This window comes from Desulforhopalus singaporensis, assembly GCF_900104445.1.
GTDB classification, from domain to species: domain Bacteria; phylum Desulfobacterota; class Desulfobulbia; order Desulfobulbales; family Desulfocapsaceae; genus Desulforhopalus_A; species Desulforhopalus_A singaporensis.
The window spans coordinates 1-57,671 of record NZ_FNJI01000019.1 but is presented as its reverse complement, the minus strand read 5'-3'; the positions used below and the strand labels follow the sequence as shown (position 1 = coordinate 57,671).

Annotated in this window: 41 protein-coding genes and 1 riboswitch (1 of these 42 running past the window's edge); of the genes, 22 read left to right on the top strand and 19 right to left on the bottom strand. The window is 50.0% G+C overall.

The window, feature by feature from the left end:
* The 6 genes from yqeB to BLQ17_RS13485 all read left to right on the top strand — a co-directional run.
* On the top strand, positions 1-714 hold the 3' portion of the coding sequence (yqeB, locus tag BLQ17_RS13510) for a selenium-dependent molybdenum cofactor biosynthesis protein YqeB (protein ID WP_092223718.1). The gene continues 84 nt to the left of window position 1, outside the view; the window shows 714 of its 798 coding nt (coding positions 85-798); its start codon lies beyond the left edge, outside the window; the stop codon is at positions 712-714.
* Positions 715-733: 19 nt separating this feature from the next.
* Positions 734-1,303: a helix-turn-helix domain-containing protein gene (locus tag BLQ17_RS13505; RefSeq protein ID WP_092223716.1), complete on the top strand. Its 570-nt coding sequence runs from the start codon at positions 734-736 to the stop codon at positions 1,301-1,303.
* Positions 1,304-1,346: 43 nt separating this feature from the next.
* The gene (locus tag BLQ17_RS13500; protein WP_092223714.1) at positions 1,347-3,695 is read left to right on the top strand and encodes a xanthine dehydrogenase family protein molybdopterin-binding subunit; all 2,349 of its coding nucleotides are present in this window, start codon (positions 1,347-1,349) and stop codon (positions 3,693-3,695) included.
* Between the two features lie 15 nt (positions 3,696-3,710).
* Complete coding sequence (locus BLQ17_RS13495) at positions 3,711-4,610, top strand: FAD binding domain-containing protein (RefSeq protein ID WP_092223712.1); 900 nt, start codon at positions 3,711-3,713, stop codon at positions 4,608-4,610.
* Positions 4,607-5,098: a (2Fe-2S)-binding protein gene (locus BLQ17_RS13490; protein ID WP_092223710.1), complete on the top strand. Its 492-nt coding sequence runs from the start codon at positions 4,607-4,609 to the stop codon at positions 5,096-5,098. Before BLQ17_RS13495 ends, BLQ17_RS13490 begins: the two co-directional genes overlap by 4 nt.
* 118 nt (positions 5,099-5,216) lie before the next feature.
* A complete protein-coding gene (locus BLQ17_RS13485) occupies positions 5,217-5,927 on the top strand; it encodes an aspartate/glutamate racemase family protein (RefSeq protein ID WP_092223708.1) in 711 nt (236 codons plus the stop codon).
* Between the two features lie 270 nt (positions 5,928-6,197).
* On the opposite strand, the gene aspA is transcribed toward BLQ17_RS13485, so the two are convergent.
* The 8 genes from aspA to BLQ17_RS22650 form a co-directional block, all read right to left on the bottom strand.
* On the bottom strand, positions 6,198-7,586 hold the full coding sequence (aspA, locus tag BLQ17_RS13480; protein ID WP_092223706.1) for an aspartate ammonia-lyase: 1,389 nt from the start codon (positions 7,584-7,586) through the stop codon (positions 6,198-6,200).
* A gap of 178 nt (positions 7,587-7,764) precedes the next feature.
* A complete protein-coding gene (locus BLQ17_RS13475; protein WP_092223704.1) occupies positions 7,765-9,213 on the bottom strand; it encodes an APC family permease in 1,449 nt (482 codons plus the stop codon).
* A 593-nt stretch (positions 9,214-9,806) separates the two neighbouring features.
* Positions 9,807-11,240: a class-III pyridoxal-phosphate-dependent aminotransferase gene (locus BLQ17_RS13470; protein ID WP_092223701.1), complete on the bottom strand. Its 1,434-nt coding sequence runs from the start codon at positions 11,238-11,240 to the stop codon at positions 9,807-9,809.
* Positions 11,241-11,434: 194 nt separating this feature from the next.
* Entirely contained in the window at positions 11,435-13,267 is a 1,833-nt protein-coding gene (locus BLQ17_RS13465) for an aldehyde ferredoxin oxidoreductase family protein (RefSeq protein WP_092223699.1), read from the bottom strand.
* A 58-nt stretch (positions 13,268-13,325) separates the two neighbouring features.
* The gene (locus BLQ17_RS13460; protein ID WP_092223697.1) at positions 13,326-13,958 is read right to left on the bottom strand and encodes a helix-turn-helix domain-containing protein; all 633 of its coding nucleotides are present in this window, start codon (positions 13,956-13,958) and stop codon (positions 13,326-13,328) included.
* An 831-nt stretch (positions 13,959-14,789) separates the two neighbouring features.
* A complete protein-coding gene (locus BLQ17_RS13455) occupies positions 14,790-15,992 on the bottom strand; it encodes a M24 family metallopeptidase (RefSeq protein ID WP_092223788.1) in 1,203 nt (400 codons plus the stop codon).
* A 290-nt stretch (positions 15,993-16,282) separates the two neighbouring features.
* Positions 16,283-17,785, bottom strand: a complete 1,503-nt coding sequence (locus BLQ17_RS13450) for a sodium:solute symporter family protein (protein WP_092223695.1) — start codon at positions 17,783-17,785, stop codon at positions 16,283-16,285.
* Positions 17,786-17,869: 84 nt separating this feature from the next.
* Complete coding sequence (locus tag BLQ17_RS22650) at positions 17,870-18,010, bottom strand: hypothetical protein (RefSeq protein WP_176761229.1); 141 nt, start codon at positions 18,008-18,010, stop codon at positions 17,870-17,872.
* Between the two features lie 180 nt (positions 18,011-18,190).
* On the opposite strand from BLQ17_RS22650, the gene BLQ17_RS13445 reads away from it, so the two are divergent.
* Positions 18,191-19,963 carry a PAS domain S-box protein gene (locus BLQ17_RS13445; RefSeq protein ID WP_092223693.1) on the top strand — a complete coding sequence of 591 codons (1,773 nt, stop codon included), beginning with the start codon at positions 18,191-18,193 and terminating at the stop codon, positions 19,961-19,963.
* A 103-nt stretch (positions 19,964-20,066) separates the two neighbouring features.
* Here the strand turns inward: BLQ17_RS13445 and mprF are convergent, their stop codons facing one another.
* From mprF to BLQ17_RS13420, 5 genes are all read right to left on the bottom strand, one after another.
* Complete coding sequence (mprF, locus tag BLQ17_RS13440; RefSeq protein ID WP_092223691.1) at positions 20,067-22,625, bottom strand: bifunctional lysylphosphatidylglycerol flippase/synthetase MprF; 2,559 nt, start codon at positions 22,623-22,625, stop codon at positions 20,067-20,069.
* Positions 22,626-23,106: 481 nt separating this feature from the next.
* Entirely contained in the window at positions 23,107-23,703 is a 597-nt protein-coding gene (gene yedF / locus BLQ17_RS13435) for a sulfurtransferase-like selenium metabolism protein YedF (RefSeq protein WP_092223689.1), read from the bottom strand.
* A 48-nt stretch (positions 23,704-23,751) separates the two neighbouring features.
* Positions 23,752-24,801 carry a selenide, water dikinase SelD gene (gene selD, locus BLQ17_RS13430; protein ID WP_092223687.1) on the bottom strand — a complete coding sequence of 350 codons (1,050 nt, stop codon included), beginning with the start codon at positions 24,799-24,801 and terminating at the stop codon, positions 23,752-23,754.
* A 254-nt stretch (positions 24,802-25,055) separates the two neighbouring features.
* Positions 25,056-25,256, bottom strand: a complete 201-nt coding sequence (locus BLQ17_RS13425) for a hypothetical protein (RefSeq protein ID WP_092223685.1) — start codon at positions 25,254-25,256, stop codon at positions 25,056-25,058.
* Between the two features lie 15 nt (positions 25,257-25,271).
* Positions 25,272-26,549, bottom strand: a complete 1,278-nt coding sequence (locus BLQ17_RS13420; RefSeq protein ID WP_092223683.1) for a double-cubane-cluster-containing anaerobic reductase — start codon at positions 26,547-26,549, stop codon at positions 25,272-25,274.
* 608 nt (positions 26,550-27,157) lie between these two features.
* On the opposite strand from BLQ17_RS13420, the gene BLQ17_RS13415 reads away from it, so the two are divergent.
* From BLQ17_RS13415 to BLQ17_RS13345, 15 genes are all read left to right on the top strand, one after another.
* Entirely contained in the window at positions 27,158-27,658 is a 501-nt protein-coding gene (locus tag BLQ17_RS13415) for a hypothetical protein (protein ID WP_092223681.1), read from the top strand.
* Positions 27,659-28,495: 837 nt separating this feature from the next.
* Positions 28,496-28,694, top strand: a riboswitch (cobalamin riboswitch).
* A gap of 162 nt (positions 28,695-28,856) precedes the next feature.
* Positions 28,857-29,630 (top strand): DUF3450 domain-containing protein, encoded by a 774-nt coding sequence (locus tag BLQ17_RS13410; RefSeq protein ID WP_092223679.1) that lies wholly within the window; start codon positions 28,857-28,859, stop codon positions 29,628-29,630.
* Entirely contained in the window at positions 29,627-31,066 is a 1,440-nt protein-coding gene (locus BLQ17_RS13405; RefSeq protein ID WP_092223677.1) for a MotA/TolQ/ExbB proton channel family protein, read from the top strand. The genes BLQ17_RS13410 and BLQ17_RS13405 overlap by 4 nt, the downstream gene beginning before the upstream one ends.
* On the top strand, positions 31,063-31,674 hold the full coding sequence (locus tag BLQ17_RS13400; protein WP_092223675.1) for a MotA/TolQ/ExbB proton channel family protein: 612 nt from the start codon (positions 31,063-31,065) through the stop codon (positions 31,672-31,674). Before BLQ17_RS13405 ends, BLQ17_RS13400 begins: the two co-directional genes overlap by 4 nt.
* Before the next feature lie 11 nt (positions 31,675-31,685).
* A complete protein-coding gene (locus BLQ17_RS13395) occupies positions 31,686-32,105 on the top strand; it encodes an ExbD/TolR family protein (protein ID WP_092223673.1) in 420 nt (139 codons plus the stop codon).
* A gap of 30 nt (positions 32,106-32,135) precedes the next feature.
* A complete protein-coding gene (locus tag BLQ17_RS13390; RefSeq protein ID WP_092223671.1) occupies positions 32,136-32,819 on the top strand; it encodes an energy transducer TonB in 684 nt (227 codons plus the stop codon).
* Positions 32,820-32,823: 4 nt separating this feature from the next.
* On the top strand, positions 32,824-34,194 hold the full coding sequence (locus BLQ17_RS13385; RefSeq protein ID WP_092223669.1) for a tetratricopeptide repeat protein: 1,371 nt from the start codon (positions 32,824-32,826) through the stop codon (positions 34,192-34,194).
* 165 nt (positions 34,195-34,359) lie between these two features.
* Positions 34,360-36,390 carry a TonB-dependent receptor plug domain-containing protein gene (locus BLQ17_RS13380; protein WP_092223667.1) on the top strand — a complete coding sequence of 677 codons (2,031 nt, stop codon included), beginning with the start codon at positions 34,360-34,362 and terminating at the stop codon, positions 36,388-36,390.
* Positions 36,391-36,464: 74 nt separating this feature from the next.
* Positions 36,465-40,436, top strand: coding sequence for a cobaltochelatase subunit CobN (locus BLQ17_RS13375; RefSeq protein WP_245695137.1), 3,972 nt, complete (start codon positions 36,465-36,467; stop codon positions 40,434-40,436).
* Positions 40,437-40,476: 40 nt separating this feature from the next.
* Positions 40,477-41,223, top strand: coding sequence for a DUF2162 domain-containing protein (locus BLQ17_RS13370; protein WP_092223665.1), 747 nt, complete (start codon positions 40,477-40,479; stop codon positions 41,221-41,223).
* Positions 41,220-41,858: a MotA/TolQ/ExbB proton channel family protein gene (locus BLQ17_RS13365; protein WP_245695136.1), complete on the top strand. Its 639-nt coding sequence runs from the start codon at positions 41,220-41,222 to the stop codon at positions 41,856-41,858. Before BLQ17_RS13370 ends, BLQ17_RS13365 begins: the two co-directional genes overlap by 4 nt.
* Complete coding sequence (locus tag BLQ17_RS13360) at positions 41,830-42,195, top strand: DUF2149 domain-containing protein (protein WP_092223663.1); 366 nt, start codon at positions 41,830-41,832, stop codon at positions 42,193-42,195. The genes BLQ17_RS13365 and BLQ17_RS13360 overlap by 29 nt, the downstream gene beginning before the upstream one ends.
* The gene (locus BLQ17_RS13355) at positions 42,192-44,237 is read left to right on the top strand and encodes an adenosylcobinamide amidohydrolase (RefSeq protein ID WP_092223661.1); all 2,046 of its coding nucleotides are present in this window, start codon (positions 42,192-42,194) and stop codon (positions 44,235-44,237) included. Before BLQ17_RS13360 ends, BLQ17_RS13355 begins: the two co-directional genes overlap by 4 nt.
* 116 nt (positions 44,238-44,353) lie before the next feature.
* Entirely contained in the window at positions 44,354-46,129 is a 1,776-nt protein-coding gene (locus BLQ17_RS13350) for a TonB-dependent receptor (protein ID WP_218121786.1), read from the top strand.
* 107 nt (positions 46,130-46,236) lie between these two features.
* The gene (locus tag BLQ17_RS13345; protein ID WP_245695135.1) at positions 46,237-47,058 is read left to right on the top strand and encodes a sirohydrochlorin cobaltochelatase; all 822 of its coding nucleotides are present in this window, start codon (positions 46,237-46,239) and stop codon (positions 47,056-47,058) included.
* Between the two features lie 337 nt (positions 47,059-47,395).
* On the opposite strand, the gene BLQ17_RS13340 is transcribed toward BLQ17_RS13345, so the two are convergent.
* The 6 genes from BLQ17_RS13340 to BLQ17_RS13315 all read right to left on the bottom strand — a co-directional run.
* Positions 47,396-49,378, bottom strand: a complete 1,983-nt coding sequence (locus BLQ17_RS13340; protein ID WP_092223655.1) for an HYR domain-containing protein — start codon at positions 49,376-49,378, stop codon at positions 47,396-47,398.
* A 741-nt stretch (positions 49,379-50,119) separates the two neighbouring features.
* Entirely contained in the window at positions 50,120-50,773 is a 654-nt protein-coding gene (locus BLQ17_RS13335; RefSeq protein ID WP_092223653.1) for a response regulator, read from the bottom strand.
* A gap of 181 nt (positions 50,774-50,954) precedes the next feature.
* Positions 50,955-53,162 carry a cache domain-containing protein gene (locus tag BLQ17_RS13330; protein WP_092223651.1) on the bottom strand — a complete coding sequence of 736 codons (2,208 nt, stop codon included), beginning with the start codon at positions 53,160-53,162 and terminating at the stop codon, positions 50,955-50,957.
* Between the two features lie 256 nt (positions 53,163-53,418).
* The gene (locus BLQ17_RS13325) at positions 53,419-54,417 is read right to left on the bottom strand and encodes a glycine betaine ABC transporter substrate-binding protein (RefSeq protein ID WP_092223649.1); all 999 of its coding nucleotides are present in this window, start codon (positions 54,415-54,417) and stop codon (positions 53,419-53,421) included.
* Between the two features lie 432 nt (positions 54,418-54,849).
* A complete protein-coding gene (locus BLQ17_RS13320) occupies positions 54,850-56,664 on the bottom strand; it encodes a serine hydrolase domain-containing protein (RefSeq protein WP_092223647.1) in 1,815 nt (604 codons plus the stop codon).
* Between the two features lie 632 nt (positions 56,665-57,296).
* On the bottom strand, positions 57,297-57,671 hold a 375-nt coding region (locus BLQ17_RS13315; RefSeq protein ID WP_143005508.1), incomplete at its 5' end, for a transposase.

The window sequence follows — 57,671 nt, the reverse complement described above, 5'->3', positions numbered from 1 at the left end:
AGGAATATCTCCATGCTTGAGATTGCCAATCCGCTGGCTGTAAGGCGGACCGTCTGTTTCTGTGAAGCCGTGTATGACTCTCGGACCACGGTGGATGGGATTGAAGCAATCCTGACAACAAACGACCAGGAGATGGACACGGCTCTTGCAGGCAAAAAGATTCCGGTAGTCGTCGATCCGGAGTGGACAACCATCGCCAGAAGAAAACCGCAGGTAGTGATTGACGCAATCCTCGCCAAAAAAAATCTCGGGACCCGTATCGATGAAGCCGACTTGGTTATCGGTCTGGGACCCGGTTTTGTTGCCGGTGAGGATGTGGACGTGGTGGTGGAAACCAACCGCGGTCCCAATGGCGGCAGACTTCTCTACCGGGGAAGCGCCGAGAAGAACACCGGCGTTCCCGGCAAGGTGATGGGGATTGACCGGGACCGGGTGCTCCGTGCACCGGCGGGCGGACTATTCCTTGAAGCTCTTACTATCGGCGACAGTGTTAAGGCTGGAGAAACTGTCGGACACGTCGGCAAAGTTGCCGTCAAAGCCTCCACAAGCGGTATCGTAAGAGGGTTGATACGTGACGGGATAACTGTCGGGGAGTATCTGAAGATTGGCGATATCGAGCCCAGAGACAACGTCGATATCGCCCTGGTATCGGACAAAAGCCTCGGTCTGGGCGGTGCAGTACTTGAGGCGGTTATGGCTAAATTCAACATATAGACTCTATAAGGGACTTCTTATGAACGGAAAAACTCTTGGGGCACAGATAAAAAAATACAGGCTGGCAAACAACCTGACCCTGGATGGGCTTGCCCAGGCAGCGGGTTGTTCCAAATCGTATCTTTCACAGATCGAAAACGGACTTTCCTCCCCATCGCTTGCGGTTCTCGGAACCCTGGCAAGCGAGCTGAACACCAGTGTCGCCAGTCTTTTGAAGGAGACCGAAAGCGACGCCAAGACAAGCTACCACCTCCCTCTGGAAAAAAGGCAGACCCTGCAGTACCCGACCGGGTTGATCAGCTCCCAGCCTCTTACCATGGAAGTCTCCAAGAAAAAAATGCAGCCGCTTTTGACCACGGTCGAGCCGGGCGGAAGCTCCAGTATCGACAGCCAGCTGCAGCATGCCCCGAACAGCGAGGAGTTTGTCCTGGTCCTCAAGGGGAAGATGGAGTTTGTGGTCGACGGAGAAAAGATAGTTTTGAAAGAAGGGGACACTCTCTATTTTGATGGAGACTTGCCCCATAAATGGAAAAACCTTACGGACGAGACGGCACAACTGCTGTTTGTCTTCTCCCCTCCGGTCTGGTAGACCGGCCCGGGGGAGTATCGATTTTACTTGAAATGGAGCCAGTATGTCAGAAAAAAAATTCTTCAGTGTTGGTCGAGACACCCAGAAAAAGGACGGTTACGCCAAGGCAACCGGTGCAGAGATATTTTCCTCCGACGTTATCCTGCCCGGCATGCTGTACGGCAGAGTCTTGCGCTCTCCACACCCCCATGCCAGAATAGTGTCGGTGGACACCTCCGGGGCCGAAGCCATGGGCGCGGTTTGCATCACTTACGACGAGGTGCCTAAAACCGTCTACAACGAGCGCCAAGTCAGTATCCCCGAAAAAACATACCGGGACAGAACTGTTCTGCCGGACATCGTCCGCCACGTGGGTGAAGGTGTCATGGCGGTGGCGGCCCCTACCGAATCACTCGCGGAAAAAGCTCTGGCGGCGGTCAAAGTAGAGTACGAATTGCTGCCCGGACTTTTCGACCCCGAAGAGGCGCTGAAGGAGGGAGCTCCCGCCCTCTACCCGGAGGTTATGCTCGGCGATGCGGTCCTGCCGATCAAAAATAATATTGCCTGCCAGAGGATCATAGAAGAGGGCGACCTCGCAGAGGGGTTTGCCAAAGCTGACCTGATTGTCGAAGAGTCGTTTGCAACCGGCCGCGTTTATCACGGCCAGATGGAGACCAAGGGAGTGGTCTGCAAACCGGAGGCCGACGGAGGAATAACGGTCTGGCCTACCACCCAGTCCATCCATAACACCAGACAGCTGCTCGGCCGTATCTTCAGCATACCGCTCAGTAAAGTTAACGTCCACCGGGTGACCATAGGGGGTGCTTTCGGCTCCAGCATCCAGATGAACACCCCGATAGCAATCTGCGTGGCCCTGGCCAGAAAAGCTGGCAAACCGGTAAAGCTAGTCCTTACCAGGGAAGAGGATATGTACAACCATTGCAAGTATCCATCCCGTATAAAGCTCAAATACGGCGTCACCAGGGACGGCATGATTACAGCGGGCCAGCTGGAAACCCTGGTCGACGCGGGGGCTCACAACATCCAGGTCTATCCGCTGCTCGGCTGCATGGCGGGCTGGTTCGTGTCCCTGTACAGAATGCCCGCCCTTCGTTTTGCCGGAACCGGAGTATACACCAATAAAACCCCGGCATGTGCGATGCAGGGATACGGCAACCCTCAGGTTACGTTCGCGGTCGAATCGCTGATGGACATCATCGCCGAAAAACTGGGGATGGACCCCATTGAACTGCGTATGAAGAACTACGTGGGCATGGGCCAGACTTTCTGGGGCCAGGGTCCCACCGTCCGTTCCATTATCCGCAGCTGCGGGGTCGAGGAGATGCTGGTTAAGGGACGCGAGATGATCGGTTGGAACGAACGCGGCAGGCCCGAAGATAAAACCGGCAGATACCGCAGGGGGATAGGCGTCGGCCGAGGATTCCACACCTCTGGAACGGGTGCCCCGCAACCCGGTGAGGTTATCGATTACTCCACCGCCATGGTCAAGATCAACGAAGACGGCTCCGCCGACGTTTCCACAGCTCTTATGTGTCACGGCGGCGGCACCCTCGATGCGATCGCCAAGATCGTCGGCGAGGAGCTCGGCATAGCTGTCGAGCTGGTGGGCGTGTCGCCTTCCGATACCGCGACCACCGGATACGACGTCTGTACCCATGCGACAAGAGGCATATACTGTGGCGGAGCGGCGGCCCTGCGGGCGGCAACCACTGCCAGGAAGTCAATTCTGGAGATTGCCGCCAAACTGCTCGACGTGAATCCAGAGGCTTTGATGATTGCGCCGGATCCGGAAAGCGGACACGGCCTTATCTATCTTGAAGGTACCGACAAGAGAATTACCGTCGGCGAAGCGGCCAAGACCGCGCAGCTCAAAGGCTGGGGAACCGCCATCGGTGTTGCCAGTCACAGGCAGACAAACTGCCCGCCCTGTTTCGTCACCAATTTTATCGAGGTGGAAGTTGACACCTGGACCGGAGAAATTCGCACCACCAGGGCCGTCGCCGCGGTTGATGCCGGAACAGTCATGAACCCCAAGCTTACTGCCGGCCAGCTCGAAGGCGGACTCTGCCGGGGCATCGCACTGGCCCTGCTTGAGGACACCGACTACGATCCCGAAACTGGACGGATGACCTGCAATGGCGGTTTTACCGATTACAAGATGTATACCGCCAAGGAGATGCCCATGGTCGACGACCTGCAGGTATTCTTTGCCAACACCTACGAACCCAGCGGACCGTTCGGGGCCAAGGGAGTGGGAGAGGCAGCCAACAATGCCACCGCCGGCGCGGTTGCCAACGCTGTGCAAAACGCGATCGGCATCAGGATTAACGATGCGCCGATGACTCCGGAAAAGGTTTTGAAACGTCTCGAAGAAGCGGGGTTTAATAATTAAAAAGGTTCATACACAATGCATAATTCACGAATAATCACCAATGAGTTCGACTTCTGCCAGCCCGCAACCCTCACAGAACTGTTCGGCCTGCTGAACGAGCCCGGCGGCGACGACAGGCTTATAGCCGGCGGCACCGATATCCTGGTCATGATGAAGGAAGGCCGTCACTGTCCCAAACGCCTTGTCAGCACCATGAAAATAGATGAACTCGACTTTATTGAAATCAAGGACGGGGTCATGAGAATCGGCGCCGCGACAAAACTCAAGAAAGTCGCGGCAGCCTGCAGGGAAATTAAAAGCATCCTTGCACTCCATGAAGGGGTTTCGTCCATAGGCAAACTGCAGATTCTCAACATGGCCACCATTGCGGGCAACATCTGCACGGCGTCGCCCGCTGCGGATTCGGTTCCGCCGCTGCTGACCCTTGGCACCACCCTCACCCTCAAGTCAGGAGACGGCGAACGGCAAGTAGCGCTGGAAGACTTTATCCTGGGCCCCGGCAAGACCGCAATCGGGCGGGACGAAATCGTCTATTCGGTCAATATCCCCCTGCCGGCTGAAGGCGTGGGCTCAAGCTTTAGAAAAATGGAACGGGTCGGCGCCGATATCGCTAAAATAAATATCGCAATCTCCATCAAAAGAAACGGGGACGTGTGCGAAAGCTGCAAAGTGGCAGTCGGCTCCTGCGCACCTACCGCCCTGCTGATCGATGAACCGGGCGGGATTCTTTCCGGCCAACTGATCAGTGACCCTGAAAGCGACCTGATACGGCGGGCGGGCGTTGCTGTTTCTGAAGCGATACGGCCGATCGACGACATCCGATCCACCGCAGAATATCGACGCAAAGTCGCGAAGGTACTATTTATGGATGTTTTTCAGGTAGCGTGGGACAGAGCCAAAGGAGATGCATCGTGAAAAAAGAACTCATTACCCTAACCATTAACAGAGAACAGTACGACGTGGTCGTCGAAGACAACGAACTGCTCAGCAACGTTATCCACGACACCATTGGCATGACCGGCACGAAGTACGGCTGCGGCACCGGGGAATGCGGCGCCTGCACCGTACTCGTCAACGGAGAGCCGGTTCTCGCCTGTATCACCCTCGCCAAGGCGGTCCAGGGTGCCGAGATCGTAACCATTGAAGGGGTTGCCCCGGAACCAGGCAAGCTCGATCCGATCCAGGAAGCGTTTGTGGAACAGGCTGCGATCCAGTGCGGATTCTGCACTCCGGGAATGATCCTGGTCGCCAAAGACCTTCTGATCAGAAACCCGAAGCCGACCGAAGACGAAATACGCGATGCCATAAGAGGCAATATCTGTCGCTGCACCGGCTATACCAGTATTGTCAAGGCGATACAGGACGCTGCCGACAGCGGACTCTGCTGCCGGTCAAAGCCCTGATATCGGCGGAATCCACCGGTAACCTCTGGGCTGTTTTCATGACCCATTACAACAAAACAGCGGCAAACAATCACCCCCTGCCGACCGTGCCGGGTATAACACCAGGAGTGCAAGAACAATGAAAATCTGCGTCATCAACCCCAACACCTCCTCTGGCATGACCAGTCATATCAGGGAGGAACTGGTCAAGGTGAAATCTCCGGCCACCGAACTCAAGGTAGTCTGCCCGGCCAGGGGCCCCGAAACTATCGAATGCGCTGTTGACGAGGCCTATGCCGTTCCGGAAATGCTCAAGCTTGTAGCAGGGGCTCAGCAGGACGGATTTGACGCTGTGGTAATCGCCTGTTTTTCAGACCCTGGCCTTGATGGCGCCAAAGAACTGGCAACAATCCCCGTGATCGGCATCGGTGAGGCAAGCATCCATGCCGCGGCAATGCTGGGTGCGAAATTTACCGTCATCACCCCGGTAAAAAGAAGAGTTCCGACACGAATCCGCCAGGCCCTGGACCTGGTCTGCCAACACCGGCTTGCGTCGGTGAGAAGTCTCGATCTGTCAGTAGCACAATCGGAGTCGGATTCCGACCTGACAATCAACACCCTTCTTGATGTAGTGGGATCAGCGGTCGAAGAAGATGGTGCCGAGGTGATCGTCCTGGGATGTGCCGGGATGACGGGGTACACCGAACAGATAGAAAAACAATACGGGGTCGTAGTGATCGACCCCTGCACGGTCGCCTTGAAGTTTGCCGAATCCTTTGTTGCACTGAGGCTTGGACAAAGTAAAACCGGCCACTTTGCCATGCCACCTGCGAAACTGTACAGAGTGTAACGTTTGCAACCGATAACAGCAGGCGACCCGCAAAGGTGACGTCAGCAATCACCGGGTATACAACCCCCGGTTGCCATAACAGCACACCTTCCCCCGATGACGGCGGACAACGAAAGTGTGCAATATAATGAACTACAACCACTTGAAAAGACCAGTATACACGATTTTTTCCGGAGCAACTCACCATGATCGCCAACAGTGATGGAGCTTGTGGCTGAAAAAGTGCCGGAGCCCAGCCGGCACTCTCCCTCTCTTTTACGTTTGCCGCTGTTAAACCATATTCTTGATCGACATCAGCTCGTCGAGCTGCTTCCTTGACAGCAGGTTGTGTTCAACGGCCACCTCATAGACCGACTTGCCGGTTGCCAGCGCTTCCCTGGCAATTGTTGAACCATTCTCATACCCGATAACGGGGGTTAGCGCAGTGACAATACCGATACTGTTTTCAACCAGGTGCAGGCAATGGTCCCGATTGGCGGTAATTCCGTCAATACAGGAAATCCTGAGGACATCGCAGGCGGCGATTATCATGTTCATCGACTCAAACAGGCTCGATGCAATGACAGGCTCCATGACGTTAAGCTCCAGTTGTCCGTTTTCCGAAGCCATGGTTATGGTAAGGTCGTTGCCGATAACTTTATAGGCGACCTGGTTGACAACCTCAGGAATCACCGGGTTGACCTTGCCGGGCATGATGGAGGAACCGGGCTGCATCCGCGGCAGGTTGATTTCGTTCAAACCGGCCCTGGGACCTGAAGAGAGCAGTCGCAAATCGCTCGATATCTTCGAGAGCTTCAACGCAATTCTCTTGAGCACGCTTGAAGTCTGGACATAGGCGCCGGTATCCCAGGTTGCCTCCACAAGGTTTGCGGAAGTGAGCACGGGGACCCCCGTCACCTCCGCAAACCGCTTCGCCACAAACTCCTTGTACTTGTCAGGCGAATTTATACCGGTCCCTATCGCCGTTGCCCCCAGGTTTATTTCCCGGACAAGTTTTTTGGTCTGGCCTATAAGTTTTATTTCCTCTCCAATGGTGGTTGAGTAGGCCGAGAACTCCTGGCCAAGGGTCATGGGAACTGCATCCTGCAGCTGGGTCCTGCCCATTTTCAGCACATCACTGAATTCCTCCGCCTTGGCCTGGAAAGAAGCCTGCAGCTTGTTCAGCGGACCTTGCAGCTGCTCAAGCTTCCTGTAAATAGCCACCCGCAGCGCGGTCGGATACACGTCGTTGGTTGATTGCGAGCAGTTGACATGATTGTTGGGATGGACAATCCCGTATTCCCCTTTGCGGTGTCCCATTAATTCCAGAGCCCGGTTGGCGATCACCTCGTTGGCATTCATGTTGGTTGAAGTCCCGGCCCCGCCCTGCATAATATCGACGACAAACTGGTCGAGCAGCTTGCCGTCAATGATTTCGTCGCAGGCCTTGATAATAGCCGTGGCGATGGTATCGGGAAACTGGCCAAGCTCTGCGTTGACCATAGCCGCTGCCTTTTTCACGCAGGCAAGAGCAACTATCAGTTCGGGAAAGGCGGATATACGGATTCCGGTTATACGGAAATTTTCCACGGCGCGCCTGGTCTGGATCCCATAGTAGCAGTTGTCGGGGATCTCTTTTTCTCCAAGAAAATCGTGTTCAATTCTAACTGTCTGTTTCATTGGCAACCGGTAAAATAGATATTTTCATGAAGGGGTGGAGGGGCAGAGTGGACGCCTCCACCTGTTTTGATATCACCAAAAAAATAAGCGCCCCCGCTTTTCTTCCGGGAGCGCTCATTCCTGGCGGCGTCTGCCGATCCGCTTATACGGATCAGGTTTTTCTCGTGCGTTAGATTATTTACGCCGATGCTTCGGCCTGTTCCATGCTTTCTCCGCTGTCGACAACCTCTTCGTCGGTTAGAAGAGAGTCCTCGGTTTCCTTGAGCAGTACCGAGATGGGTATCGTCTCAAACAGCGGCTTGTTCATTTTAAACTTGACCCAGTATCCACTCCAAACCGCACAGATCATCAGGAACAGGTTTGAATAGAAGTAGATATCCTGTCTCATTCCTGTGCCGTCTTCGGGCCAGATGGCATAGATCATGTACGCCAGACCGAAAAAACTGATAACCGGCAGGGTTATGCCAAAAGGTGATTTAAAGGATCGCTTGAGATCGGGGTACCTGAAGCGCAGGATAACTACGTTGAGGTTGGCGATCATGTAGCAGAGCATCCAACCGATACAGCCGGCGAGAATGAGGGTGGTAATCGCGGAAACATTAGAGATACCGGTTCCAAGAAGAATGACGGTAATGACGAAGACAGCGATAATACCGACATAGGGCACTCCAAACCGGTTCAGCTTGCCGAATATTGCCGGAAACTGTCCTTCCTTTGACATTCCGTAGAGCATTCTTGGCACGGCGGCGATAAAGGTGTTTAACGTACTCGCCGTTGCTACCAGACTGATGACGCCGATCCAGACCTGGCCGTTCCTGCCCAACACCGCCATGGCCGCATCAACGTGCGGGTAGGAAGAACTGCCCAGCGCATCCATTTTCACATATTTGAGTGCCATGAACCCGAAAAGCAGGTCGGACACAAAGATGATCAACAGGGCGGCAATCATCGCGACCGGTATGAATTTTTGCGGATTTTTCACCTCTTCAGCCATCGGGCAGACGAACTCCATGCCTACGAACAGCCAGAAGGCGATTCCGAGCATACTGAGAACGCCGCCCCCGGCAGCCATATCGAAGGTAATACTGGTCTTGAGAGGAGTTCCTGAACCCAGGTCGAAAATTCCGATCATTGACAGGGCTATCATGGAGACGATCATGGTGGACGCAAAAATAATCTGCGACCGGGCAAATGATTTTACACCGAGTAGATTAATACCCGTCAATATAACCATCAGCAACAGGGCCCACACTCCCGGAGAAATGCCGGAGCCGGGGAGAAAGATATCGGCAACCACCAATCCGGCAATTGAAGATTCGGCGGCGTTGGACAAAGTAGATACGGCAAAATAGCCGGCAAGCACTGCAAAGATCCCCATAAAACGTCCCATGGTCGGCAACGTATAATGGTTGATTCCACCGGCCAAAGGCATAATTGAAGCTAGTTCGGCAAAAGAAAACGCAACGAACAGATTGATAAAAAGTGCGACAATAATAGCAACGACGAAAGCAGGACCGCCCAGACCAAACCCCTGTCCCAGCATGACCAGTGCCGACGATGAAACAACAATTCCCACCGCAGTACAGACAGCTGCAGTCAATCCTACCTCTCTTTTAAGACCTGACATAAACTCCCTCCAGAATATTTTTAAACATCATTGTCTTAGCAGTTCATTTTACCATAATGGTTTCACACAGGTGTTCCTGACACATCCCCGGGGCGATAACGCCCGCTGAGCATACAGTAACATGAAGAGCTGCTTATTCAGGCCGTATAGAGGGTCTCGGGACGAGAGCTCTGCAGATATGGATCCCTCTTCTCCCGCTGCCATCCGTTCAGGCCGGGTATGTCTTGTAAACGTACTGGGAAAGCCTGCTCTTTTTCTCCTGCCGCACGAAGAGGGTGCACCCGTCCGGCAAAGGATTTCGAGCCTGGCCCCAATTTCTCTACAACAGAGTTTTTCGCGAATCGGCCAGCAGGTCATGCTGCCATAAAAGACAACCGCTTAGACCCGCGACGCCGATGGAGCGAAAGATCCATTTCACCCCTTAGGGTGAATGAGAAACTGGAGCTTGTATAAATACTGCGATCTGAAGAAACGATTGATCCCGCCTGCCGGCAGTTTTGCCGGTGCTGGATTCATAGGTCCTGCCGGTGCACTATACAGGTGCTGTTTCCGGTAAAGATCGAAAACAGCCCCGGCTGACCTTGCCTTCCGAATCAGTCACACATCTCGTCGACTGCGAAGAGCGCGTAGTCCAAGGCATCGATAGCCTTGTCCATATCTTGTTGTGAAATAGTGAGAGAACCGCCGATTCTCAGGGTATTCGGCACGAAGCCGCCAAGCAGAACACCTTTTTCCAGGCATTTATTGAGAACAACGGTCACAGGTTTTGTTGCCGGATTGTCGGTAAAGGCGGTATTTCTGTCCTCGGCAATAAACGGTTCCCTGGTCTCTTTGTTCTTTACCAGCTCAACCTGCCAGAACATTCCATACCCGGCAACCTGGCCGACGCACTTGTGCCTGCTCTCGAGTTCTCGCAGTTTGGCCCCAAAATATTCCCCTTTTTCCGCTGCCTTGGGGATGATATTGTTATTCATCAGATACTTGAGATTGGCTACCGCAGCTGCCATGGCAATGGGGTGTCCGGCAAAGGTGCTTACGTGATTCCAGCGGACCGAATCCATAAATGCGGCGATCTCCTTGCTTACAATCACCGCGCCCGCGCCAATGGATGAACTGGTAAGTCCTTTGGCCACAGTTACAATATCAGGCCTTACCTTCCCACCGCCCATTTTCTGGTATCCGAACCAGGTGCCGAGGCGGCCAAAGCCCATAAGGACCTCATCTACGATCCAGAGAATTCCAAGCCTTCTGGTCATCTCGTAGATTTGCGGCAGATACTCCAGGGGCGGTACGATGGTACCGGCGCCGAAAGCGGGCTCGGTGATCATTGCGGCTACCTGGTCGACGCCGTGGTTACGGATGAATTGTTCGGCCGTGTGAACACATGGAAGAGTGCCATCCGGCAGCGCCGACTTGCACTCGGGATAGCTATGGCCGACAGAACATCGGTAGCACAGGGGAGCGGGACACTTAATTGTCGCCCCGTAACCCTGTCCCGGCACCTGCTTGACAAGACCATCCCCTTCCCTTGAGATATGCGACCGACCCGCCAACACCCTGTTAAGGCCGACTGCAACACCGGAGATCCCATGATAGGAGTGCTCACGGGTAGCGATATATTCCTTTCCGGTATAAAGTCGTGCGATAATTGACGCTACCTCCACAGATTCCCCGCCGGAATTCGTGAAGCGAACCTTTCCTGCCCATCCCTCGTCACCCAGCAAGTCCTCTATCAGAATTTTTGCGACCTCAGCCTTGTAATCGGTGCAGTAAATGTCCCAGACAAAACCGAAACGATCAAGGGCGTCTTTTATGGCGTCCTGTATTTCGGGCACCTTCTGGCCGGAGTTTACACAGTACAGCTGATTGAACATGTCCAGCAGTCTGGTTCCGTCGGGCATGACCAGGTAGTCGCCGTCGGTACTCTCAACAGGGCATGCTCCGTACTCTTCAGAGGTTACAAAGGGATGCAGGAGATATTTCGCATCCCATTCTTTCACCTTATTCCAATCGGTTTCGTTAGCCATTGGGTCCTCCTCCGCGAACAGACACCGTTTCCGTTCGCGCGCTTTTTAAATTATCCTGTAATTCCAGAAAATCCACAGCCCGGTATGTTTTTTTTAGATCCGGACAGTAGAAATTACCGATTCTCACCACTTTGCTGCCTAACTGTTTCTCATTTTCCCGGTCGAAAAGCCCGGATGAGACAAAACTTTTTTATTCAGCTGAACTGGGCTATATTCAATTCGTCGAGCATCTCCGGCGACGGCCGGGTGGTTTGCAGATCAAACCCAAGCTCAGTTAAGTAATCGTCAACAAGCAGCTGAAGGTCGATGGTTGTGCCCTCTGCATCCCCGCCGCTGACAGTCGGACATTCCAGGACACGTTCGGGAAATCTTGTCTTTCTGAAGTTTATCCCCGCCTTGAGATTGAACAGATGCCTGAGCACCGCTATCCGCTGGCCGACCTTCATGAATTCATCTTCCGTCCATTGAATGCCGTCGACAGCCGTGAGAATTTTCGGATACTCTTTATAGTCGACGATGGAAAAACAGAAGGTGCAGATACCGGCGCAACTGAGCGCGTGAACCAGGTTCACATTTTCTCTATGATATTTTCCCCGTCCGGACAGGTTGTCGTTGGTCATTTCAGGCTGTGCGTACCCGGCAACGGGAAAGGTAGTCGATCCCTGGGTATGTCTTGCCGGAGTCGCATCGGAATAGTAAGCAAGAGCAAGTCCCGCCGACCATCTCGGATCATGGGCAGGAAGCGCCTCGTTCCTTACAGCCATCACGTACCGTTCGGTGTCTCTGCCGAAAACCTCTACTGCATGGTTGAACCCTTTTTGCAGTATCCCCCCCAAGCCTTCCCCGCTGCCTATCTGTTCCACCAGGGCGACAATGCATTCAGGATCCCCCCATTTAAGCTCAAGACCGCCGGTATGTTCCATGGTGATGTAGCCGTTTTCAAAAGCCTCGATGGCATATCCGCAAAGACCGCCGCAGCCTATGGTGTCCATGCCGTAACGATTGCAGATGTCATTGATCCTGACCAGGGAATCTGGGGATTCGTTGAGCAGGTTGCAGCCGGTCATCGCCATTGATTCGTATTCGGTCTTGTGAACAGTGGTCTGCGTACGGTACCTGCCCTCTTTCACCTGTTCATGGCCGCCGCAGCCAATGACGCAGCTTGAGCAACGGTATTTTCCCTCCCGGAAATTCTCCATAACTTCCTCGGAGACACTTTCGGCATTTTTGAGCAGCTCCCCCGTTTGCGACCAGTTCTTTACCGGGGCGTCACCAACCGACACACAGGTCTGGTAAAACATCGACGTCCCCCGTTGCGACAACCCCTGGCCAAAGGGACTGTCGGCAATTGATTGCGCCGTCTTCTTCCGCCTCCGTTTGAAAACCTCCGGGTCGGCAACGTTCATCTTCTTTTTCCCGGCCACAACCACGGCCTTGACGAGCTTTGACCCCATAACGGCGCCAAGAGCCGACCTGGCTGCGATCCTGCCCTTATCAGTCGAGATACCGGCGATCATCGACATTCTTTCACCGGCGACTCCTATACAAGCTACCTCGCAATCATCCCCGTGAATTTTCTTCAGCTCATTTTCTGTTTCGTAACAGTCTTTTCCCCAGATGAAATCGGCCACTCTCAACTCGGCCTTTTGTTCATCGATAAAGAGATAAACCGGACTGTCGGCTTGTCCGCAAAACAGAACCGCATCACACCCCGCTTCCTTTAATTTTCTACCGAACTTTCCGCCGCTGTTCGCATCGCCCCAACCGCCCGTGGACGGTGATTTTCCAAACGCCATGTAGCGGTCTGCAGCAACGGCTCCCGTGGCAGAAAGATATCCGGATGCAAGCCCGAGAATATTTTCCGGCCCCAGCGGGTCAGCGGCCGGATCCATTTTCTCCATCAACAGCCTGACACCGAGTCCATAGCCGCCCAGATATTCACGGAACAAAGATGGAGATATACCTTCGACCCGGATTTCGCCCCTGGTCAAATCCACTTCTATCAGTTTGCCGTTTGCACCATTCATGGCTTCCTCCACTCATTTAGCAACAACCCCGCAAAGCTTCGTATTTCACCCCGGAGAGCTACCAGACCGCCGGAGTCCAGACAAACAGGACTTCAGCGGTCTCATCACCGCTGTTTCTCCACCTGTGGGGCGTATTCCCGTTGAAATAGAACGAATCACCTTCTTCCATGATGTAGGTCTCACCCGCCACCTCAAACTCGATTTCCCCCTTGACGACCATGAGAAACTCCTCACTACCGACAGGATGAACGATCTTTTCCTCATTGTTGGAGTCACCACCGGGCTCGATCACTGTCAATATGGGCTGCATCTTCTTCTGGTACACGGCCCGGGTCAAAAAATGGCTTTTTGTTTTCCCGTCAGGATAGTTGATAGTCCGGCGGCTGCCCTTCTTAACCAGGCTTTCGCTTTTGATAATTGCAGGACTGGTCTCCATTTCCCCTTCCGTTTCTTGGGATCCGGCCCTGTTGTCCTGGAAAAAGTCGGTGATAGGGACCCCGAGGGCTTCCACCAGCTTTCCGAGCATGGTAACCGAGGGCTTGGTGGCGTCGTTTTCCAGTTGCGAAATGTATGATTTCGAACACCCGACCATGTTCGCCAGCTGTTCGATCGTTAAGTTGTTATTTTTCCGGGCCTGTCTCAGTTTTTCACTGAAGGAGAGCTGCATGGTTATCCCCCTGAGGCTGTTCATTAGATAGTTTTCATGTTTACAACTGACTGCCAGCACCGGTTTCTCTCCAAATTCAGCGGATCCCTAAACCGGCAACAGGCGTCGCTTCAGTCCAGTATCCATGTTTACCATTTTCCCCGAAAAATTACTTAACAAAAACAACTTCGACGTTGCTTCCGTCCACGTCATTATTTAACTAATACTAAACTTGTATAGTAAACAAACCATCATCGTCATATTCTGTCAAGTTATTTTTCAACGCATCTCACCACGGCAACGTCATTTATTGATTTATCCATTTAACTACAGCTTGTTACGCCGGACAAACAAGTCCAGTGAATATTCACCATTACTACACTCCAATCTTTCCCGGATAACACTGTCTTCCCTGTACGGAAGAATTGAAAAACAAGTCGTTTTTTCTAAAATTCCGAAACGTTATCAGTTCTTCACCACAAGGTTAAGTAAACAACTTAACTTTTTTATCAAACTTCATTCGTTTTTTTCCTGCACCAGCGGCGATCTTTTACTGGGGCCGCATGGCTGTTGCTGGCAGCATCGATTTTCTTTACTGGCGCGGGCCATTTTGCCGCGCCTTGGTGTGCGCTTAGGAGGTCCTTTTCACTGTCCTGGTGACGAAAAGACAAGAGGAGATATGCGGGGGATATGAAAGGAGAAATCAGCGGGTGAGCACACCGCCGCCCCAAGGCTTAATATAGAACCTGAGGCGGCAGTGCGCCGGGTCAAGGTACCGTTGCCGGCTTATGCTTATGCCGACCTGGCTCGATAATTCTTTTACCTCGAGGATCCGGCCTGCTCTGTTTGCAGCGAGGCAGAGCAGGCCGGACTCTTTTATTTCTTGATGATGTTATGTTCAGGGCCGAAAGGAAATTTGGTTATGTTTTCCGCCCCATCCTCTGTTACCACAAGGATGTCGTGTTCACGATAACCTCCTGCCCCCGGCATCCCTTCCGGCAGCATGATCATCGGCTCAATTGAAACCACCATGTTTGGTTCGAGCACCGTTTCTATATCTTCCCGCAGTTCAAGCCCGGCCTCCCGCCCGTAGTAGTGGCTCAGCGTCCCGAAAGAGTGGCCATAACCGAAGGTCCGGTACTGCAGCAGGTCATGCTTCTGAAAGACCTTGTTCAACTCCATGGCAATGTCGCAGCACCTGACCCCGGGCCTGACCAGCTCAAGCCCCCGGCGGTGAACTTCCACATTGGCTTCCCAGACCTCAAGCTCTCTTTTACTGCAATGTTCTACAAACAAGGTCCGCTCAAGCGCCGTGTAGTATCCTGAAATCATGGAGAAACAGTTAAGACTGAGGATATCGCCCGGCTCCATAACCCTTGTGGTGACAGGATTATGGGCGCCGTCGGTATTGAGGCCGGATTGAAACCAAGTCCATGTATCCATCAGCTCTGAATGGGGATATCGCCTGGCAATTTCCCGTATCATGGAGCGCGTTGAATGCAGGGCCACTTCATGTTCGCAAACCCCGGCGGCAATTGCCTCGACGCAGGCAAACCCTCCGATGTCGCTCACTTTTGCCCCGTTCTTTATCAGCTCAATTTCCTCATTGGATTTTACCATCCTCATGCCCATTGCGGCCTTGGCAATGTCCACCAATTGAACCCCGGGAAGCGCATCCTGAACTTTTTTATAGTTTTCCAGATTTATGTGGTCAAACTCCACTCCAACCCTTTTTTTGCCTGCAATAAGTTTCTGTACCGCCCTGAAGTAATTATCCTTCTGCCAGTCGGTGTAGACGATATTGTCACCATATGTCCGGCGCCAGGGCTGGCCTCCGTCGATATTGGCGCTTATCGAGGTCGATTTTTTTTGGGTAACCACGAGTCCGTATGGACGACCGAAAGCGCAGTAGAGGAAGTCACTGTAGTAGTTGATATTATGAATGGAGGTAAACAGTACCGCGTCGATGCCCTGCGTTGCCATATGTTCCCTCAGGCCTGTGAGGCGACGCTCCATTTCGTTTTTCGAAAAGGTTGGCTCAACCTTCTCTCCGTTATAGATGGTTTTGAGATCGGGCATGAATTCTCTCATGTTGAGATCCATTGTCGGATGAGTCTGACCACTTTGATAATGCATAATTTTTCTCCTGAGTTAAGTGTATTGGCTATTGCTGATAACATTGAGACAAAACCTGATACCCCGGCACAGATACGGAAATTACGACATCCGTCTTGATACGAGTTGCGCTATTTTGCCGGTTCTCGATGCCGGTTATACCGCGTGATTACAGACAAAGATATCGACCTACCTCATCGGTTCGCATTCCCTCCAATTTGTGTTTTTTTTGTTGCTGCCAGAGAGGCTCTTTGTTAACTCAAAGCAGCCCTTTGCTCCATTTCACGGACAGGCTCGTTTTCTTCTTTACACTGAGCTGCAAAGGTGAGCCTGCTTACAACGATATAAAGACCAATACCCACGACATCACCGATCAGCGGAGAGACGACCCAGCCCATATCGGTAAAAAGAAGAAGGCATCCCGCCGCACTCCCTCCACCAAGCATGGAAATCATGGCACCAATGGAGTTACCACGCCATAACGTCCCGATAAAAACCGGACCTGCCATTGCCGCCTGCAGCGTTCCTGTACCGAGTATGGAGATAAAGTTCAAAAATGCGGGCGGTGCAGACAACATCGCGACAAACCCGATAATTCCCATTACCACCACTGCGGATCGATTGATAATCAGCACCGCTTTAGAAGAATAGAGTTTCTTGCCCATTACCGCCTTGCGCAGGTCATGGGAGACCGAGGCGGAAAGTACCTGAAGCACCGAATTTGCGGTGGAGCCCATCGCAAAGACAATGAACAGGGAGATGATCCCGCTGAATATTCCGGGCATGAAATTCTGCAGATAAATGGGCATTGCCATATCTGCTGAGCCAAGAGGAGGAATAACGCCCATGTTTTCCTTTACTCTTACATAGGCGCCGACAAGCGGTATAAGAGAGAGAACCATACCAAGAGGAACGCTGATGGCTCCTATGTGACGCCATTTTACATTCTCGCGCACCCCCAGAAAACGAACGCACATATAGGGCAGTACGGCAGCAAACATAAAAGCATAAGGCGCGACCAGAAACGGTCCGATCCTGGCATGGCCGTATGGCCTGCCACTGGTGGGATTTACAAGTTCCGGATCAATCGAGTTCATCTTAGCCACCAGGTCTGCAAGCGACATATCGCCGAAAATCTGCAACAAGATGACCACACATCCCAGAGACATGCCGATCACCATAATGGTATCGGTCCATGCCACCGCCGCCAATCCGCCCATTGCGGTATAGGTGATGATTATGACAAGCATCAGCAGCGCTGCCATATTAAATGAAAGACCGAGCCACTTGGAGCAGATCAAACCCAGCGCCTTGGTTTGGGCCACCATGAAAACGACCATCAGGATAATATTAATGATAGCTGCCGTCCCTTGAACCAACGGTCCCAAAGGATCATTTTCCGATGTCTGGTGGCGCTGCCGGATATATTCAGGCAGCGTCAGACTACCTATTTCTCCGGCTCTTGTCCTGAGATAATTACCAAAAAACAGTATTGCTGCAGTAATGGAAAGACTGAAGAAAAAATTAGCAAGCAGTTCGGTAAATCCATATTCATAGACCACACCGGGGGCGCCGACAAAACCCCAGCCACTGAACCCGGTTGCCATTATGGTACCCGCCATGACAAAGGGGCCAAAACTCCTGGCCCCCAGCAGAAAGCCGGCCTCATCATCTGAACTTGCTATTTTGTTCGCCCTGATCCCCAGATAGACCAGCAGCAACATTCCGACAGCCATGATGATCCAGTTTGTAACCATAACAGACACCCTCCTTGACTATGTGTTTTTCTCATCGCTTCTTCTTTTTCACAAAAGCATGAAACCGTTGTTACGATATCCGGCTCAGGTTTTACAACCGGACGAGTCATCATCCTGCGGCCCCCTGTCCCTGATCGATTGATAGATGTACGCTATCACCGTCATTGCAACGAGCAGGACATTACAGCTGGCAAAACCTGTCAGAACCCACGAATCGTAAATCATTTTGTCACCTCCTTTTTTTTGATCTTATGGAAACAAAGCTTAGCACAAAATCGACAAATCGTGTTATCAAATAGATGTCAGTATATTGTTAGTAAAAAACTGATAGTAGCAGGAACATTAATGACCGATTACAGTACGCCTTGAAGTTCACAAAATGGCTAACCGGAGGGATGTTTTACGATGATAAAACGAACCACAGACCAGGTGCAATTAACTAACAGCAAGCCGGAATCGGCAGATCGTCCCGGCTTTATGGATCTTGACCAGCTTTGCGCCATTTTTTCAGAATCCATTGTTCCCACCCTGATCCGCGATACCCAGAGCAGGCTGAACGTTTTTTACAACGACGCCATGGAAAAACTGACAGGCTATTGCCACAGCGAAGTCCGCGACATCGAGACGTGGATTACCAAGATCTATCCCGACAGGAAAATTCAGATCGAGGCTCTGCGTAAAATTTCCAGAAGCGCCCAAAGGCAGCTGATTGTCAAAGGGGAAGAGTCGATCATAACCCGCAAAGACAACTGTCAAAGAAATGTTGAATTCTCCATCTACAACGTTACCCTGGGACAACACCAGACAGCCTGCCAGATTCTGCAGGGGATGGATGTAACCAGTCACCGGAACATCCAGAGAGAATTTCTGCGGGTAAACAGTGAGCTGGCCGCCTTAAACCAACAGCTGGAAAGTCGTGTAAAAAGACGAACAACGGAACTGAAAAAGAGCCAGATGCGGCTGGAGATGGCTCTTGAAGGGGCGAAAGAGGGGCTGTGGGTGATTGACTTTACCGAAGGCAATATGAATTTCAGCAGACATTCGGCCAAGATGCTCGGATATGAGCTTGATGACCTGGGTACCACATCAAACAAATGGGATCAGATAACCCACCCGCAAGACTGGCCGAAGGTTGAACAGGCGCTCAAGGATCATTTCGAAGGAAAAACGGAATATTACGAACAGCAGTACAGGGCCAGGACCAAAAGCGGCAAATGGAAATGGGTTCTGGGCCATGGCCGCGTCACCAGAAGAGATGACAAGGGAAACCCGATAGAGGCCATCGGCACCCATGTTGATATTACCGAGTTGAAACAGACCGAACTCCGGTTGCGAAAAAGCGAACAGAAGTTCAAGCTGCTTGTTGAAGACGCCCCGTTCGGACTGCTTATTCTTGATCAAAAAAGGCAGATTGAATATTTCAATCCGAAGTTCAAGGAGTTGTTCGGTTATACCGCCGAGGAATTACCCGACCTCGACAGCTGGCTCGACAGAGCCTATCCCGACCCCAAATATCGCGAAACTGTCGCCCGCACCTGGGAAAATATATTTCAAAGAAACTTCAGCTTAGTAAACGGAGAGGTCGAACCGTTTCACTTTACCGTCCGCTGCCGAAACGGGGATGAAAAAAATATTAAATTCGATCACGTCTACTTAAAAAACAATAAATATCTTGTCTGCTACGAGGATGTCACCGCCCGAACTCTGGCGGAAGAAGCGCTCAAGGTACGCGAAAGCGAACTGGAACTGAAAAACGAAGAACTCAAGGAAATGAATAATGCGCTGAGAGTTCTCTTACAAAGAATTGAAAAGGACAAATCGGTGCTTGAAGAGAAAGTCTTATTAAACATCAAGGACCTGGTCACTCCATACCTTGATTCATTGGAAAACACCCGCCTGAGTTCACGGCAGCAGAGCTATATAGAGATCCTCAAATCAAACCTCAACGAGATCGTATCGCCATTTTCGAGAAAACTCTCGGCAAGCCACCTGTACCTGACACCCAAAGAGATCCAGGTGGCCAACCTCATAAAAGAAAACAAAGGCACCAAGGAAATAGCCGAGTTACTGAATATTTCGATCAGCGCGGTGCAGTTTCACCGGCACAACATCAGAAGAAAACTGGGCCTTGTCGACAAGAAAATCAACCTTATGTCCTACCTGCGATCCATTGTCTAGACCAGACAGCGACCAGAGGGCTGCCCTTATCCAGACAGAGCCAGGGTACGGAGCAACCCGTACATCGCCCCGATCTCTTGTGTCGGGCGCCCGGGCCGGCAAGCTATCTGGAAATAACCTTTTTGAAATTACTGCCAATAAGGGATGTGAGGCTGGCCAAGACGGAAGGCAGTTGAATTCCTCCCGGAAAAACCAGATATTTAGGCCTCCAGACCGGAGCAAATTTGTTTTTATAATTTCTCAAGCCACTGAAATTATAAAAATATTCTCCATGTCGATAGACAAAGGTGCCTATATTCCCCCAGAGCGAACTTACCTTTGCCGATTCAAGGCCTGCAAGAGGAACCATGCCGAGATTAAACCAGTTGTACCCCTGTTCCCGGCCCCAAAGCATTATTTCACAAAACAGATAGTCCATGATTCCATTTGGGGCAGCGGCAAGATATCGCATCAGGTCAACGGACAGTTCTGTTTTATCGCCCCCGCACCAGAGGTTGACAAAAGCGAGTATCTTGCCTTGGAAGCGAACGACAGCCACCGGAAAACTACAAAGATAGTGTTCATTGAAAAAGCCCAGGGAGAATCCCTTCTCCCCTGTTTTTTTATCGGCAAGCCATTGATCGGAAATATTTTTAAATTCAGGGAGGACACCGGGAATCTCATCCGGGGGCAGGACTTCAAAACGATAACCGTTTTTACGAAACCGGTTGCAGACATTTCGAAAGCCCTTGTTTCTGCTGCCCTCCAAAGTAAATTCAGCAAGATTCACCCTTCCCTCTTCTCCAATCTTGAGAACAGTCATCCCCATATCGATATACCAGGAGAGGTTGCCGGCATCGACTTCATGAAAAACGGGCCAGCACCCAAACTGTTCAGCAGAATTCTTGAACTTCCAGATCAAATCGGCAGCCTCTTCCCGCTCTCCGATCGGATCACCCATGGCTATCCAGCTCTTCCCCTTGACTCCGTACATTATAAATGTGCTGCCACTTTCACTGAACAACAGAGACTTATCACCAAGCAGCGCCAGATATCCGCTGGTATCCGGACTGGCTGAGGCAATCCTGGCAGCCCTGGCAACATCTTCCCAGCCGGGAGTTGCGAAAATGGGGTGATAAGGCCGGAAGAGTCTCGCAGTGGCGTAGCATAAAGCCAGGACCGCCGCTCCGACCGAAGCGCGCATGAAACGCGGCGCGTCTCCATGCAGGGCAAATTGCCACCAGAGATCATTGGAATATGTCTGATGGCGGTAGACAAACAGGCCAAGACCGACGCTACCGCAAAAAATAATCAACAACGTGGCAAGCCATGAAATTTTTATCGGCTCGATGAGGATAGACGTCTTGCGAAAAAATTGATTTCTACTCACAGAGAGCGCAACCAGCAGGATGGACAACCATGAAGCCTCTTCATAATCCAGCCCTTTCAGCAGGGAAAAAAGGATCCCGAGCACAAGCATCAATATCGTCAGATAATATGCCATATCGAGCCTCCGGCGCAGACCGGCGGCAAGTATAAGCAGGCTCATGCCAACGACGCTTCCCAGAAAATGCGAAACCTCCAGAATCGGTAATGGCAAAAAGTAGCTGAGCCAGGAAAGTCGTGCAGCCAGTGGAGGGATTGTGCCAGAAAAAAGCAGAATGGCTCCGGCAACAAGCGTTGCCAGCGCAAGAACCTGGGGGATGAACACAGACATGATTTTTTGGATTGAGGCAGATATCCTGGCGATCATGCCCAGCCGCCGATAAACCTCCAGACCGCCTAGAACAACAACAGATACAGTTAGCGGCAACAGGTAGTAGATGCACCTGAACAAAAGCAGTGAACTGATAAGCTCAATTCCCCGGGCATAAGGTGTCAGCATCACCAGCATGACACTTTCAAAAACCCCGAGACCGCCAGGTACATTGCTGACCAGACCCAGTATCATAGAGATCAGGAAAAGAGTTACGACGCTGGCAAACGGCACTGAAATTTCAGGCATCAGGACATAGAGCGCGGCTGCTGCAAAAAGAAGATCAGTCGCGGCAACAGCCACCTGTCCCATGGCAAGCCGGGGGGCAGGAAATGCTACATCCCAGCGCAGAAACCGGACCGGTTTACAGACCAGAGCGGAAACTGCCAGATACCCCCCGACAACCAGAAGAAACAGCACCCCAACGTAGCAAAAGACGGTTGTCTGGGCTAACGGGAAGGAAAAAATATGGCTCGGGGGAGCAGCTAAAAGACCTGCCCCCGTGAGGAATAAAAACCCGAGCCAGAACGAGGCCATGCAGAACCAGACAATCCTGGCTATTTCAAGACTGGAGAACCCCCATCCCGAGTAAAACCGATAACGTATGGAGCTGGCGGTAATAATCGACAGACTTCCGGTATTGTTGGCGAACGAATAACTGATAAAAGAAGCCAGAGCGACCTTTTTATAGGACAACGATTTCCCGATATGGATAAAAGCAAGGGTGTCGTAGAAAGTGAGACAGAAATAACTCAATGCAGTAAAACAAAAAGAGAGAAGAATCCTGGATGGCGGGATTGCGTGGAGAGCTTCTCTTATTTCACCAAAATGATATTCACTGAGCAGCCTGTGCAGAAAAAAGAGTGCGACAATAAAGAGAGACAGGGCAAAAAGAGATGTTGTCAATTCACGCAATTTGTAATTCACAAAACTACCTATCGGGTATCATTTGCCAGTTCCGACTTGAGCTGGTCGGATGCATAAGCAGGGAGACGGAAAGAAAGAGACCTCCTGTGATGAAAATTGTTTTACAGGAACTGCAGTGACAGCATGCCACGGGTATGGTGCATAAAATCACAGCCACCAGGCGGCCCCATACGAACAGTATGCATCATATCGGGCTTGATATCCATAAAAAGCTAATCAGTTACCGGGCGAAAACCTGGTCGTTGGAGTTACTGTTGAGCAGGAGAGCATCTCTGTAATGCGGGAAATTCGCGACAGGTGACTGCTTAACAAAAACCTGCCTGGCAGCAGCTGTGAATGGATCGGTTAGTACCGGTTGGATATTTATACCGCAGCTAAGACCAGATCTGACCAACACCAGTGCTGACGTGGTGTTTGCCAGATCATGACTGTCATGAATACAACCCGGGCAACAGGTGCCTGTTGCCTGTCGCGAAGAGGTTTACAGGGTGATTACCTTGTCCGCCAATTGCATCGTGCAGACGATGTCGAGCATGTTCGTGGTCTCACCGACCCGCTTTTGGTCCAGTATATCGAAATGATTGAGGCAGGTGCCGCAAACAAGGATTTTACAGCCCGCAGCTTCGTAGCGCTTCAGCTCTTCGAGCACCTCCGAGCCATCGACGGTGAGCTTCACCCCGTTGTTCACCAGCACGATCCGCCACAATGCGGCCCCCATCTCCTTCAGGGTATGCATGAAACTTACCATCAGCTTTGAACCGAGCACGTCGTCGCCGGAACCGATCCGGTCCGTTGTGCACATAACCATGATTTTTCCGTCGGTCGCTAAAGGCTCGGCAACGGACACGGGCGTCACGGAACTTCCTGCACCACGCCTGCCGATGACACCGTAGTCGTTTCCGACCCGCTCAAGCACCACCTGAAACCCCTGGGATTCGAGAAATCGCAGAACATTTTGCTGGGCTGAGGGATTATCCACCACCACCCTCACTTCATTGGGACTCCCATCCTGCAAAGCCTCCCTGGTTTGCAGCACGGGTGCGGGACAGGCGAGCCCCCGACCATCGATCTCTTTCATATCAGTATCCCCTGGTTGAAAACACTATCCATCATAAATGTACAAAGATCAGACAACCGAAATTATCTCTTGCCGGTTGTCCACAATTTCGCCGATAACATCTGCACTGGCAACCCCGCCGCCCTTTAAGGCCGCAGCCAGATCCTGGCAATGCGAGTCGCAGACACTGATCAGGAGACCGCCTGATGTCTGCGGATCGAACAACAGGTCCTTCACCATGCGCGGAACTGCCTGGTCAAAAATGACCATCTGTTTACGAAATTCCCAGTTGTTATAAGCACCTGCAGGAATGAGCCCCATGGCGGCAAATTCCTCGGCTCCGGGGATCACCGGCACCCGGGCGGAATTGATCCTGGCACTGCAGCCGGATCCGCTTACCATCTCTGCAAGATGGCCGAGCAGGCCGAAACCGGTCACATCGGTACAGGCGCTGACATCAAAATCCGCCATGATCCTGGCACCATCACGGTTAAGCGCGGCCATCAGCAGGGACACTTCTTCCGCCAGGTGCGCAGATACCATATCGGCCTTGACCGCGGTGTTGATGACACCTGTACCGATTGGCTTGGTCAGAATCAGCCGGTCTCCAGGCCGCAGATTCTTTTTGGCCAGTACCCGGTCCGGATGCACCACACCGGTAACGGACAATCCGTATTTGATCTCCTTGTCCTCAATGGTGTGGCCGCCGATAAGAACCACTTCAGCCTCCTGGAGCTTGTCGGCGCCGCCTTCGATGATCTTCCGCAGGATACTGAGATCCATCGTGCTGGCCGGAAAGGCAACGAGGTTCATGGCCGTTTTCGGCGTACCGCCCATGGCGTAGACATCACTCAAGGCGTTGGCGGCGGCAATCTGGCCAAACCGGTACGGATCGTCCACGATCGGTGTAAAAAAATCGACCGTCTGAATCAGCGCCAGATTCTCTGATATTCGATACACACCGGCATCATCGGCCCGGTCAAGACCGATGATAACATTTTCATCGGATGGAAACGATATGCCGCACAGTGCCTTCTCCAGGTCCCCCGGAGCCAGCTTGGAGGCTCAACCGGAACCGGCAACCGTCTTGGTGAGCTTAATGTTTTTGATATTTTCCATTACAGTGTTCCATTGATCGCATTGTTGTCGATTTCTCCAACCGGGTCATGCCAGGATGCTTTATGAATCCGGCGGGTAAACGAAACATAGTTTTCAGCATCATACTGATGTATTACACGTAACTGTCACCCATTCCCGGTAACTTTTTAGCCCAGAATGGCCGCCGGGTCAATATCTCCGACAGCAACCGCTTCAACGCCGCCGGCAAAAACGATCGTTTCTTCTCAAGAAACTCGATTGATCATCCCAACGGCTCACCGGAAAGCGCTCATGTGCAGACCTCGGGCGATCTCTTTCCGGTCAACACAGATCTCATCCACCAACTTTTTGGCATTTTTCATCGGGTCGAATCCGGTGAGCGCCTGACAACGTGCTGTTACCTGCCCCATCTCATCGACCATCACCAGCTCGATCGTGCGAGATCCTATGTCTATTCCGGCAAAACGTATTACCACCTGTTGTGTCCCAGGTTAGCTCAGCTGCTCGATAAACGCTTCAACACGTGTCTTCAGCTGTCCGACATCCTCCATACTGTAATCGGTCTCTATACGCAGACAGGGGATATTTTTCGCCTCCAGCTCTTTTTCAACCGGAATTGATTCCATCAGGTACGGTTGGCAGAACTGCAGACCATAATGAATAACACCGTCGGCCCTGTAGGCATCGACCATTTCCAGGATATGATCCACTCGGTCCCGGTTAGGCGTAAAGATGGCGCAATCCACCTGGAAATAGCGTTCGACAATGGCGTCGAGCAGCTCTTCGACCGTTTCGCCGGAATCATCGGTCGGGTTGCGGGCGCCTCTTTCTCCCACGCAGGATTCCTCACCCACAATGACCGCACCGGAGGTTTCCACAATCATGGGAAGCTTCCAGTTGGGCACCGCCTGGGGACATCCGGAGACGAGAATGCGCGGGGTCTTGTCCGGAAACACCCCTCCTTTGTCAGCAATCCGCTTTTCCAGTTCATCGCAGATCCTGTTTACCGACTCGGTGAACCTGGCCGGATTGTCGTAAAAGAAGACCTGGTTGGCCAACAGGGCATCAAGCCCGGAAATCGGGGCTGGGTTCGCTCTTCGCAGAGAAGAAAGCCTGTGGATAGCGGAACGTTTGGCATTGACTGTATCGATCGCATCCTTCAGTGATTTTGCGGTAATCTTGACACCGGTAAGTTTTTCAACCGCAGCCTGAAAACGGATGTATTCGGATCTGAGCAGTGATCTGCCGACTTCCGACTTGACCTGCGGCAGATCCATGACATAGAGATTTTCAACGAGCTGACCCAACGATTCATAAGCCTTCTTTTTACCGTCACAGGTGTTTTCGCCCACGACCATATCGGCGCTTTCCAGATAGGGACAGACCTTGCCGATCTTAAAGCCAAACGCGGATTTGATCAGGGCGCAGGTATTGCGGGGGAGCAGTTTTTCAACCTCTTCGGTAGCGAAATCCGCACCGGAACAAAGACCTACCAGGGTGGCGCCCGCCGCCAGAACAATCTCTTCGGGTACAAAAACACAATAGGATCCGATGATTTTGCGACCGGCTTTTTTCTCATCGAGCAATTCCCTGATTCGCAACCCGTGTACCTCGCTCATCACAAAGTCAAAATATTCCATCCCCTGCGGACGGTTTTTCTGCGCCAGGTAAATTTCCTGATAAGCCTTGCCCAGAACCCCCAGCAGGGCGTCGTGCGCCGCCGGATCAAGCCCAAGCTCGTCCCACATGGATCGATAATCTTCACTCATTGTCAGCTCCTTTCAATTTTCATAGCGATTATTCATTTCGGCAGCACCACCGAAAGTCACACCCAATTACATACAACCCCCCGATATGTCAAACTGGAATATCCGATACAATCACATGATTTCATCGGGTATTTCAATCGACACCCAGGGAGCCAACGAGGTCACAATCCGGTATAGCAGCAGTATGATCTGGACAACAGAGGTTTTGGCGAAGCCAGCGAAAAATAAAACATATTTTTGTTTTCCAAGACCGGGCTGACAAGAATAATTTTCCATTTTGAAAAATACTGAATGTGTTGCCGGAAGCGGCTTGTCATTAAAGACGGATCATATCTTTTTATCGCCGGTCGCAACCAGCACATCCTGACACATTTTACAGCCGCTCTGTCATGTTGGGATATTTTACATAACAAAGATATAACTATTTGTAAACACAGAACAATAATGTTACTTGTCATATCCATATTCAGCTCGTATAAATACTCTATTAATGATGTTTTACTGTGGCGGTTCAAAATATAAATTTGACTTTCACTGTCATGGATAGTTATGCCCAGGTGTTGGATATCTCGTGAATGAGAAATATGCGGTAACCAGAAGGAGGAAGAATGGAAAATAAAAGACGAGAAGTACAAAAAGATGAATCTGCTGCCCGCTCACGCAGAACAGTTGTAAAATCCTTAGTGGGAGGGGTGGCTGCATTTGCAGCCTATCATGTTTTGCCAACGAACTGGTCAAAGCCGGTAATTGAACAGATTGTCGTGCCCGCTCACGCTGCGACTAGCGGCGTCACGCTTCATGACCCGTGTACCGTGACCTATCTTGAATCTGTTGATCCGGGAAATGATGCCTTCAATGTTTTCGGTTACGTGAGCCCACCAACTGCCGGGCTCACGGTCAATGTCTCGATCACATCCAGCATTACAGCCACATCTACAACGGTAGACACAAACACAGGAACAACAACCACCCAGGCAGATGGTACATTCTCACTGGACATAACTGTTGGCAGTGCCCTTGGAGCGGCCGACAGGGTCGATACTACGACCACTGTTACAGGGGCCGATGGTTCTGCAAATTGTTTTAGCATCAGGCCTCCTGAAGATTAAATCTGTTTTTTGGGACCTTACAATGGATTCTGAAAACTACTCTCCAGAGTCCATTGCTGTTTTCAACCTGCCGGTTTTAAGCTGTTCGATCGACAAAACAGAACAGTTCAGGTGTAATCAAATCTATCAGCATAAAATATTCACGCCGACTGACTACCTGTCTAGCTAATACCACAAAAGCTTTAGCAAAGATCTCCTTTCTTCCGAATGTGCGCCCCCAGTTAATCTCATAGCAATTTTTACAAAACAGCAGATACCAGTACAGCGTTTACTCAAAAAAGGATGGGAGACATATGGAAATTCGATTCTCACAAAAAGAGAAATATTTCCGGATTTGAAAATACACATTAGCCTTGGCAACGAATTAAGACATCATGGCAACCGTTCTTATCTAATTTTATCTGGATCATTTTTTTCATTTTTACGTTTATTTCAACGACAAAGATTACTAGATAGTCTGTTAACAGATTGTTTTATATGGATTTTCCACACTACTTATTTTTATTTGGCCGCAACTTCCTCATCGTTCAGAAACATAATTTGATATATTGAATAGTTTACTGAAATGATTGGATTAAGCCCAAAAAACTTAAACAAAGTGCCATTCTAAAATCAGCAGTAACAAGATCGAGAAAAATATGATTCTGCCTTCTGTTCAAATATTAATTTTCTCGATTTTTGCTGTAAAGATTGTGGTAAAAAACAAGCAGACTCGTTGGTAGCAACAGTGCAGTCAAGCAAGTATTTTCCATACCTTACTTGAATTGCACGGCCCAGTGCTACACTGTAGTGCACTGAAATTACAAAATATTTATTGACTTGTCCGGAACAATGCGTTTTACTTTGACCCGCTTAGGTGCTTATTGATGAAAATGAGCTAAGAGGGAACTCAGTGAAAATCTGAGACGGGCCCGCCGCTGTGACCGGGGACGAAAGCTGCATCAATGTCACTGACCTTGAGATTTTTCGGGTTGGGAAGACGCAGTCAGTAGAATGAGCCGGGAGTCAGAAGACCTGCCTAGGCGTTGGTGAAGCGACTGCGAGGACGGCGGCGTACCCATTTATAATGTCTGTGGATAAAAAGGGATATCCCGGATCGATATTATCGATCCGGGATTTTTTTTTTACCCGTCATTAAATTACCGGCTTCCTCAGTTGAAATCTGAACTCGTAATGAAACAAATCGAGGAGGTTCGATTTGGAAAGCCGGATCTATCTGTCTCTTATTTTTATCTGCAGCCTGCAACTTGCATACTGCCTCCCTGTTTTAGCAACAGGTGTAGAACAGGAGGTTGTGCAACCTGTTAAAGAGGCTATTGCCCTTCGTCAAACAACACAAAAACAAGAAGAGCAATGGCGGGCTGAAAAAGAAGAACTCACCTCTCGCCTTGATCAACTTCTGTCGGCCAATAAAGAACTGACCGGTCGTAAAACCGATCTGGAACGACAGGTCGATGGTGCCAGGGAACGCATTGCCCTGAAAACAAAACAACTTGATGATATTGGTCGCATAACGGATGAAATATCGCCTGTTACCAACCAACTATATGAGCGGCTTGAGGCGGTTGTCGTCAAGAGTTTGCCATTTTTGCCATTGGAACGGAAAAAACGCATCGCAGCTCTCCGTCCTATCCTTACCGATCCTTCCGTACCGATAAGCGAGAGATATCGTAAAGTCATGGAGGCCTTTCTGGTGGAAACTGAATACGGCTTTACCTGTGATGTATACCAACAAACCATTGACGTCAATGGTCACCCCATACTGGTAGATATATTCCGATTAGGCAGGCTCGCCCTCTTCTATCTCACACTGGATAAAAAGCGTTGCGGTCATTACAACGTCGCCGCCGATTCCTGGCAGCCTTTGTCTCTTGGCTATCTCCCGCAGATGAAAAAGGCCGTGGCAATAGGCCTGAAGCAAATGCCTGTTGAACTTTTGGATCTTCCGATAGGCCGGATGGTGAAGCAATGAAGATAATTAAACATACCACACTTTTGTTTCTTTCCTCGTTCCTGTTTTTCATGGCATTGCCTGTGGCGGCTCAGGATATGCGAGCCTTACAGGTTGAGGTCAGGCAAGCAAGAGAACAACTGAACCGTAAAGCCCGGCAGGAACAGGAGGAGGCTGAACATATCGAGGCCGAGAGTCGCAGACGCATCACTCGCGACAAGAATTCCTTAAAGATGGAAATAGCCAGGATAATAGCACTAAATGACAATCTCTCCATGGAAGTGAAACGACTGGAAACAACTTCCGAGGAGTTGGCAAGACAGGAACATGATCTGAGCGAGCGGTTTGAACAGGTCGACACAATGGTTCGGGAACTGGCAGGTGTTGTCGCAAGCAGCGCCAAAGATCTTGCCAGCCTGATCGAACAAAACGGACAGACTGGTCTTGGTGAAGAGGAATACCTTTTCCTGGATGAAATAGCTAAGAACGTAAAGTTTCCGGGTATGAATGAGGTGAATGCTCTGCACGGAGCGCTTTGGGCCCAGATCCAGTCGACGGGAGAGGTGTTCCTTCAGCCTGGTTCGATTGTCGACCGGACAGGTCTTGAAGTATCAGCCGAGCTCCTTTTTGTCGGACCTTTTTCCGCAATGTACAGAACCGGCGGAGAAACCGGATTCCTAAACTACTCATCTTCGGGTAACCAACTTTATGCCCTTAACCATCTCCCGCCAAAAAATATCCGAAACGATATAACCGGGTACATGGATAGCGCCCGGGACAGCGTACCTGTCGACATTTCCGGAGGGACGGCTCTGCGCCAGCTCTCTTATCGGCAGAGTTTTGTCGAGCGGATCGCCGGGGGCGGTCCCATTGTCTGGCCTATTCTTGCAATCCTGGTTATCGGCCTGATCATCGTCTTTGAAAGGGCAATCACCCTGCTGCATAAACATCATAAAAAAATACCTCTGTTCAAAAAAATCAAAAACCGGATCCAGGCAGACGACTGGAAGGGGTGCGAACAAGCCTGCCTGGAATTCAGCAAAAAACCGATTGCACGGGTACTGATGGCGGGAATCAAGTCACACCACCTGCCACGAGAGGACATGGAAAATGTGCTGCAGGAAGCGATTCTCAGGGAAATCCCGGTATTGGAAAGGTTCCTTTCAACACTTGGCATGCTGGTCGCGATCGCTCCCCTGCTGGGTCTTCTGGGTACAGTCACCGGGATGATCAATGTATTTCATGTGATCACCTTAAACGGAACGGGAGATCCCCGTCTCATGTCAGGCGGTATATCCCAGGCACTGGTCACTACCATGTTGGGACTTGGCGTCGCGATTCCCTTGATGCTGCTCCATAACGTACTCAACAGAACCGTGGATCGGATGATAGCCGAGATGGAAGAAAAAGGGGTAGCTCTGGTTAACCTTATCCATAAACAAAGGAACTCGGCATGATTGCGGATCTCGTACTGCTCCATCATCGGATTCTCGACTATTTTCAAACCGGTGGACCGATCATGCCGCCTCTCTTGGTGATCAACTTTATCATGTGGGTACTGATCGTTGAACGGGCATTATTTCTACGCAGGCTGGGGAGGAAAACCATGAAGATGGTAACTGCCTGGGAGTATGTCGTCAAAAATCACATGCCCGATCCCACTATATACAAAGGCGGAATTGCGCTTCTTGTTGCCCGTTTTCTGCAGGAACGCAGCGGCAACCCGACCCTTGACCGGTACATTCTCGACGAGCTCGTTCTGACCTTGAACCGATCCCTGACGCGGTTTCTACCGTTTATCGGCGCGCTTGCCGGAGTGGCACCGCTTCTCGGTCTGCTGGGAACCGTGACCGGGATGATGACTACTTTTGACGTTATGTCAACATACGGAACCGGCAATGCCCGAGCCATGTCGAACGGGATTTCGGAAGCTCTTATCAGCACCGAGACGGGACTGGTTATCGCCATTCCGGGTCTGTATATGAAGGCATTTCTTGATCACAGGGCACAAAATTTGATGAAGCGGATCGCCGCCGCAGGTTTTTACCTAAGACGTCAGCTTTAAAAGGACAAATTATGCTGAATATCACTGCAGCAAGGAAAGCAGCTCGCAGCACGCCGATGCTCGACATCGCGCCTCTGATCGATATGGTTTTCATTCTGCTGATCTTTTTCCTGGTCAACACCAGTTACGTCAAGGAAACCGGTATCGATGTCAACCGGCCTACCGCGTCTTCTGCCTCTGCGAAAAATCAGACCGCCATCCTCATCGCAATCGATCATGAGAACAGGGTTTTCATGGAACGAAGAGAAATAGACCTGCGGGCGGTACGGGCCAATGTGGCCAGAGCTCTCGCTGAAGCCCCTGAGAGTCAGGTGGTGGTCGTTGCCGACAGGGCAAGCAGTACAGGCATTGCCATCAGAGTGATGGACAGCTGCCGTATGGCCGGAGCAGATAACGTCTCGCTGGCGGCAAACCTGCCGCAAGAATCATGATGTGGAAAATTCCAGTAAAGAACCCAAAAGATGAGCACAACAATTGACATCAACAAGCAGTTTATCCACCGTCAGCGAACAGCTCTTTCCCTGGCGGTGGTGGTTGCAGTTATACTGAACGGTTGTCTTTTTGCGCTCATGCCAGCTCTTATTACCAGTGACGCAAACGATCAGCTGCCCGCCGCTGTTGTTTCACAGGTCAAAGTCGTCCGCTTACCTGGAAGAGTCGTTACCAGAAAGGTTAAGCCTGTAGAGGAGGAAAAGCCGAAAAGCGAACTTCGAACTTCGGCGAAGTCACAGCCTAAGCCGATACCGAACCTCTCTCTTTCCTTTGTCACCAACTCCAAGTTACCCGAGAAGCCTTCTTCGCTGAGGCTGCCTCCGCCAAATACCGCGTTGGTTTTTACTCCGGTGGTGGGAGATGTTTTTTCAGCAGGAGAACTTGATGTTCCGATGACTATTCTGGCAAGGACGCCACCTTTTTATCCCTTGCGGGCACGCCAGCGAGGAATTGAGGGGTGGGTCAAAGTGAAGCTGCTTGTTGATGAAGAGGGAAATGTCACCGAGGTTTCAATTGTTGAAGCACAGCCGGAAGGTGTTTTTGAAAAGAGCGTCAGGCGCTGTGTTGGCAGCTGGCGATTTCAGCCGGGTACTGTCGAAGGGACACCGGTCAAAGCCCAGGTGGAAACCACTGTCAAGTTTGAACTGGAGTAGGAATATGACCCGGTCATCACACAAGTTACCTTTGTTGTTCCATCTACTGTGCTGGACTCTATTTTCTCTTGGCATACTCTCGCTGCCAATGGATGGTACTGCCCGGACCGATGCGCTGCCAGCCAGGGTACGGGTGGTTTTGACGCGGATTGCGCCTCTCATGGAGGAGCAGAATTACCAGGGCGCCGCGACAATGATTACCGACCTCCAGTCCAGGTCAACTCCGCCCGATGGTGGTGCGATGTCCCGCTCGGTCTACCGTCACCCCGAGCTCTATTTCGTGCTCGGGAACTGTTATCTCCTACAGGGGCTTTACCCGGAAGCAATTCAGGCGTATCGCACAACCCTTGCCGGTGCTCCCTCCCACGTTTACGGATGGCTCAATCTGGCAAAGGCGTACTACGAAGAGCAGGACTTTCTTAAGGCGGGAGACTGTTTTAAACAGGGGTATGAAAACTCGAAGGTGAAAGATCCGGAAACGCTCTATTACAGTGCAGCCTCCTTTCTCATGGGGGAACAGTATCAGCTTGCCAATGATGAGTTTGGGCAGCTGCAGCAAAATCATGCCGAAAACTTCAGGCCAGAGTGGAAAGAATATTATGTTCACTCCCTTCTTGCCGCCGACCGGCCAGAAGAGGCCGTCTTGGTCATCCGTGAACTCATAGATCTCTACAATGGCGAAAAGCGGCTGCAGTGGCAGGAAATTCTGCTGCACCACTACATGCAGTTTCAGGACAGCAAAGCGGCTCTTGAATATATCGGAGAATTGACCCAGGAAAGTCCGTTGGTTGCAAAATGGTGGAAAGCGGCGGCCCATATCGAACTCGAATTGAATAGCTACGAAAACGCTCTCGCCGCACTTATTGTTTACAGCTTCTTATCTCCGCTTGATACGGATGAACAACAGCTTCTCGCCGATCTTTTCCTGCAGGTCGGCATTCCGGCAAAAGCCGCACCTTTATACACCAGCCATCTGCAGGACTCCGGCAATCCAGAAATTCTCTACCGGCTTGCCCTTGCTTACGATCAGTTGGGACAGCCGGACAAATCTTTACAGCTCCTGGGTAAAAACAAAATCACAGAAAAAAATTTCGACCTCTTGATGCTTCAGGGAGAGCTTTTTTACCGATTACACCAATACCGGGAAGCCCGCATCAGGTTCACCAGGGCCGCAGGATGTGACAAGGGTAAAAGCGGTAAGGCATTGCTTATGGCAGGTTATGCAGCTTTGCAGCTGGAGGATTTTGCCGAAGGCAGAAAATTGCTGGTAAGAGCCGCTCAATTTAAAACGGAGAAACGCGCTGCTGCCAAAGCTCTTGCGCAACTGGAAAAGGCCGCCATGGCCTGGACCAACAGTACGGACAAGAACTTGTAGCCCGCCGTATCGCTGAAAAAATTCGTTTGACTGTGGTGCGTCAAGAACAGAACAAGATTTCAGCCAAGCTGTTTTGAAAAAATCTGTGCACATAGGTCAGAAGAGAACTCTTAACAAAAGAGTGCAATACGCAAGAACATTTCGTTCAGAACCAGAGGAACAAAGATGAAAAGAGAAAAGCAGTTGTCAATACGATCCGCCCTCATTTCCATGGTGCTCACGCCATTGGTCGCCTTACCCGCTGCCGCCGCAAAACAGCAGGCTGTCGATGATATGGTAGTAACTGCCAGCAGGACCGAAAAGCGGGCTATCGATGTACCGATCACCACCGAGATCATAACCCGCGATATGATTGAACTATCAGGATCCGTGGATATCGGCGACCTGATAGGTAAATACATTCCCGGTCATTACCATAAATATCCAGGCATTCTCAGTCCTGTCGGCTTACGCGGATTCAGGAGCGATTCCCACGGTTCCGATCTTGCCGGTTACGTCCTCCTGCTCATCGACGGACACCGGATCGGGACCGGCAATGCGGCAAAAATAAACATGGACAGGATTGAACGGGTCGAGGTAATCAAAGGCCCTTCGTCGGCACTGTACGGTTCCGCGGCCATGGGCGGCGTAATCAATCTCATCACAAAAAAGGGTGACGGTGAGCTGCAAGCAGCAATTTCAGGTGATTACGGAAGCTTTGATTATTACAAGACCCAGCTTTCCGGCGGCGGCGAGATAAACGACAACCTTCGTTTTTTCACTGCGGTGAGCATTGAGAGCAGCGGCGATTACGATGCGCCGACCTACGGGACAATCCACAACTCAGAAGTTGACAAGCAGAACATAGGCGGCAACTTCCTCTACACTTTTGCCGAAGGCCACGAACTGCGCATTGGCGGTAATTATTCCAAGCTGGAAAGCGAATCGCCGTCCTGGCTGAACGGAACCTATTCCACCTACGATCCTTCGTCTGAGCAGAACAATGACAAGTCTACAGGATACGGAGATCTGGAATATAACGGTGTTTTTTTCGAGGGGCAGCTCCACTGGAAAGGTGTATTTTACTATCTCTGGGATAAAAACCACTGGAGATGGGGGGCAGCCGATCCCGATTCCGACCAGACGAAATACATCGACGAGACGCTCGGTACCGATCACCAGGTGTCCTGGCAGTTGAACGAATGGAACAGGCTGCTCATGGGCTTCACGCTCGAGACAATGGAGAAGGAATCCTCCGCAATCTCCAGCTACCAGCCTTCCGTGCCCTATACCCCCGGGCTCGACTATGACAACCAGGCTCTCTTTGTCCAGGATTCGCTCGATTTTCTTGACAAACGGATAAACATTATCGCTGCGGCACGTTATGACCGCTTCGATGTCAGTGCCAAGCAGGCGGAAACCGGAACCTATACCGAATTCACCGAGAGAAGTGAAGATTATGATCATGTCTCTCCAAAAATCGGGGCGGGAATTAAATTTTTTGACGAGATGCTCCGTCTGCGGGCAAATCTGGGAGAGGGGTTCAAATCACCGACCGCAGATCAACTCGCAGCTGATTATGTTCACAGCTCCACAGGAATCCACTATCTGGGAAATCCCGACCTTGAACCGGAAACGAGCCTGACCTGGGGGACAGGTTTCGACGTCTATCTCGATACCCTGACCGTCAATGTCGACTATTACAATACCGATTATAAAGACAAGATCGTCTCTGCATTCAGTGTTGTCGATGGTGTCAACACCATAAGCTACGAGAATCGAGGCGAAGCCGTTATCAGGGGTGTCGACGTCAGCCTTGAATGGGCCATAGGACAGACTTTACAGCTGCCTCTGGAATTTTCCCTGTCAAGCAATATGAGTTTTGTCGTCGACAAGAATGACAAGGAAACTGACGTTGATCTTCTCTATATTTCCGATTACGAGGTCAAGTCCGGCCTGAGTGCGGGATATGGCGGACTTACCACCCAGCTCAATCATGTGCTGGTCGGGCCGCAGATGATCACTAATTACGACACCTACATGGTCGAGGAGAAAGACAGCTTTGATTACTGGGATCTTTCCTTGCGCTACCAGTTCGATAATGGTTGGGAAGTTCGCGGCAGCGTTTTCAACCTTTTCGACCAGGAGGTCGAATGGGTTCGCGGCAATCTCATGGCAGAACGCAGTTTTCGGGTTGGTCTGACCTATAACTTCTGAACCTTATCACGGCCACCCTCGGCATGGACCGAAAATTCTCCGGACTCCGGGGTTGGCCGCCCAGGGATCGTAACATGTACATAAAACATATCGCAACCGGCCAGTGGCCGTTCAGACGTGTCATAAGAGGTGGGGCAATGGCATTGCCTCTGTTTTTTCTCTTGATGATCATGCCTGGTTTTTTACCTGCAGAAGAGGCGGCTTCCATTGCAATTCTGGAAGTTGATGTCAACAGCTATCAAGTCCATCAAGCCTTGCGGCAGATTGATTTGCCGGCTTCCATTGAAACCCGCTTCTTTACCCTGGGCGACCTGCAGGAAACCCAGGATGCCAAAACCTATATTGAACGATGCGGAGTTGTTTTTGTCAACGTGATGATGCCGGAACTGGTGTCCTATATGACTGACGAAGGATTGCTGGCAGGACGAACGGTGTACGCCCTCAATCAGGCCACTGACCCGGAACAGCTAAAGACAAAGGGATTTATTTTTGATCCTGAAGTCATGGCTTATTATCATAACCTGAGCGTCGCCAATCTGGTCAGCATGGTTCGAATGGGAATCAATCGTCATATCGATTCCACGGTAACCTTTGGTGAGCTCGAAAAACTGCCGGAGATCTGCCTGCATCACCCTGAAGCCCCGAAAAATTTTCCGCAACTGAAAAATTACAGAGACTGGTATACAGGACGCACCGGCTACAATCCTGAGAAGCCGTGGGTCGGAATCCTGTTTTACGGTTCAACCCTGAAAGAGGGACAGATCGAGGCAGCGGATGCGCTCACTGCCAGACTTGAGACTGCGGGTTTTAACGTCCTGCCCTGTTTTGGGCCGCTGCAGATGGTGCTTCCGCGTTTTCTCAAGCCCTCTTCAGGCAAGAGTCCCGTGGACATGATCCTCGCCTTCACCATGAAGTTTTCCTCCGGCATAAACGACGATATCAAACAAGCCCTTACTGAAATTAATGTACCGATCTTCAATGTAATCCGTCCCTTTGGGGAGACAACGGAGCAGTGGCGTAAAAGCGAGGTTGGACTAGGCCCTATGGAAACGGTCTGGGCCGTATCGACTCCCGAATTCTCCGGGGCTGTGGAACCAACTGTTTTGATCGGCAAAAAGGAAATTATTGATGCTGACACCGGCCGGCGACTGTACATCTACGAACCAGTGGACGAAACAATAGACCTGCTTATCTCCCGCTTGCAGAATTGGGCGGTGCTGCAGCAAAAGGACAACGCCCGGAAGAAAATTGCCATTATCTATTACAATCACAGCCAGGGGAAGCAGAATATTGCCGCGGCCTACCTCAATGTCTTCCGCAGCCTCCAGGTCATCCTCGACCGGATGAGACAGGAAGGTTATGCAGTCGACAGTTTTGCAGATCTTTCCGAGAAAAAGCTCCAGGACATGATCCTTGCTAGCGGACGCAATATCGGTTCCTGGGCTCCCGGTGAACTGGATGTCCTGCTTGCTTCCGGCGGCGTAGAAACCGTATCGCTTACTGAATACAAACAATGGTTTGCCAGTCTGCCCGAGCAGTTCAGACGGCCGGTGCTCGAACAGTGGGGAGAGCCGGAAGACTGTGCCATTATGACAAAAGACGGACGGTTTGTTTTTCCCATGGTCAAGCTGGGCAACATTGTCTTGCTGCCGGAGCCCGCCCGAGGATGGAGTGACGATCCCCTGAAGCTTTACCACGACACCACCCTGTATCCGCACCATCAGTATATCGCCGCCTATCTCTGGCTAAGTAAAAAGTTCAAGGCCGACGCCATGGTTCACCTGGGCACCCATGCAACCTATGAGTGGCTGCCGGGCAAACAGGCAGGGCTGGCACCATGGGATCCACCGGAAATCATGACAGGATCCATCCCTAATATCTATCCCTATATCGTGGATGATGTGGGGGAAGGCATCGAGGCAAAACGAAGGGGGCGCGCGGTCATATTGGACCACCTTACGCCACCGATGAAGGAGGCCGACCTCTACAATGAATACAGGGAGATACAGGAGCTTCACGAGCAGTATGAAATGGCTCTTGCAAACGGCAGTGAAACCGCCGGTGAATATGCAAAGCGAATACGGCAGCTGGCCGAACAGACAGGCATCGCTTCGGACCTTGGCCTGGACGAAGTAGATGAAGAGGCAATGGAGAAAATCCATCTCTATCTCCATGAAATAGATACCAACTCACTGCCGTACGGTCTGCATACCTACGGCAAACCGTACGATGCCGAGGCGGCCAACGGAACAATCGAACTGATCAGAAAACAGAATCCGGACAACGACGAATTGCAGGTGCGGCGTGATCTGGAGGCCTCGCCTGTTCGGGAGATGGACAATTTTATCCGTGCCCTTAACGGAGAATATGTGCCGGCAGGAGAAGGCAACGATCCTCTGCGCAACCTGGCTGCAATCCCGACCGGAAAAAATTTCTACGGTTTTTCCCCGGCCAAAGTACCCTCCAAAGCTGCCTGGGAGATCGGCAAGCGGGCGGCGGAAAAAATGATTGCGGAAAAGCTGGAGAAGGAAGGCAGATATCCGAACAAAGTCGGAATCGTGCTGTGGGCCACGGAAACTACCAGAAATGAGGGCGTCAATGAGAGCACGATCCTGCATCTGATAGGTGTAGAGCCGGTCTGGGACGCTACGGAAAGGGTGACGGGGTGTCGTGTCATTTCTCGCCGTGAGCTTGGCCGGCCCCGCATCGATGTATTGATCAATCCATCCGGACTGTATCGGGATATGTTTCCCAACAAGCTTGTCTTTCTCGACGAGGCGGTCCAGAAAGCGATGGTGCAAAACGATATCGATAATTTCCTGGCGAAAAACAAGCAGGCTATCAAAAAATCACTGCTCCAGGCCGGGTTGAGCGAAGATATGGCCGAGCAACAGTCACGCTTCCGCATCTTTACAGAAGAGCCGGGATCCTACGGCAATGGTGTTGCCGAGATGGCTGGCGCCTCCGGCCTGTGGGACACTGACAAATCCATCAGCGATATCTACCTCAACCGCACACAGTTTGCTGTGGGTCAGGGTAAATGGGCGGTGCCTGTGAAAAAGGCTTTTGCCGAAAACCTGCGTGGAATTGATATTGCCGTGCACTCGCGATCGAGCAACGTAATCGGCATTATCGATACCGATGACTTCTTCATGTACCTTGGCGGCATGTCGCTCGCGGTGAAAAACATCAGGGGTGAAACACCCGACACCATGGTTACCCTGCATCGCAAAAAGGACGAACTGCAGGTCGAGGACGTCACCAAGACCATCGGCCGGGAGATGCGAACCCGTTATCTGAATCCGCAATGGATCGAAGGAATGAAAAAAGATAACTATGGGGGAGCGCGACAGATGGCTGATTTTGCCGAGAATCTATGGGGTTGGCAGGTGACCGTACGTGACGCGGTCGGTGCCGACAAATGGCGGCAGGTGTTCGAGGTCTATGTCGAGGACAAATACGGCATGGAGCTTAAGGAGTTTTTCAACGAACATAGCCCCTGGGCCTATCAGTCGTTGACGGCACGTATGCTTGAAACGGTACGCAAAGGGTATTGGCATCCGGATGAAAAAGTAACCAAGAAACTAGCTGCTGAATACGCGGTCAGTGTCGTCGAAAAGGGCGTGGCCTGCTGCGATCATACCTGCAATAACCCGATGCTGAACCAGATGGTCGTCAACCTCATTTCCCTCCCCGGAGTTTTATCTCCGGAAATGGTGGAGCAGTTCAAACTTGCCATAGAGAAAATGGGCAAAAAAAGTCTTGAAGAACAGGCCGAAACGAGAAAAGAGCTGCTGTCGCAACTCAATTCCGCGCCTGGACAACAAAAACGCGAGAACGAACCGACACAGCAGGAAAAGATTGATGCCGACAAACAAGTTGAGGGATCCGAAGATCTCCAGCCGGTCGAAGGCTACAAAATGGAAGACATCAACCGTGAGGATGAGACCACGGACCTCAGTTCATCGGGAATCCAGTGGATGGCGTCAGTTTTTATCCTGCTGCTGATTGTCCTCTTTTATCTTGGCTCACGAAAGAGGCGCTGAAAAGCGCGGTTTGCAAATTCACTAAAACAAGGAAAGAAAAATGGTGTTGAAAAGTCTCATTCTGGGGGTGCTCTTCAGTGTAGGCATTTTTGCCGTCAAGAGTGGTGTCGGACTCTCTTACTGTTTTGCAGGAAGTGCACGGACGCGTTCGAAAATAGGAGCGTGCAGTCTGTTTGTCATGACGTATCTGGCGGTATTTGCCAGTGCCGTTCTGGTATTGCAACATGTTGACCTGGTCCGTCACCTGGACCTTATACAGCGATGGCTGCGGTCCGGTATGCTGGGGCACCTGGTTATTGCTGCCTTGATGATTGGCTGGGGGCTTCTGCTGCTGACCAAAAATGACGGCAGCATCGGCAAAAGCCGCGGCTGGCTGATTCTGGCAATGCCGTGCCCAGTATGCCTCACTGTCATCCTGCTGTCAGCTGCGGTTTTGCTTTCATATTTCCCGGAACACCTCTACCTGACCGCAGCTCTGTTCTACCTGGCATTCATGGCAATCAGCCTGCTTACGCCGGTTGCTGTTCACCTGCTGCGCAAAAGATCACCGATGGAGCCCGACGGTTTTCTCGGCAGCACCATGCTGCTGATGGCCGCCTATTTCCTGCTTTCGGCGATCATCATGCCGCAGTTCGGCGATTTAGACAAGATTTATAGGATGGCCTGTTACCGCAGCGACACCCTGTCCGCAGATGTTGCAGGCGCAGTCAACGTGACGCTGCTTACCGCCGCTGCCTTCCTGGCAGGCTACAGTCTTACCATAAAGAGAATAAGGAGTTATCAATGATTAACCTTGGTGCAATACTCAAATCATTCATTTACCTGATATCATCATCCCTGCTCTATCCGGTGCTGTTTCTGCTGGTGATACTGACACTGGTGGTCATCCTTTATGCCGGTTCTTTTTTTGCGGAATGGGTCGAACGACTCAGATTGCAGAAGTGTTCGCCCCAGGAGCTGCCGCAGCTGTTGCAAGGCGGCCGGAAAACTCCCTCTGTTTCCCATCGGGTCAATAAATACATCGATGCACTCAATACAATTGCAAAGACAGACACCGCGAGGGAAGCTGCTGTCGAGAATCTTCTGCAGACCTCAACCTGGACATTATGGAAAGGAATGGACAAATTGAGAATTCTCGTGCGGGTGGCCCCTTCACTGGGTCTCGTCGGCACCCTGATTCCCATGGGGACGGGATTGGCCGCACTTGGCCAGGGTGATATGACGAAACTGACAACAGATCTGGTCATTGCATTCACTACTACTGTCGTCGGACTGGCCATAGGCACCTGCTCCTTTTTCTTCTATACCGTGCGACGCCGCTGGATCGAAGAGGACGTTAAAAACATGGAATTGGCAACTGAGCTGCTAACGGCAGAAATTATGAGGGGCAAAGATGAGATATTTGCAGCGCAAAAGAATTAGACAGGCTGGAAAAGCATTTGGAGATCCGGCCTTCAGGGACGACGACCCAATGACCGGGGTTGCAAACCTGTTTGATATAGGCCTGGTATTTATTGTCGGCCTGCTGATGACACTCATGGGTGTTTTTCGCATGCAGGATCTTTTCGATCAGCAATCGAAGCTGACCATCGTCAAACAGCGGGAATCCGGCGAAATGGAGATTCTCGTCAAAGACGGTGCGAAACTGACGGCTACCAAAGTCACTAGAGAAGCCGCAAAAGGAATGGGAAGCAGGCTAGGTGTCGCTTATAGGCTCAAGGACGGATCAATGGTGTATGTTCCGGATGAAAAGCAATGAAGAACGGGAAAAAGATGAAAACGAGAATGATGAAAAATTTACTATTTTTAACTTTTGTGCTGGGGTTCCTGGTCACTGCGGTCGGTCACGCCGAACAGATTGAGATTGTCGACGACTCAGGTACAACGTTTCACTTCGATTGCGCACCGAAACGAGTCGTGTCTCTGGTTCCTTCAGCTACGGAAATAATCTTTGCCATCGGGGCAGGCGACTCTGTTGCGGGTATCACTCACCACAGCTCATTTCTGCCGGGTGCCGCTGGAAAAATTATAGTTGGTGGTTTCTTTCGTCCCTCTGTAACAAGAATCCAACAGCTGCTACCTGATCTGGTCATTGTTTCGAAAATCCATGAAAACCTTATGCCGCTATTGACCAAGCAGGCGCAGGTGCTGGTTGTTGATACCAGCTGCATGGAAGATGCTTTTAGCCATATCAGGCTGATGGGTAAACTCTTTCACCGCGCAGAAGCGGCGGAAAAACTCGTAGCGGACAACAAGGAGTTGCTCTCGCTGATCGCTGATAAAATCGCAAAAATTCCGCCGGCAAAAAGAAAACGAGTGATGCGCCTCATGGGCCGAAAGAAAATCATGACGCCCGGCAACGACTCGTTTCAAAATGAAATGATCCGGGCTGCGGGCGGGCTCCCGCCTGATTTTGGGATGGGGGGCCAGATTATCTCCGTGACACAGGATCAATTCGTCGGATTCAATCCACAATTTATCTATGGATGCGGCCACGATCTCAATGCTGGCGGGTCTGTGCTTCAGCAGGACGGATGGAAATCGGTCGAGGCTGTGCAGCTGGGCAATATACACTCCTTTCCCTGTGACCTGACCTGCCGAGCATCGACGCATCTGGGCTATTTTGTATCCTGGCTTGCATCGCTTATCTATCCTGAGGAATTCGGTAATGTTGTAAACGAGGTGCTGCCTCGAAAAATCGTTCAGAAAAGGGAGCTGGCAGTTGACCTTGACTTTGTTAAAGAGGCGGGTATAGCAACATCGATCGTCCGCGATTTTAAAAACAGGAGTTTGATCGTTGATTTTACATCCCCCAGAACCGTAGTATCAACCCTCGACGGCCAACGTGATAATATTGCAACCGTTGGCAATCACTATTCCCCGCCGCCCTGTTGGGCTTTAAATCACTCGTCGGGTCTGAAGGAGCTCAGAGACGAGATTTTACCGGTGCTCGGTAAAGATTCCAAGACCTCTGCTTTTTTGTTCACCGGAGCCGACATGGACAACCTTGCGGTAGTAAAAGAGACGTTCAAGGATATGACCGTTTACGGGCTGGTTACCGCCGGGGTACGCGGCAATGCTGTAAGAATGGCCAAAGATGTGGGTAATTATTATGAACCGGGTACAATAAACATGATCTTTCTCTCCAATATGCATCTCACCCCGAGAGCGATGACTCGCGCTATTATTTCGGCGACGGAGGGAAAAACAGCCGCTCTCCAGGATCTCGACATCCGCAGCAGCTACCAGTCGCTTACCAGCAGTGCGACAGGCACCGGTACGGACAATATAATCGTCGTACAAGGCAACGGCCCTGTCATAGACAATGCCGGCGGTCACTCCAAGATGGGGGAACTGATCGCCCGGACAGCATATGCAGGAGTCAAGGAGGCGATAGGCAAGCAAAACGGTATTACGGACGGTCGCGATATTTTCGAGCGGTTAGCAGACAGACACCTGAGCGTACAACAACTGGTGAACAAAGCCCGCGGGATTGCCCCGGAAAAGAGAAAGCAAGTTGCCTATCAGGTCGAACAACTGTTTCTTAACCCGGTTTATTCCGGGTTTATTGAGGCGGCAATGGCTATGAGTGACGGAGTTGAGCAGCGAACCATAGGCGATCTTCACCTCTTTGGTTCCTGGTGTCTCGAGATTGCACGCCGGATTGCGGGGAAACAGATTGGGGAACCCGGGTCGTATTTTGCAAGAGAATCTATGCCGAGGGTAATGATTATGGCGTTTAATGCAATATTCTCGGGAGTAATGAATAAATCTGATTTTTCCAGTGAGGCTAATCAATGAACCAGGGGCAGTTTCTGAAAAAATGCACATTTGCTGCGGTCTGCTTGCTCCTGATACCGCTTATTTCCGATGCAATAGGCGCTCAGCACTCCTTGCATGGTGCTCAAACGGAGGTTATGGAAACGGTGGTTGTCACCGCCGAGAGAATCAACGAATACGCGGGGCTGCATCCCGGCCAAGTTGAGGTGATGGGGCTGGAGGATATTCAACAGCGCAACATCCTCAGCGTGGAGGAAGTGTTAAATAACATGGCCGGAGTGGACGTCCAGAAAAGCTCGGGAACCGGCTCCCGGATATCGATTCGCGGCTCGGCCAAAGGAGGCGGCGCACTACTTGTTCTTATCAACGGCAGACCAATGAATTCCAGCCAGTATGGTGGGGTAGAGTTATCGACGATACCTATCGATATAGTCGAAACGATTACTGTATTCAAGCCTCCTGTCCCTGTCTGGCTTGGCCCGGGAGGGAGTGACGGCGCCATCTGTATTGTCACCAGGAACTCTGCAACAGGGTGGGACGAAACAAAAAAAAGCGTTACCAGGATTCGTGGAGCGGCCGGATCGTACGGCCGCGTTGAATCAGGTGTGAGTCAGCGGATACAGAACGAGCAAGGTGCGACAATGATTGTTGCTGAAGGGATGCACCGGGACGGCAAACAGATTAACAGCGACGGGAACTCTGGAAGTCTTGCCGCCAACTGGGACAAACAGCTGGGTGATGGCATGCCGACGGTGGAGTTCGGGATTCGATACTATGGTTCGAGATACGGGTCACCAGGACCTGTAGACAATCCGACCCCTGACGCCCGGCAGTCATACCGGAAAGCTTCGGTTGACGGACGGATGAAAGGATTCCGTGGAGATGGAGGGGAATACTCCTACTCTCTTTATGGTGACTATATCGACCTGGAAGATGACAGTCAGTCAGGGATGATTTCAACTCTGGAAAATACAAAGGCAGGTTTTAAAGCCGAAAATTCCTGGATGAGTGATGATTGGAATCTCAGAATCAATGGTATCGTGGAAAGAGAAGATGTCGATCATACCCTGTCCGGCCAACATCACCGGCTGACTGGAGGACTGGGAGCGCAGACAGACCGGATATTGGATGACTTGGTTATGACAATGGGACTCCGGGGAGATTACACCACTGATTTCGATATTAACCCGGGAGCTTCATGGGGGCTGAACTATGAGATGGCGGACAGATGGACGGTCAAATTAGGCGCTGGTTACAGCGTAAATATTCCAACTTTCGGACAGCTGTATCAACCCAGTCATGGAAGCATTGACCAGGCAAGGGGAAATCCGGATCTGGAAGAGGAAAATATCTGGTCTTTCGATACCGCGATCAAATATCAGCAGGATAAATCGCGTCAATTGCAGTTATCTTTTTTCCGCTCTGATACCAAAGATTCAATTGTTTACCAACGTGGGGAAGACCTTATATACCGGCCGCTCAATGCGAATCGTTCGTGGCGTCATGGAGTGGAGGTGACGGCGAAATATGAAACAGAACTCGGCATTACCGCGGATGCTGATATTATCATCCAGGATTCCGAGATTGAAGATACGGATAAGGAACTTCCCTATACACCGAGAATCAAAGTAAAACTCACTCTGTTTTATGTTTTGGAGGGACTGGGGACCAAGCTTGAGACGACGCTACGCTATCGTTCAAAGCAATATAGTGAAGCTGAAAATATTGAAGCCCAAAATATCGACGACTATGTAACTACAGACCTGAAGGCGACGCAGCCGTTTGCCATAAAGTCTGTCGCCGTGGAGTGGTTTGTAACTATTCAGAATCTTTTCGATGTCGATTACCATATTCACTACGGCTATCCGGATGACGGCTTTCGTCTTCTTACCGGGCTGAATATGACCTTCTAAATCTGGATACCTAGAAGATTGCCGAGTAATTGTCTGCATTACAGATATAAAACTTAATAAATTGTAAAGGATAAAAAATGCATCAACATGGATACATCGGAAGGAAGATGCGATTGCCGCAACTTAAAGAGAAACCCGCTATTATTATCGCCACTTTTGGCAGTTCCAACCGGGGCGGAGCTGCGCTGGAAATTTTCCGAGACAAGCTGCAAGAGGTGTTTGGGGATTATGAACATTTCTGGGCATATACCTCGGAAATAATACGTAAAAAAAAAGGTCTGCCAAGCCTTCAGGAAATCCTGGCAAAAGTAGAAGCAAACGGTTACCGGAAAGCAATCATTCAGCCGCTGCATATTTTCCCTGGTACCGAATATCAGCAACTGATTGAGACAAGCTACTATTTTCCAGGGCTGCGCACCATCGTCAGCGAGACCCTTTGTCACCGCTGGCATTTTGTCAGGCAGATACTCGATGTGGTGGCGGGTGAGTTTCTGCCTCCTGACAAGGGTCTGAATCTGCTGGCTCTGCATGGAACGCCTCTGGTTGCGGACCCTGTAAACTCAGCCTATCTTGGCCTGGAGCGTACTGCCATTGATCTGTATCCAAACGTGCTGGTCGCTTCCATCGATGGTGTTCCCGACCATGAAAGTGTTTTCAACAGGATCGACACATTGCAACTGAACAGAAAATATCCGCGGATAAAAATTATTCCGGTGATGTATTTTGCAGGGCTGCATGTGAAAAAAGATCTCATGGGTGAAACGGGAAGTTGGAGGGAGACTCTCGAAAATCAGGGCTTTACTGTGGAATGTCCAGAGGTGAGCTACAGAGATGAACGCTATTTCAAAGGACTCGCTTTCTATCCGGAGTGCATAGATTTTTTTGCTGAACGTATCTCCAGATCGTTAACGCTTGCAGCATATTATTAAATGCAACTGTTCCTGTCTCGTAAGATAATACCCAACAAGGATCAATGAATTCCGGCAAACTGCCCGGATAAACAACCAGGCAGGTATGCGCAAGAAACGATATACCAAACACCAGACATTTAAGATCCTCAAACCAATTCGAGGGCGGTAGCCAAGCAAGAGTTGGGCAGGTTAAAAAATAAGGATACCAGCGTGCTATTTTATAGAGAAGAGACGGGGCATTACCATACCGCTGTTTCTATGCATGATTTTTAAAAATAAAGTCTCCTGCTGGGGGAAAACAATCTTACCGAGTCAGAAAGGCCGTGTCAAAACCACTCGCCAAATCTATCTATTTCTATTCAATATCTCCGGGATGTTGCACGGTAACACTACAGATTTTTGTGCTGCTGTTGCCACTTGGGTCAAAAGCCTCTACAGTCCAGGAGATATTGTTGCCGACACCTCCTGTGTCGACTATCCTGATGATACCACCTTCGACCTCAACTACACAGCTCCCCGTTTTATCAATTCTTTTTTGCTTTTTTGTAAAATTATAACAGTCGAAATTACTGATAGTTACGCTCGTAGTATCACAACTATCTATCGCAGTAGCGTTGAATGAAATCGGCACACTTGGAGGTGCTATTGCAGCACTATTGCAAAAAATTTCAGGAGGTGTCGTGTCAACCACCGACACCGTAGTATTGCAACTGGCAGTGTTGAGATATGCATCGGTTGCCGTATAGGTGACAAGAGTGTCCCCCAGAGGATAACTCGCTGCTCCAGGGTGATCTACCGAAACCGCAGAACAGGTATCTGTTGCGGTTGCGTCTTTTAAGTCAACCAGTGCCTGTCTGGAATGGGTACACTCTTGCGTAATTGGTGCAGGGCAGGTAATCTCTGGAGGAGTACAATCATCAAGATACACGTGAGCATTGCACGTTGCTGTGGCACCATTCTGATCATCCACAGCCAGGGTGACATCGTGCTCACCTAAAGAATAGGGCCCCGGTGGCGATTGGCTGTAGGCAAGATCATCGCCATCCGGGTCGTACGATCCATAATCGATATCGGCGTAGGCGATACAGGAAACAGGGTCTGCGCACACAGTCTTATTTTCGCATAATGCGACAGGCGGATTATTTATTACAATTTCCATTTTCCCGGTCGCAAAATCGTAATCACCTACAGTATCTACGACAGTAGAACAGGACGCCACTGCAAAAGAGAAAGGGGCTATACTCGCGTCAAGCCCAAAACAATCAGCCGTTCCGGTGAGTGGCGGAGGCCACAGTTGTTGGGAAACATTCCATACCTGTTGCGTTGTATAACCAAAAGGAGGAGAACCGGGAGGTGCACTGACCGATTGGGCCGACACTTCAGCTACACCTTTAAAATCATCATAGCTCAGATACAAACCTGCACATCCCGACAACCCCAGACCAATATCAGTTTCGCCGCCTATACAGTGGGTAAAATAGCAACCAAACTCACCATCTGCGCCATAGACAGGGCCGGATTCAACTGATGTCATCCCGACGAAGGAACTACTAAAATTTGCCCCATAATTAATAGCTCCACCTGCAGTTTTAGCAGCAAAATGAAGAGCGTGTTTGTGAAATCCAAGACATACTTCGTCGGGAAACAATTCCGCTTCGGCTGGAAAACATGTAAAAGCATTTTCATTGACAAGTCCTAAGGTCGCAAAGCACGCCAAGCCATCGGCGCATTGCTTGCCAAAACCTGGATCAACAGGGACGCACTCCTCCCCTACTTGCCTGCATGGCAGCTGACAGTCTTCCTCGCAGGGAAGTGCGCAATCATCACATTCAGTAGCACAATCAGACTTACAGTCCAATTTACAATTATCACAGGGAATCTCGCAATCGCTCTTGCAATCGGCGACACAATTATCGCATTTTAAATCGCAAGCGGCTGTCCGCTCTTCAATACACCCGGCAACTGTACATGAATCACTGAAAGTACATTCAAGGCCACACTCAGCTGCAATACCAAATTTGCATGCTCCCTCCCCGGCACCACAAAAGACCTTACATGTCTCTGATGCAGCAGTACAACCGGCTTTGCAGCTTTTTTCAGCAGAGTCGCACAAATAGCCGCATGTCCCTGAAGCAGCGACACATCCCAGCTTGCAAGCCTCCTCCGCTGGACCGCAGACCCCTCCACAGACTCCTTCAGCAGCAGAACATCCCCAAACGCATGCGTCAATTAAGGCCTGGTTGTTACAGTCATAGTCTGCATATGAAAACCCAACCTTTATACCGAAAATAATCGTCATTACAATACAGAGACACATCTTTGCCTGTTGAGCACTCATAGCAAAATCCTTTTTTTAGAATTTTTCTGTCCGCCCCTGACAAATGCTTTTCGTTAAAAGATGTTTTCTGTGCTCTTTCTATGCCGCGATTACAAAAGCACAGTTATGACACTGTTAGTTTCATTCTGCCCTTTTTGGCGTAACACAGTGATAAATGTCCGTTTTAAGAATCGAAATAGTTGAAACCTATCGAGACATAAAATTACGTTTTTTTAAAGATCGACAGTTTTGCTCTTCTGCTTTACGGTGGGTTTGTCTTTGCTACATAAAATTCTATGCGCTATTATTTTATATTGCAAATTTCGCAAATAACAGTGTCACATCGTGACTATCCAGTTATTTTCCCGCAATTGTCAGAGAATCCCATTGAAAGTCGTCAGGTTACCGCTCAATTACGACACAAAGCGTTTTTTCTAAACAAAAATTTCTCAGCTCTGCCGAGAACTGGTCGCAGTAGCGCCTTCGCCCACTACTATTGATCTGTGGCCGCGTGACCGAGACGACCCGGAGGCTCACCCTTTACTGGCCCAATTATCTGCAAATTTCAGGGGAAGAGAACTTTAACGAAGGGCTGGATCGCGGAATCGCCATGATCCGATTACTTGTGCATGGGTTTAAAGCAAATTAATAAGAGGTTAACGTGATCGCCTGGTCACCTCCGTTATCCAACTGGAACAGAACACCGGGCCAGCCGGAGGTGAAACAGAGGTTGGTTGTGCCTGTTTAAGTCGCATCCCAGATCTATATTTCAAGGGAGATCAACCCCTCCCTGAGGGCAAATTTGACAAGATCTGCTAGATTATCAATCTTCAACTTCTCCATAATCTTGCGCCGGTGGGTGGAAACCGTCTTAACGCTTAGAAAAAGACGCGAGGCTATCTGCTCAGAACTCAAACCTTCAGCGATCAGCTGAAGTACCTCTCGTTCTCGCAGTGTCAATATTTCAGCCGGGGAGGTATCGTCTCTGTTTAGGCTTTGCGTGTAATCCTTCATGACAATATGGGCTATTTCCGCGCTCATATAAGACTGACCGGAAATGACCATTTTAATAGCCTTAACCAGTTCATTAAACGCGCAATTTTTCAGCAGGTAGCCCGACACTCCTGCTCTGAGCATTCCCTGGACATACCTTTTGTCAGAATACATGGAGAGGGTGATAACCTTTATGTCTGGATATAACGCGACAATCTGGCGCGTCGCATCAATCCCGTTAAGATTGGGCATGGAGATATCCATCACCACAACATCCGGTTCCAGTTTCCGGGTCAGCTTAACCGCGTCCCGCCCGTTGTCGGCTTCGCCGACAATCTTCAGGTCGGGTTGTTTTTCTATCAAAGCACACAATCCGTCCCGGGTAATCTTGTGATCATCGACAACCAATATTTTTATATCCATATCATTATTTCTCTCTATATCTCTTCCTGACTCCCCCTGAAGCTCAGTAAACAGACTGGTTTATTTGTCGACATAGCCGCAGATCCTGTCTGCAGGCTTCGGGGAGGTTTTTTAAGTCAATGTCCACTGAGTAACAGTGGAGGAGATGTTCGTTATACTATCAGGCCTATAAATAGCCGTCCTATGAAACTGAGGGCCAGGGGGAATCAGGTATATCGTCTTGCCATTTAATCGGCGAGGTTAACGTGACCTGGGTCCCCGAACCGACCCTTGATTCAATCTCAAGATAACCTCCTAGATTGCCAAGACGCTCCTTTATACTGAACAACCCAAATCCCAGGCTTCTGGTCACGTTCAAATTTACCGCCGATGTGTCAAATCCAACCCCGTCATCAGCCACGCTCACTATTAAATCGTCTGCATCCCTGACCATGGATACCGTCACGGTTCTGGCCTTAGCGTGTTTTATGGTATTAAAAAGCAATTCCCGGATAGCTCTAAAAATCAGCACCCTGAAACCGGAATCCATACACCTGTGTCCAAACTGAAGATTACGTTGAAATTCAATCTCAACCCCGTGCTGTTCCCGAGTCTGTTCGACCAGCCAGTCAACACCTGCTTCAAGACCAAAATCGTAGAGAATAGGAGGACTGATTTCAAAGGTTAACGTTCGTGTATCCTGTATTATTTGAGATATTAATGAGTTGGTTTCTTCAATAATCTTTTTATACCCCGGCGCCAAAGCCTTTCCATCCAATACCGAGAGTTTCATCGAGGCGTTGGCGAGGGCGTGTCCGATTCGTTCATGCAGTTCCAAAGAGATCTGCCGCCGTTCCCTTTCCTCGGCAAGCAGCAGTTCATTAGACAGGGACCGAAGTTTCTCCTGGTAGTTGAGAAGTTCAAATTCAGCATTTTTTCGTTCGGTAATGCCTATGGCAAAAACCGTTAGACCAATGATAGAGCCATCTGTCGTAAAGATAGGGTTGAAAAACATCTCATAGTAAACCCGCGTCCCCTGGCTGACGGATTCTCTGATCAACGTCAGTTGTTCGCCATGCAATACTCTGTCAAAAACAATTTTCGCATGCTCCAGATAGTCGTCATCGATTGAGTCGAGCATACACATGGTGTTTTCGATGAAAATGTTGTATTTGGTTTTTATTTCATTTCTGTGGTTGTTATTGAAAGCGGTATATCTGTAGCCAGTATCCAGGGAAAAGATAATGATATTAGCCGGGCTTTCAATAACAGAATGCAGCAGTGAATGCGACTTCCTGAGCACCTCCAGCTGGAGTTCCTGTTTGGTATGAGAATTTTTCAACTCCAGTGCCATTTTATTGAACTGCTCAGCGAGTTCCTGGATTTCATCGTCTGTCTTGATTTCAATTCTACAATCGAACATGCCCTTGGCGATCTGTTGAGCTCCCAGGGTCAGCGTTTTAACGGGATTGAGAACCCGGTTGAGTGCCCAGAACACACAGAACAATATGAACAGGATAAGGACGCAGATGGTTTTGAGGAACCAAAGGCCATACTTCCTCATGGGGCCGACGATAACGTCCCAGTTTTCCTGGGTGACGACTCCCCAGTTTGTTCCAGGCACCTGGGCAAACCCGCATATGATGTTACTTCCGGACAGGTCTTTGCTGTAGGTAGCGCCGTTGCTCTTGCGCATCACCATTTTCACTGGGAAATGGTCTGCCAGACTGTTGCCTACCAGGGAGTTCTCACGATGATGAACCACCGAGCCATAGCCGTCCACAAGATATGCATATCCGGTATGTCCGGACTTGATTTCAAGGACTTTGGCAAACTCAGTTTCAAGAATAGAATATTTAAGCATAGCCCTGCCCGCCAGGACGCCTTCCAAGTTACTGTTTTTGTCGATAACCGGAACTGTTAACAGTAGAATTTTATCGCCGGTCCGGGAATCTTCGACAATGTTGGAGATAGCGGGCCGAAGAGTTGCTTTCACCCTGGCAAAGGTTTCCCTGTCCGGAAAGGGTTCTTTCTGACGAGCGATATAATGCGGATAAGAAAAAAGCACCGCACCGTCTTTTCCATAAATCGCGATGCCGGCGTCAAAGAGCAGATAGTATTTTTTCAGTTCTTCAAGCTGAGTTTCTATAAATGCGGGTTCATCGGTAGAGGTATTTATCCGGGCAGCAGTCAACTGAAGGTTCTTAAAATATTGATTGAGACTTTCCGAGAGCCTGTGTGCGGTGATCCTTGCAAGTTCCTTGTCCCGCTGCAAGACCAGATTCCGGGTCTCCTTTTCATATAAAACGAACAGGACTATGCCCAGGAAACAAATGGCAACAATAGACAGTAAAGAGAGAATAAACGTTTTGGTCTGAAGAGTTCTCTTTCGCTTGGCTGATGCAAACATATCTATATTATTTCAACGATAGACAAATTAAGACCGCACCTGGCCAGGCGACATTGCATGAAATCACTCATCGACTCCACCTGCCGTATCTGTGACGCTTTCAATTAACTAGAATGTGGTCTTTGTGGCGTACGACTTCATAGAAGTTTTGCTTTCCGGTTCCTTAATATCGCATGCCGACTCGGGAGGGTTGAGAAGTTGGTGACTCCAGGCACAATCATTCGCTTACCGCCATGATATAGTAGGAAAGAAACTTCTACTCCAGCTCGCGCAGATGTTGCTTGATTTTGCGAAAAGCCCCAGGCGAAACCCAGGGTTTCCATATCTCTTCATAATTTTTCAGAAAATAGGCGGATGTTCTTCTCCATTCTCCCTTGCAATTCTTATCCGTCCACACTTCCAACTCGTTCAATACTGCAATATCAAAATATATTTTCCGCAACATCTCCGCCACATCTGGTGCCTTATTCAAAAAACTCTTATGGACAATTTTATCCACAGGCGCATCTTCATATGCACATCCTTGCACAGAGGGCAGCACGCTTTCATTGTCAATGGCATCACTGATCGAATCCCAGCACTCCTTGCTAAAGGCAGGCTCCTTTAAAATATGCCATTCATACGCATCCATGGGACTTGGTGTCCAGGAATAGCCAAAGACTGGTAGATTTCTTTGTTGAGATCTTATCAAAGCGGATTCCAGCACATAGGTGGATGCTGGTGTTATCACATCAAAATACTTATACAACCCATAAGCTTTCAGTTTAACAATGTTGGTTTTACAGGCACCCCAGCCAAAAATGGCATTATAGAAGACCCCCTTGAAAGGATGTTCCGCATCTGTAAACAACCTCCAGTGCTCTTTCAGGTCATAGACCGTATCAATATGATATTTCTCGGCCACCCATTTGGGGATAATCCAATACTGAGGAGCGCTATTGTATATAGCGCCCAAATTTACAATGTTTCCACGTTCTTTCTGGTTTTTGTACCATTCCCTGTTGTTGAATTGCCACAGTTCCATGATTACATCAATTTGTCCCGACGCTATTTTCTCCTTTCCAACCGGCCCCGAATTATAGAAAGCCTGAACAGGATAACCATACCCCTTGGTGATGATGAATTCAGAAATTGCATTTACTATCCAGATGGATTCCCAGCTGCCTTTATAGAAAACAATAGTCGGCTTATCGGGGCAGCCTGTCAATAACGGCAGAATTATCAACAACAGGAGAATGGTTTTTAATCTGTTCATGGTCAAGACCAACAACCCTTGGATTTATTGGAGCTTCAGCGGGATCTAACATCTCATGATAATGCCAAAAACCGATGTGCATGTCAATCAGCGACAGGGGACAGGCGGATATTCCAAGGGTTCAGTATCACACGCATACGCATGTGATTGTCAGGCATGTTTTTCCCGGACCATCGAGAACAATTTATGCCGAGTATTCAAGACGTTTTATCGGCGGTCCCTGGTGATCAGTGTGACACCAGTTTTGGTTTACAAAAGTTACGATAACAATTCGATCCGGAGAACCCCTTTGTGCAAGCCGATCCTGCCGTACACTTGACCGAGAAAGTTTTACTGGAGTTGGTTCTGGATAGTCAGGTTCTGTTTACTTGTCACTGATACCCCCGGCAGTCCGCCGGGGGCCCAATTTGTTACATTCGTATGTCAATCTAATTATTTGACGAACGGTTCAATTCGATTTCCCGTCTCAATAATGCCAGAGGGATCACTAGCTTTTTTGTTGGTCCAACCTTTGGAAATCCGGAGGCCAATCATATCGTTTGGCATGATTACCATCAAGTTTCCTCCCCACCCTCTCATAAATGGGACAAATACTGTTTTGCCCTCGATACCCTTCGCAGGGGCTCTCCAATATGCCTTCTCATAATACATGTCACCAAAAATGGTTGTTTTATCATACATAGGGAGACCTCTCTTTTCCTGAGAGAGAATAGTCTCTACCGTAGGACCATGTAAGAGCTGCTGGCCATTATGCATTCCTTTATTTTGAATCAGCAGGCCAATTTTTGCCAGGTCGTCCAATGTTGGGAAAAAACCATAAGCAGATAGAGGAGTTCCCTTTTGACCATCTTTCTCATAGGTTCTCTGCAGGGGGGCGTGAAAAATGCCTATTGGCCTAAGCACTTCACTGATCATCATATCCCAGGTATCTGCAGACGGTCCCTCTTTTGTTTTGAGGAAATTATTTAACGCTACGCCCAAAATATACATGGTGCGGTCGCGGTATCGCATTACTTTGCCCGGCCCCCAGGGGTAAGCAGGAACTTTGAAAACTTCGGCCGTTTTTTCAGCAGCACTGCGTGCTTCATACCAAGCGTAATAATCCCCGCCAAAAACGTAGTCAACTGTACTTCCACCCTTGGGGTCTGTGTTGGAATCTGCGCTGTTGGCCATACCTGTAGCCATGTTAATAGCATCCAGAAAAGTGACATTTTCCCAGCCGTCATGGTTGGCAGTCACTTCAACGTAGTCTTTAATCTTGAGATCAAATACCTCGGCACCATATTTTTGAGCGAGTCGTAATAAGGTTAAGGAGGGGACACATGATTTAGTCATGGACCAGACACCATATCGCGGAGGATAAGGAAAATCCCCATAAGCAGTTTGACTTGCCTGTACATACATTACCCCTTTGTAAATAAAAGCGTTTTGTACCAAGTCATTTGGGTCCATTGCTCCGTTGTAGTACTCTAACTTTTCACGACCTACCAACTCTTCAAGTTTTCGCCAGGGAGCTGTTGGTAATTTTGCCACAGACTCCTGTTCAAAAGATTTTTTCAGTTGGTCCAGATTGGCTATCTTCTGTGGGGTATATTGAACAGAAAGCTGTCCCCAGGCAGTAAAATAATCAACCACATAAAAAGGTGATGTCTGCTGCACCAATTGGTAACGAACCTGAGATATCTCTTTGTCATTGAACAGGAAGGTTGCGACGCCGTTATGTGACTCACCTTCGATGGAGTTCATGAGGACAAACGGAAAACTAGCTCGAGACCAATCATTGTCTCCGGGTTCCGACCAGACTTTCCCGGGAGAAATAATTATTTCCCAGAAACTTCCACCTCGTAGGTCCGGATCTGGCACAATTATCTCTCTTGATACAGGAACCAGTGCTCCATTAAGGTCAAACATTGCGATTTTAAACCCCGGAAAAACTTTAGGCTTAAGTCCCCAAATGTTTTCCGACTTAAGCTTATCCGGGCTGGTTTGCATCTCAGTGGCAGTAAACATGAGCTCCCCTTGAAAGCTGTGTTTAGCTGCCAAGCTGTCCTGTGCTGGCAAAAAAGCGACATTGCAAACCGGCTTTTCAGGCTTGAAGTTTTGTTTCAGCAGGTCAGTTGCCACTATTTTGCTTCGCATAATACCGGTATTTTTTACTTTCTGCGGTATTGTGTCTGAGGCCATGGCGCTCGTAACCAGCATGGAAGTGATAAAAGTGAAAAACAGTAACCGAACCAAATCGCGCATACATTTTCCTCCGATTTTTTTTTGGGCTTTAGGGACTTCATAAAATCCCAGATTAATAAAAGCAGGAACTCTGCTCTGTTAACGGCAACAATCTTGACTGCCCCCTTCGCCTGTGGATGCGCCGCACTGCAGATTAAGTACAGGGTTCTCTGCAGTGAATTTGAGGCCAGGAACAGTCATGCAGCAACCACCTTCAGTCGAAACCTTCATAGACCTTGGGTATTGCACACCTATTACCTGATTCTGCTTCAACCTACAGTGACGCTATTTTATGCATATACTATTCTACGGTCTTTGCTCACGTAACTGTTGTGACTGTGTCAGGGATTCCCCCGGTTACGCAGGATCCAGCTTATACATGACGTTTAAAAGGACCCTGATGTTACCAGCACCCCAATTATCCTGGGTCGGTGCCATATTCCGTTCGTATTGAGAGCTATGGAATCAGTATCCTGGATCTGTCCACCCTTAAATTCAGCGTGGATTGCAAAATAATTATACATTTGGATTAATGGCCGGTAAATTGGCGATTTTCTGGTTAACCGCTTCAAAAATTCCGAGTCACAAATATTGGACTGGTCACTCGCGCTATTCAACCATCTAAGGGACTATTTTAGAGCCTCCTCAGAAAATCATCGTCGGTGCCACGCGAGGACGGGCCCGGCGATACCCCGCACGGAGGCTCTCTCCAAAATAGCTGCTATAATCCTGCTGCAAAGCCTAAAAAGTTGAGCAAGCAACGATAGCGTGAGGTTTTTGCCCAATTTCTTGAGCAGAACCATGAGATTCATCACCAAGAAGATACAGTTAATCCATGCTTCAGAGGTTTTCTGGAGTTTCGCTCGAATATAGTTGAGCCGGTATCCGTTTTTCCCCTGGCCAAACTTACCTTCAATTGGGATCCGTTCTCTGCTGTCCCGGATTCGTTGCTCCTTCATTTTACGAATCTTCTCCGCATTCTCAGACGTTTGTTTCGGTGGGCGGCCAAGGGCTTTGCCGCCAAATCT

Coding starts and splice junctions, on each gene's coding strand:
- BLQ17_RS13505 (WP_092223716.1), top strand. CDS start 734: ATGAACGGAAAAACTCTTGGGGCACAGATAAAAAAATACAGGCTGGCA.
- BLQ17_RS13500 (WP_092223714.1), top strand. CDS start 1,347: ATGTCAGAAAAAAAATTCTTCAGTGTTGGTCGAGACACCCAGAAAAAG.
- BLQ17_RS13495 (WP_092223712.1), top strand. CDS start 3,711: ATGCATAATTCACGAATAATCACCAATGAGTTCGACTTCTGCCAGCCC.
- BLQ17_RS13485 (WP_092223708.1), top strand. CDS start 5,217: ATGAAAATCTGCGTCATCAACCCCAACACCTCCTCTGGCATGACCAGT.
- aspA (WP_092223706.1), bottom strand. CDS start 7,586: ATGAAACAGACAGTTAGAATTGAACACGATTTTCTTGGAGAAAAAGAG.
- BLQ17_RS13475 (WP_092223704.1), bottom strand. CDS start 9,213: ATGTCAGGTCTTAAAAGAGAGGTAGGATTGACTGCAGCTGTCTGTACT.
- BLQ17_RS13470 (WP_092223701.1), bottom strand. CDS start 11,240: ATGGCTAACGAAACCGATTGGAATAAGGTGAAAGAATGGGATGCGAAA.
- BLQ17_RS13465 (WP_092223699.1), bottom strand. CDS start 13,267: ATGAATGGTGCAAACGGCAAACTGATAGAAGTGGATTTGACCAGGGGC.
- BLQ17_RS13460 (WP_092223697.1), bottom strand. CDS start 13,958: ATGAACAGCCTCAGGGGGATAACCATGCAGCTCTCCTTCAGTGAAAAA.
- BLQ17_RS13455 (WP_092223788.1), bottom strand. CDS start 15,992: ATGCCCGATCTCAAAACCATCTATAACGGAGAGAAGGTTGAGCCAACC.
- BLQ17_RS13450 (WP_092223695.1), bottom strand. CDS start 17,785: ATGGTTACAAACTGGATCATCATGGCTGTCGGAATGTTGCTGCTGGTC.
- BLQ17_RS22650 (WP_176761229.1), bottom strand. CDS start 18,010: ATGATTTACGATTCGTGGGTTCTGACAGGTTTTGCCAGCTGTAATGTC.
- BLQ17_RS13445 (WP_092223693.1), top strand. CDS start 18,191: ATGATAAAACGAACCACAGACCAGGTGCAATTAACTAACAGCAAGCCG.
- yedF (WP_092223689.1), bottom strand. CDS start 23,703: ATGAAAGAGATCGATGGTCGGGGGCTCGCCTGTCCCGCACCCGTGCTG.
- BLQ17_RS13420 (WP_092223683.1), bottom strand. CDS start 26,549: ATGAGTGAAGATTATCGATCCATGTGGGACGAGCTTGGGCTTGATCCG.
- BLQ17_RS13415 (WP_092223681.1), top strand. CDS start 27,158: ATGGAAAATAAAAGACGAGAAGTACAAAAAGATGAATCTGCTGCCCGC.
- BLQ17_RS13405 (WP_092223677.1), top strand. CDS start 29,627: ATGAAGATAATTAAACATACCACACTTTTGTTTCTTTCCTCGTTCCTG.
- BLQ17_RS13400 (WP_092223675.1), top strand. CDS start 31,063: ATGATTGCGGATCTCGTACTGCTCCATCATCGGATTCTCGACTATTTT.
- BLQ17_RS13395 (WP_092223673.1), top strand. CDS start 31,686: ATGCTGAATATCACTGCAGCAAGGAAAGCAGCTCGCAGCACGCCGATG.
- BLQ17_RS13390 (WP_092223671.1), top strand. CDS start 32,136: ATGAGCACAACAATTGACATCAACAAGCAGTTTATCCACCGTCAGCGA.
- BLQ17_RS13385 (WP_092223669.1), top strand. CDS start 32,824: ATGACCCGGTCATCACACAAGTTACCTTTGTTGTTCCATCTACTGTGC.
- BLQ17_RS13380 (WP_092223667.1), top strand. CDS start 34,360: ATGAAAAGAGAAAAGCAGTTGTCAATACGATCCGCCCTCATTTCCATG.
- BLQ17_RS13375 (WP_245695137.1), top strand. CDS start 36,465: ATGTACATAAAACATATCGCAACCGGCCAGTGGCCGTTCAGACGTGTC.
- BLQ17_RS13370 (WP_092223665.1), top strand. CDS start 40,477: ATGGTGTTGAAAAGTCTCATTCTGGGGGTGCTCTTCAGTGTAGGCATT.
- BLQ17_RS13365 (WP_245695136.1), top strand. CDS start 41,220: ATGATTAACCTTGGTGCAATACTCAAATCATTCATTTACCTGATATCA.
- BLQ17_RS13360 (WP_092223663.1), top strand. CDS start 41,830: ATGAGATATTTGCAGCGCAAAAGAATTAGACAGGCTGGAAAAGCATTT.
- BLQ17_RS13355 (WP_092223661.1), top strand. CDS start 42,192: ATGAAGAACGGGAAAAAGATGAAAACGAGAATGATGAAAAATTTACTA.
- BLQ17_RS13350 (WP_218121786.1), top strand. CDS start 44,354: ATGGAAACGGTGGTTGTCACCGCCGAGAGAATCAACGAATACGCGGGG.
- BLQ17_RS13345 (WP_245695135.1), top strand. CDS start 46,237: ATGCGATTGCCGCAACTTAAAGAGAAACCCGCTATTATTATCGCCACT.
- BLQ17_RS13340 (WP_092223655.1), bottom strand. CDS start 49,378: ATGAGTGCTCAACAGGCAAAGATGTGTCTCTGTATTGTAATGACGATT.
- BLQ17_RS13335 (WP_092223653.1), bottom strand. CDS start 50,773: ATGGATATAAAAATATTGGTTGTCGATGATCACAAGATTACCCGGGAC.
- BLQ17_RS13330 (WP_092223651.1), bottom strand. CDS start 53,162: ATGTTTGCATCAGCCAAGCGAAAGAGAACTCTTCAGACCAAAACGTTT.
- BLQ17_RS13325 (WP_092223649.1), bottom strand. CDS start 54,417: ATGAACAGATTAAAAACCATTCTCCTGTTGTTGATAATTCTGCCGTTA.
- BLQ17_RS13320 (WP_092223647.1), bottom strand. CDS start 56,664: ATGCGCGATTTGGTTCGGTTACTGTTTTTCACTTTTATCACTTCCATG.